We start from the raw sequence: 44,606 nt of genomic DNA, 5'->3' as shown, positions 1-44,606 counted from the left end.
GTCGAGAAGTACATCACCGACACCGCGTTCGCCATGGGCTGGCGCCCGGACATGTCCAAGGTCAAACCGACCGGCAAACGTGTCGCGATCATCGGCGCAGGTCCGGCGGGTCTGGGTTGTGCCGACGTGCTGGTGCGTGGTGGCGTGACTCCGGTGGTGTTCGACAAGAACCCGGAAATCGGCGGCTTGCTGACCTTCGGCATCCCCGAGTTCAAGCTTGAGAAGACCGTGCTGAGCAATCGCCGCGAAGTCTTCACCGGTATGGGCATCGAGTTCCGTCTGAATACCGAAGTCGGCAAAGACGTGACCATGGAGCAACTGCTCGAAGAATACGATGCAGTGTTCATGGGCATGGGCACCTACACCTACATGAAGGGCGGCTTTGCCGGTGAGGATCTGCCGGGCGTGCACGATGCGCTCGACTTCCTGATCGCCAACGTCAATCGCAATCTCGGTTTTGAAAAGTCGCCGGAAGATTTCGTCGACATGAAAGGCAAGAAGGTTGTGGTGCTCGGCGGTGGTGACACGGCGATGGACTGCAACCGTACTTCGATTCGTCAGGGCGCCAAATCGGTGACCTGTGCCTATCGTCGTGACGAAGCGAACATGCCGGGCTCGCGCAAAGAGGTGAAGAACGCCAAGGAAGAAGGCGTGAAATTCCTCTACAACCGTCAGCCAATTGCCATCGTTGGTGAGGACAAGGTCGAAGGCGTGAAAGTGGTCGAGACCCGTCTCGGCGAACCGGACGCCCGTGGCCGTCGCAGCCCTGAGCCGATCCCGGGCTCCGAAGAGATCATCCCGGCCGACGCCGTGGTCATCGCTTTCGGTTTCCGTCCGAGCCCGGCGCCGTGGTTCGAACAGTTCGAAATCCAGACCGACAGCCAGGGCCGCGTTGTTGCGCCTGAGCAAGGCAAGTACAAGCACCAGACCAGCAATCCGAAAATCTTTGCCGGTGGCGACATGGTGCGTGGTTCCGACCTGGTGGTAACCGCAATCTTCGAAGGCCGTAATGCGGCTGAAGGGATTCTGGATTACCTGGAAGTCTAAGCCCTGATCGAAACTGCAACGCAATACCTGTGGGAGCTGGCTTGCCAGCGATAGCATCAACTCGGTCTGAATGACACACCGAGGTGTCTGCATCGCTGGCAAGCCAGCTCCCACAGTGTTTCTCGGTGTTGCTAAAAGCTGTGTTTCATTGCAATAAATTGACCCGATAGACAAAAGGCTGACCTGCAACCGTGCCTTTTGCGTCGCGCTCTGAGAAAATGCCCGCACTTTTTTTCCGGATGCCGACATGACTGCCCTGAAGAACGACCGTTTCCTTCGCGCCCTGCTCAAGCAACCCGTAGACGTCACCCCGGTGTGGATGATGCGTCAGGCCGGTCGCTACCTGCCTGAATACCGCGCCAGCCGCGCCAAGGCCGGTGACTTCATGAGCCTGTGCATGAACCCGGAGTTCGCTTGCGAAGTCACGATGCAACCGCTCGACCGCTATCCACAACTGGACGCGGCGATCCTGTTCTCCGACATCCTCACCATCCCCGATGCCATGGGCCAGGGCCTGTACTTCGAGACCGGTGAAGGTCCGCGCTTCAAGAAAGTCGTCAGCACTTTGGCTGACATCGAAGCCCTGCCGATCCCTGATCCACACAAAGACCTCGGCTACGTGATGGACGCGGTCAGCACCATCCGCCGCGAGCTGAACGGCCGTGTGCCGCTGATCGGCTTCTCCGGCAGCCCGTGGACTCTGGCGACCTACATGGTTGAAGGCGGCTCGTCGAAAGACTTCCGCAAGACCAAAGCCATGCTCTACGACAACCCGCAAGCCATGCACCTGCTGCTCGACAAGCTGGCTCAGTCGGTGACGTCGTACCTCAACGGCCAGATCATGGCCGGCGCACAAGCGGTGCAGATCTTCGATACCTGGGGCGGCAACCTGTCGGCAGCGGCGTATCAGGAGTTCTCGCTGGCCTACATGAAAAAAATCGTCAGCGGCCTGATCCGCGAGCACGAAGGTCGCAAGGTGCCGGTGATCCTCTTCACCAAGAACGGCGGCCTGTGGCTGGAAAGCATCGCCGACGCCGGCGCCGACGCACTGGGTCTGGACTGGACCTGCGACATCGGCAACGCCCGCGCCCGCGTGGGTGACAAGGTTGCGCTGCAAGGCAACATGGACCCGACCGTGCTTTACGCCAAACCAGAAGCGATCCGCAGCGAAGTCGGGCGCATTCTGGCCAGCTACGGCAAGGGCAGCGGCCACGTGTTCAACCTCGGCCATGGCATCACCCCTGAGGTTGATCCGGAACACGCTGGCGCGTTCTTGCGTGCCGTGCATGAGTTGTCGGCGCAGTATCACGAGTGATCGCGCTGCAATAAAAAACGCCCGGCCAATGCCGGGCGTTTTTGTTTCTAATGTAGGTTTTGTATCAGGCTTTGACACCCTGCAACGGCGGCAACTTCGCCAGTTTCAACGCCACCAGCAGCGCCACCACCAACAGCGCGCCAATGAACAGGCCGATGCCATTCCATCCGCCCATATGCCAGAACACCCCGCCCGCCGTCCCGGCAATGCTCGAACCCGCGTAATAGCTGAACAGATACAACGACGACGCCTGCCCTTTGGCCTTGAGCGCCCGACGGCCAATCCAGCTGCTCGCCACCGAGTGCGCGCCGAAGAAGCCGAAAGTGAAAATCAACATGCCGAGGATCACCAATGGTAACGGTGTGAACATGGTCAGGGCGAGGCCGGCGAACATCAGCGCAATCGTCGCCCACAACACTTTGCGGCGCCCCAGTTTGTCCGCCAGCGAACCAATTTTCGCCGAGCTGTAGATGCCCGACAGGTACACCACTGACAGCAGCCCCACAAACACCTGATCGAGGTTGTACGGTGCGGCCAGCAAGCGATAACCGATGTAGTTGAACAGGGTGACAAACGCACCCATCAGCACGAAGGCCTCAAGGAACAACAACGGCAGCCCCGCATCACGAAAGTGCATGGTGAAGCCATCGAGCAGACTGCGCGGGTGCAGCGAGCGCGAGCGGAAGTTGCGCGATTCCGGGAGAATTTTCCAGAACACCGTGGCTGCGATAAGTGCCAGACCGCCGATCACCAGCATCGCCGTGTGCCAACTGACGAAGTCGATCAACACCCCGGTAATCAAGCGTCCGCTCATCCCGCCAATCGCATTGCCGCCGATGTACAAACCCATCGCCAGACCGATGTGCTGCGGATGAATCTCTTCACTCAGGTAAGTCATCGCCACTGCCGCCAGCCCGCTCAACGACAGCCCGATCAGCGCTCGCATGATCAGAACACCTTGCCAGCTCGGCATCATCGCGCTGGCCATGGTGCACAGCGCCGCGGCGAACAATGCCGCGACCATCACCGGTTTGCGCCCGACCCGGTCGGAAATCGGCCCGGTAATCAGCAGACCGATGGCGAGCATGCCGGTCGCCACCGAGAGAATCAGGCTGCTCTGCGCCGCATTGATCGAATACTCGTGAGACAGCAGCGGCATCATCGGTTGCACGCAATAGAGCAAGGCAAAGGTCGCGAAGCCGCCACTGAACAGCGCCAGCACCGTGCGCATGAACATCGGTGTGCCTTTTTCGATGTAGATCTCTTGCAGCTCGGCGACGATATCGTCCGCCGCAGCAGGCGGGACTTCATGGGCAAGGGGCGCGACAGCAGTTTTCACTTCAGACCTCGGAGGGCACGGCCAGGCAGGCAATGGAAAAAATCATATAGCTGGCTAATGTTTCTATCCAATATATTGTTCGACCTGTTTGATAGCTTTAACGACCTAATGGGGTTTCCATGGAATTGCGTCACCTGCGCTACTTCATCGCCGTCGCCGAAGAACTGCATTTTGGCCGCGCCGCACAGGTGCTGGGCATCTCCCAGCCGCCGCTGAGCCAGCAGATTCAGGCGCTGGAGCAAGAGGTCGGCGCCCGCCTGTTCGAACGTACCAATCGTCGGGTTGAGCTTAGCGAAGCGGGGCGATTGTTTCTCGAAGAGGCGCGACTGGTTTTGGCGCAGGTCGACAAAGCGGCGGATGTCGCCCGCCGTGCACAGCTCGGCGAACTCGGAGAACTGAAGATCGGCTTCACCTCGTCGGCACCGTTCAACTCGACCATTCCCCAGGCGATCTTTGCTTTCCGCCAGCGCTTTCCGGCGGTGCATCTGAATCTGCGCGAGATGAGCAGCACCATGGTTGCCGATGCGTTGGTCGATCAATCGATTGAAGTCGGGATCATGCGTCCGTTGGGGCTGCCGGATTCGCTGAGTGTGGTCGAATTGATGCGCGAACCGCTGGTCGCCGTGCTCAGCTCCAAACATCCGCTGGCGCAGGGCAGTGAAGAAGGGTTGTTTCTTTCGGAGCTGGCGCTGGAACCCTTTGTGTTCTTCCCGCGCAGCTACGGCAGCGGTCTGTATGCGCAATTGCTCAGTCTGGCGCGGGATGCCGGTTTCAGTCCGCACTTCGCTCAGGAGGCCGGCGAGGCCATGACCATCATCGGCCTGGTGGCCGCCGGGCTGGGCGTCTCAGTGATGCCAGCCTCGTATCAGCGCATGCGCATCGATGGCGTGGTCTACCGACCGCTGCGCGACCCGGAGGCGGTGACGGCGGTGTGGCTGGTGCAGCGCAAGGATCAGAAATCACCGATGGCCAAAGCCTTCGTCGAACTGCTCACGCACAAGGTCGAACCATTGAGTGCTTAACATCAAAAGTATTTGATGTTCATTACAGGTGACGTGTCGTATCCATTGCTTTATGCAAGATACGCACGATGGCAATGCCGTAAGGTTCGACGGTCAAGTAGGCTGTGTGATGTTCAATACTTATGCGCCGGTAGCCCCTTCGGATTTCATCGCATGTCCTTGCTCTGGAAGGCCACGCCGCTAACTCATCAAAGGTAGTCGTCAGGATATCCGTGTACTCGTTGGCTTGCTGCACACTCCAGGTTTGAGCGGTGTAACGCCAGATGTCTTCCAGATCCATTTCTGCCGCAGGCGTCAGTCGATATTCAGCCATGCTTATCCGTCATGCGTTGCTTGAAAGACTGCGCGTTGAATGGTCGAGGCTCGCCGCTAGCTTCCCCGGCGATGAGCGCTGAACGGATTGCTTCAAGGCTATAGCGTTGTTCCTGTTCTCGACGAATCAGGTCGCGGATGCATTCGCTGTCGTTCGTGTACTGACCGGCCTCGATTTGAGCCTTTATCCAGCTGTCTTGTGCGTCGGTCAAGGTGATGGTCTTGCGCACAGTAGCCATGATTTACCCTCAAGGTGTTGTTTGGTAGGCGCAGATTATCATACTACTGGTGCGATTCTGTGCCGTGGCTTCGTCGCAACCGCAGCCTGGGATCTTTTGATCTTGCCACTCAAGGCAATCGCACCAGATCCCCCTTTAACGCCACCCGCGTCGCAAAAACACCCGCCCGACATTCATACGTATTCAGATCCTTGCGCACATGCTGGTCGTAGAAACTGACGATGTTGGTCACCGCATTCGCCCCGACCCGCTTGGCATCGGCCTGCAGCTTGATCAGATTCGACTGCAGCACCCACTCGCAGGAGTCGTGATCGCTCTTGTTGGAACCATTGGTGCGCAAGTCGCTCACCACACCACGCTGCAACAACCGCTGTGTGCCCTGCGGCCCATTGCCCGCCAGATAAAACTTCACACTGCCATCCAGCCGCCCGGCGCGAATCGCATCCGACAGCACCGTCTCGAATGGCATGTACATCAGATTGGTGGCCTGGCTGGCGCTGGGCAGCAGCCCCAACAGCGCGGCGGCGAACAGGGCTTTCACTTGCATGGTCATCTCCTTGACGGTGAAAGAGAACCGCGAGAGTTCGATCGACCTGGCTCGCCGTTCGGGCAGGCGCTGCGTGATGGCCTGCTTGAGCGAGTGTAGATGCTGAAAATGAAGAGGGCGCCAAATGGCGCCCTTTGTGGCGAGGGAGCTTGCTCCCGCTGGGTTGCGAAGCGGCCTCAAATCCTGTGTTCGCGGTCTGTCTGTAAATTCGCAGCCTCCGGATTTACGACTGCTGCGCAGCCGAGCGGGAGCAAGCTCCCTCGCCACAGATGATGTGTTCGTCAGTCCACGTGCGCCAAATCACCACGCAGCGCCACGCTCGACACCACCAGCCCGGCGCGGCACTGGAATTTTTCGGTGTCTTTGTAGAGGTCGCGCTGGTCGACACTGGCGATGTTGATCACGGCGTTGGCGTCGGCTTTTTTCGCTGCGTTCTGCAGGGTCGCGAGGGCCGATTGCAGGGCCCAGAAGCAGGCGTCGGCGTCGGATTTGTTCGAGCCGTTGGTCTTGCGGCTGCTGCTGACGGTATCGAGTTTGCGCACCTGGTTGGGCAGGGTTTCGCCGGCCAGGTAGAACTTCACGCTGCCGTCGAGCAGGCCAGCGTCTGTGGCGCGTTTGACGCCTTCGCGAAAGCTCAGGTAGGTCGGTTCGTCGGCGCCCTGGTTGATGATGCCCAGGTTGTTGACGGCTTCGATGTCCGGGTTGATCGACAGTTCTTTGAGCACGTTGTCGCGCAGACGGTTGACCCAGCGGTTGTAGTTGCCGTGGATCTTGCCGTCCTTGTAGTTCAGGCCGTAGCTGCTGCGGTAGTCGATTTCGAACGAAGTCGGGGTGAACGGAATGTCGACTTCGGCGTGATGGCTGCCACGTACGGTAATGGCGGCCTTGATCATGCCCGGCTTCACCGATTGCACGACCCATTGGCGGTCATTCAGTGCGGTGACGATGGCGCGGCTCATTTGCGGCGAGGTGAAACCGAGGTTGCTGGAGAACTCTTCCTTGGCGTTGTACACCGGTTTGCTGGTGCATCCGCCGAGCACCAAGGCCAGGGCCAGCAGGGCGGCGATGCGGTAAAACTGAGTCATTCCCTTCACTCCAAACGTATTGCGGTCAGTGCCAGCGGCGGAAAATCAACGAGGTGTTGACGCCACCAAAAGCGAAATTGTTGTTCATCACGTAGTCGTGATGCATCTGGCGGAATTCGCCGCGCAGGTAATCGAGCTTGCCGCAGTGCGGATCGATCTCGTCGAGGTTGAACGTGTGCACATACTGATCGCGGTTGAGCATCTCGATGCTGAACCACGACTCCAGCGCCCCGCAGGCCCCGAGCGTGTGGCCGAGGAAACTCTTCTGCGAACTGATCGGCATGCGTTCACCGAACAAACTACTGGTCGCCAGTGTTTCGGCAATGTCGCCCTGTTCTGTAGCCGTACCGTGACCATTTACGTAGCCGATGACATCTGGCGTCACGCCAGCGTCTTCCAGTGCCAGCTCCATGGCGCGGCGCATGGTGATTTGCTCTGGACGTGTGGTGTGCTGGCCGTCGGCGTTGCTGCCGAAACCGACGATCTCGGCGTGGATATGCGCGCCTCGGGCGAGGGCGTGTTCCAGCTCTTCGAGCACCAGCATGCCGGCGCCTTCACCGATCACCAGGCCATCGCGATCCTTGTCATAGGGACGCGGACTGGTTTGCGGCGCATCGTTTTTCAGGCTGGTGGCGTACAGCGCGTCGAAGACCATGGCTTCGGTGGGGCAGAGTTCTTCGGCGCCGCCAGCAAGCATCAACGGCAGGCGCCCGAACTTGATCGCCTCGTAGGCATACCCGATGCCCTGGCTGCCGCTGGTGCAGGCGCTGGAGGTCGGGATCAGACGCCCGGTCAGGCCGAAGAAAATGCTGATGTTCGCTGCGGTGGTGTGCGGCATCATCCGCACGTAGGAGTTGGCGTTCAGCCCCTCGGCCACCGAGTTGAGCAGCATGTTGCCGAACGCTTTGATCTCGTCGGTGCTGCCAGTGGATGAGCCGCAGGCCACGCCCATCCGGCCGTCCTTGATCGACGGGTCGCCGAGCAGTCCGGCGTTGGCCAATGCCTGTTCTGCCGCACCAACTGCAAGGCGCGAGACGCGGCCCATACTGCGCAGTTGCTTGCGGGTCCAGTGGCTCGGTACGACGAAATCGTCGACAGGCCCGGCCAGCCGGGTGTTGAGTTCGCTGAAGCGATCCCACTCATCCATTCGGCGGATGCCGCTGCGATTGGCCGCGAAGTTGCCGGCGATGGTTTCCCAGTCGCTGCCCAGAGAGGTAATGCCGGCCATGCCGGTGACGACGACGCGCTTCATCAGCACAAGCCTCCGTTGACCGCCAGCACCTGGCGGGTGATGTACGAGGCTTCCGCCGACATCAGGAAATTCACTGCACTGGCCACTTCTTCCGGAGTGCCCATGCGTTGTGCGGGGATCATTTTCATCAGTTCCTCCACCGGCATGTTTTCGTCGAGCATGGCCGTGTCGATCAGGCCCGGGGCGACGCAGTTAACCGTGATTTTGCGCTTGCCGAGTTCGATCGCCAATGCTTTCGCGGCGCCGATCACTCCGGCCTTGGAGGCGCTGTAGTTGACTTGGCCACGGTTGCCGATCAACCCGGAAACCGAAGTGATGCAGACAATTCGCCCGGCGGCGCGACGGCGGATCATCGGCATCATCACCGGGTGCAAAACGTTGTAGAAGCCATCGAGATTGGTCCGCAGCACCACGTCCCAATCGTCATCGCTCAGTGCTGGAAAGGCGCCGTCGCGGGTCAGGCCGGCGTTGAGTACCACGCCGTAATAGGCGCCGTGGGTTTCGACGTCGGCTTCGAGAATGCTTTTGCAGGTTTCGCGGTCGGCGACGTCGAATTGCAGAATGCGCGCCTTGCGGCCCAGTGCTTCGACTTCGGTTTGCACCGCTTGCGCTTCGGCCAGGCCGCTGCGGCAATGCAGGACGATGTCATGCCCGGCCTGCGCCAGACGCAGCGCGATAGCGCGGCCAATGCCACGGCTGGAGCCGGTGACCAATACGGATTCAGTCATCGTTCGACTCCTTGGATTGTTGTAGATATTGCCCCGCTTCGGGCGGGCGGAACACGTTCAGTCGGGCGCTGGCATGAATGCCCGGCGCGTTGATGTGGCATTCGAAGACGCCCATGCCGTTATCGTCTTCCAGCGAGCGCAGACCGTGGATGGTCAGTTCGCTGCCAGCCGGAAACGCCTCGACATTGCATTCGAATTTGCGCGTGCCGAGCAGAAAACCCAGCTCCACGGCGTTGCCCTTTTGTCGCGCGTGGCAACCGGCGAAGGCCGCAACACTCTGCGCCATCAACTCAATGCCGACCCACGCCGGCAGGCTGCCGTCGGGCAAGTTGAACAGGCCGTCGGGGCGCACGGTGAGCCGGGTGTGGATCTGCTCGTCGTCGAAGCTCAGCACCTCGTCGATCAGGATCATGTCGCCAGCGTGCGGCAGCAGCTCGGCGAGCGGCCAGTCACTCATGGGGCATCTCCAATAATCAGGCTGACGTTGTTGCCGCCGAAGGCAAAGGAGTTGCTCATCAGGTAGCGGGGAGCAATGGACGACAGGCGTTCGCTTGCGGTCACCCACTTCAGGGCTGGTAGAGCCGGATCGGCCTGACTGTCCCAGACGTGTGGCGGCAACGCGTGTTCAGGATTGTCGGCGCTCAGGCTCAGCCAGCAGAACGCCGCTTCCAGTGCACCAGCGGCGCCGAGGGTGTGGCCGGTCATCGGTTTGGTCGACGAGCACGGTACGCCCTGCGGAAACAGCGCGTCGACCGCCAGACTTTCCATGGAATCGTTGTGTTGGGTGGCGGTGCCGTGCAGGTTCAGATAATTGATTTGCCCGGCTTGCAGATGTGCGCGGCTCAGGGCTTTCTGCATCGCTTGCAGCGCGCCGCGACCGCTCGGCTCCGGCGCAGAAATATGGTGCGCATCGGAACTGGCCCCAGCACCGAGCAGGGCGATGGCCGGGCCGTTGCCGGGTTGTTTACTCATCACGAACAGCACCGCCGCTTCGCCGATGTTGATGCCGTTGCGGTTGGCGGAAAACGGATTGCAGCGCTCGTCGGAAACCGCTTCAAGCGATGAAAATCCGTTGAGCGTGAGTTTGCACAGGCTATCGACGCCACCGCACAGCACCGCGTCGCACAGCCCGAGATCGAGCAGACGTTGCGCGCTCATCAACGCCCGGGCGCTGGAGGTGCACGCCGTGGAAATCACATAGGCCGGGCCGCTGAGTTGCAGCCAGTCGGCGAGAAAATTCGCCGGGGCGCCGAGTTCCTGTTGCCGATAATCGTAGTCGGCCGGGAATTGTTGATTGCTGATGTAATGCGCCAGACCACGACTGGCTTCATCGATGCCCGAAGTGCTGGTGCCAAGCACCACACCAATGCGCTCGCGACCGTAGGTCTGGATCGCTTGTTCGATGTCGTCACGGATCTGCAATGCCGCTTCCAGCAGCAATTGGTTATTGCGGCTGCTCTGTTCCGCCAGGTGTGGCGGGATCGGCGCGAGGTCGCCCTGCACGGACGCCACTGGCAATTCGCGTTCGGGCACCCAACCACCTTCGAGGCGCATGCCCGAGCAGTCACCGGCGAACAGGTTTTGCGCCACCTGGCGTTTATCGCGGCCGAGGGCGCAGATCACACCGAGAGCGTTCAGATAAGCGGTCATGACGTCGGTTCACCGAGTGGCGACACGCGATAACGCGGGCCTTGAGGCAGATTCAATTCGAAGTTCAGCGGTTGTGAATAACGCACGTCCCAACGCGCCGGCAGGGAACGTTGTTTGTCCTGTTGTTGCGCAGCGGGGTAGTTGCGCAGCAGTTCACCGGGTGGCGTCAGCGCGAACAGCAGCGCGGCGAACAGCTCCCGGGCTTCGGGGTTCGGCGGCAGCAGTCCATCGGCCTGCCAGTGTCCGTCGATCAGTTGCTGACGGGCCACGGGAATGCCCAGCGGGTCCATCATCGACCAGCGAATGCCCGGGCCTTCTTGCTGGATAACCAACAGCCAGTCCTGACGTTGATCGGCCTGGTGGCGTTCGATGTGCAATTGCAGCGGCAAGGGCAGTTTCGGGTTATCCACAGGCAGCGGCGCGTTGTTAGCGCATCCACTGAGCAGGGCAAACACCACCAACATCAGCCACACCACAATTCCTGTGGGAGCTGGCTTGCCAGCGATGGCGTCGGCGCATCCAGCATTCCGGCTGACTGATCCACCGCAATCGCTGGCAGGCCAGCTCCCACAGGGTTCAATGCGCACCAATCGACTGTGTTGCATCAGAGATTACCTGCCAGAGGCTTGCGGGCGACGACATTCACCAGCGTTTCCTCACGCTGACCAAACGGCTTTGGCTTGAGCAATCCAGTCCGCTCCAGCAAACCGAAATCCTTCGATCGGCTCCACCACAAATACGGGTACGAAACGTTCTGCTCAGCAAATTCAAAACCCTGCTGGCGAATCATTTGCAGATACTGCGCCGCGCTCTTCTGCACATGCATCGGATGGCGGAACAGCCAACGAATCACCCAGGTATCAATGTAAGCCTCGGTCGACTCGGCGAACAGCAGGTAGCCGCCCGGCTTGAGTACCCGATAGAACTCGGCGAGGGCTTTGTCCTGTTCCACCAGATGATGGAATGTCTGGTGACAGAACAGCACATCAACGCTGGCGTCCGGCACGTTGAGAGTCGCGCAATCACTGCCGATCAACTCGACATCAAATCCCAGACGCGTCGCCTCTTCACCGCTCAATTGCAGGCTGTGCGGGTCAGCATCGACACCGATCAGCCGTTGCGGGGCAAAGGTCTGGCGCAGATAACGAAAGGATTTGCCCTGACCACAACCTGCGTCGAGCAGCACCGGGTTGGCCGGTAGCGAATCGCTGAACAGATTGCGCAGATCGTTGATCGCCACTCGCAGCACGTGGTGTTGCCAGGTGTGGCTGCGCAGGAACCAGAAACCGAAGCGGGTTTCTTCGACGTAGTTGTCGCTCAGGTAATTCATGGGGCGTCCTTGGCACAGAGTTCGGAAATCGTCTTCAACCGACGACGCGCTTCGCTGACGAACGGGTTGCGTTCGTCCCAGGCGTAACCGGCGAGGATCGAGCAGATCATGCGACGGATATCCGCTGAGCCTTGCTCATAAAAAATCACGTCCTGAAAAGTACCTGCGTACCAGCCTTCAACGTAGGCGCGGAAGGTATCGACGCCGCGCTTGAGCGGGTCCGCAAACTCGGTTTGCCAATCGACCGCTTCGCCCTGCAACTGACGATGCAAAACTGCGGCGGCCATGCTCGCCGAACGCATGGCAATGGTCACGCCGGAGGAAAACACCGGGTCGAGAAACTCCGCCGCGTTGCCCAGCAGCGCAAAGCCCGGGCCATGCAAGGTTTTGACGTTGGCCGCGTAACCGCCGAGGGTGCGCGCCGGAGTGTCCCATACGGCATTGTTCAAGACGCCGGACAGGCTTGGGGTTTCGGCGATGAAACCGCGCAGGCAGGCATCAAGATCGCTGTCGCGGCCGTCGAAGTGTTCTGCCGCCGCAACCACACCCACCGAACAACGACCATTGCTGAACGGAATGGTCCAGAACCAGATATCGCGATGCAACGGATGAGTGGTGACGAGGATTTTTTCGCGGTCGAAGGCCGGATTGTCGATGTGATCTTCGACGTGGGTGAACACTGCTTGGCGCACCGGGAAATTCGACGGTGCTTCGAGGTCGAGCATCCGCGACAGCACACGTCCATAACCGCTGGCATCAAGGACGAAGTCGGCCTCGATCCGGTATTCGCTGTCATCTTCGCGGCGCACGTCGAGATGTGGTTTTGCCCGGTCGAAATCGACACTGACAATCGCCTCGCCGTAACGAATTTCCACACCTTGCAACTCGGCCTGATCGGCCAGCAGTTTGTCGAAATCGGCGCGTTGCACCTGGAACGTAGTCGGCTTGCCGGCGGTGAAGGTTTCGCTGAAATCGAAGGCGCTGTAGCGCTCGCCCCAGGCAAATGCAGCGCCGGTCTTGCGCTGAAATCCGGCGGCATTCACCGCGTCGAGCATGCCGGCTTCTTCGACGAAATCCAGGCAATGACTGAGCAGGCTTTCGCCGATGGAAAACCTTGGGAAATGCTGGCGCTCGATCACCAATACATCGTGGCCCTGGCGTTTGAGCAATGCGCCGGCGATGGCGCCGGACGGGCCGGCCCCGATGATCACGACCTGACGAGATTCCATTTCAACGATTGCCACGTGAACTCCGTGTTAGAGGGGGGGGGATGCTCAGCTGCGCCCGATGCAGACCGATCAGTGCCGGCAGCAAGGTGGCGCCCAAACCCATCAGCATCAGCGCGAAGTACAGCGCCGGGCTGATGAGATGTTGTTGCAGCAGCAGATTGAGAAAGACGATTTCGCTCAAGCCGCGAATGTTCAGCAGCACGCTTTCGCGCCAGCGGCTGGCGCCTTCGAACGACGCACCGGCCCAGCCGAGGCCCAGCCAGTTACCGAGCAGTTTGCTGACGATCGGCAACAGCAGCAGCGCCGCCCATTGCCCTGCGCCGAGGCTGGCGAGGGCGCTGTGCACGTCGATCTGGACGATACCGAAAGTCAGGATCAGCGGAATCGCTATCCATGTCTGCAAACGGTTCATCCAGCGTGCTGGTAACGGCAGCACCAAGGGTATTTTGAGCGCGGCCATGCACAGTAGATAGCCGATGCCGAGGATCAGCGCATTGAGTTTGTAATGTTCGGCCAGTATCAGCAGCGCGAAGAAACCGAGGCTGTAGGTCAGCGGTCGACGGATGCCGAAACCGCGCAACAACAACGGCACACAAGCCAGGCCCAGCGGTAGCAGCAGACTGCTCAAGTGCAAGCTGCCCTGCGCAACGCCGAACAGCGTCCAGCAAGTCAGGTCGATGAGGATTGCAGTCTGCACCAGACGCCGGGTGGCGGCGGGCGGATAGTCGATATGGCGCAGGTATAGATACAGCACCGGGATCGCAGTAATGGCGAACACCAGACCGATGGCCAGCGAACTGATCCACGCTTGCGGTGGCAGCAACCACACGGCCGTCGCGACGCCGCAAACGAACGGCACGGCGAAACTCGGCAGGGCGATTTTCAGGCTCTGGCGATCCAGGCGCAGGTCGATCACATCGCTGAGAATATGCCCGAGCAACAGCGCAAAGCTCAGGCTGTAGAGGTTTTTCAGCCACTCAGGTGCGATCAGTGCGGCGCCGCTCAGTTGCCAGCCCGGTTCGATCCAGAAGTACATCAGCAACGGCAGACCAAAAGTTGCCAGCAGCAACTGACTGACGATCGGGATCAGACCAAAGTGGCGGCCGATGCGGGTGGCCACGGCGAACATCGCCAGTGCCATCAGCCAGAAGCCGACGACCATCATGTTGTCGGCTCCGCGACCGTAGCGGCGTGGGTCTGACGCCCGGCCCACGGCGCCAGAATGAAGCTGAACGCCAGCCCGAGACTGACCGACAGGCCGAAGTTGCTCACCGCCGGGGTGCTGGACACCGCCAGCAGGCCGAACGACAGCCAGGTGGTCAACGCCGCGAGCAACGTGCCGAGCAGGCTGACAGCGGCGCCGCCGACCTGCTCACGCATGAGGATCGCGTAATCGACGCTGATCGCCGTCACCAGCAACAGGCCGAACAGACTGAACAGGGTCAACGGCTGGCCGAGCCAGCCGAGACTGGCGAGGCTGCACAACGCCGCCAGCAGCGGCAGAGCAACGATGCGCAACGCACCGCCGAAGCCGAACGGCAGGATCAACACCAGCACGATCAACACGCAGGAGGCGAGTTTCAGTTCGGCAGCGCTGACCTGGGTTGCCGCAAACACCTTGTTCAAATCGCCGAGACGGTCCACCAGCGTCACGCCGGGCAAATCCAGCGCTTGAATCTTTAACAGCGCCGGATCATTCAGTCCTTGCAGACTGACAATTGCCGCCACTCCGTCCTCGGTCGGGCCGAGCCACAGCGGACGATAGGGTTCGCCGAGCGGGCCGACGAGGGCGTCATCAATACTTTCGGCGGGCAGGGTCTGCAATTGATGCAGCTCGTTTTGCAGGGCCGCGAGCGGCACGCCGAGATCCAGCAGCGGCTGCCAGAACTCAGGCAGTTTGCTCAGCGATTCACGCACTTGCTGCTGTTGGCTCGGGGCGCTGACCAGTTGATCGAGGGTCAGATAGCCTTGCAGCTTGTCGAGATTGACCAGTTGTTGCAGACGCTCGCTCAGCGCGGCTTGCCGTTCCAGCAGTTGCTGCTGATCGGCTGCACGCACCAGGAAAAACTGGCTGGTCGGCTGATAACCGGTAATGCGGGCGATGGTCTGCGCTTCATCGGTCAGGTGCTTCGGTGCGCCGACCCATTGGCGGATGTCGTTCTTGCTTTGCAGTTGCATCAGGCCGCCAACGCAGAAGGCGATCAGCAGGGCCAGCAACATCGGAGTCTTGGCGTGTTGCAGGAGTTTTTCCCGCCAGCTCAACAGGCGTTCGGCGACTTGCAGCGGCCATTGCGCCGGGCGCAGTTCGACATTCTTCAACAACGCCGGCAGCAGGCACACCGCCGACAGATAGGCGCCGAGCAGGCCGGCGGCGGAGAACACCGCGATCTGCGTCAGCGCCGGGAACGGCGTCCAGGCCAGCGCCAGATAACCGATGCCGCTGGTGATCAGGCTCAGGGTCAGCCCCGGCAGGGTCAGGCGCAGGGCCGGCCAACTGCGCCACGGCTTGAGGCTCCAGCTCTTGGACAGGTAATGCAGCGGGTAATCCACCGCGACGCCGATCAGGCTGGAGCCGAGCACCAGGGTGATCACATGCATATGGCCGAACAGCGCCACGCAAGCCACCGCACCGAACAACATGCCGACCAGCACCGGCACGAATGCCAGCAGCACGCGCCAGCGCCGGAACGCCAGCAACAGCAGCAACAGAATGCCGACCGTCGCACCGCCACCGACCCAGGTCATCTCCCGCGTGGCTTGTTGCTGGCCGTTGGCGGCGTACAGCAAACCACTGGCGGCCAGCAGTTGTACGTCGCTGCGCGCGGCTTGATCGCGACTGCGTTGCAGCAGGTCGGCGACTTGTAGCGGCAGGTTCATGTCGAAGGCATTGCCGGTGGTCCGCGCACGCAACAGCACCCAGCTCTTGCCGTCGGCATCGGCGATCAGTGCGCCGCTGCCGATGTCCAGTTGCACCGCGCCGTGTTGTGGCTGGCTGTTCTGGATGCGCCCGGTGAGGCCCAGCCAGTCGTCCTGGCTTGGTACGAGGCTGAAACCGGTGAACGGGTCGAACAGCGCCTGCACCCGTTGCTGAATGAACGCGTCCGGGTGTTCGCTCAGCAGTTGCCGGTCATCCGCCGAGAGCATCGCCAGCCGTCCTTGCAACAGCTGAGTGCGCAGCGCCGGCAGATCCGCTTGCAGGTTCCATTGCACTTTTTCGAACAGACCACTGACCTGCCATTGCTCGCCGAGTGTCTGCGCCATGGCGACTGCTTGCTGGCGATCCGCATGCCCGACCAGCACCAGCATTTCGCGGTTGAGCGGTTCCTGCATGCGCTGTTCGGCACGCAGTTCAAGGGAGTCAGGGCTGGTGCCGGGCACCAGTTCCATCAGGTTGGCCGACAGCGGCGCGCCATGGCGCCACTGCCAGCTGCCCAGCGCGATGACTGCCAGCAGCAGGATCAGAAACAGCCACGGCAGCCTGCGTTCATTCAGCAAAGTCATGCTGCTCCGCATCGCTCAATGGTTGATCAGCCTTGCTGTCCTGCATGCGCAGTACGGTGCTGTCGCCCTGGGTTTCCAGCAGTTCGATGGTTTGCACCAATGCGCCGCCGTCAATGTTGATCTGGTTGAACACTTGCTTGAGCAACAACGAGCGCGGCGTCAGCGTCAGTTTCCACTGTTGCGCGTCGCCGCTCAGGGCCAGTTCGAAGTCGCGTTGCAGGCCACTGCTGTCACCTTGCAGCACGGCGAGGAACAAGCGGTTCTGCTCGGCCCCGGCGCTCTTGTTCGGCAGCATTTGCCAGCCGTTGTCGTCGCGCCGGGCTATGCCCTTGGCGCTGATCCGGTAATCCTGTTGCAGCGGGCTTTTCAGCAGCCACAGCAGGCCGTAATTCTTCGCCAGAACGAAGCTGCCCTTGCTGATCAGTGGCTGGGGCAGGGCGCGCAGGTGTTTTTCCTGAATGAACTGGCCGTGGATCACGTCCGGTCTGGCCAGTTGTGCGCTCAGTTGTTGCAGGTCGAAAGCGTTGGCCAGCGACGAGAGACCGAGCAGGCAAAGCAGGCCAAAACCTTTGAAAAGCGTTTTCATCGCAGCATCCTTTCCACGGCATCGGTGAAGACTTTCGGTGAGGCCAGTTGCATCTCGCGGCTACTGACTTCGACCGCGACCTGCACCGAGCTGGCGCGGGTCAGGCGTTCGCCGGTCTGCAGGTCGGTGATCAGGTAATTGATCTTCAGCCGGTTTTCCCACTCGACCAGATTGGCGCGCACGTTCAGGCGTTGGCCGAACACCGCGCCGCGCACGTAGCGCAGTTGCAGGTCGATGATCGGCCAGGCAAACCCGGACTCGACCATGTGCGTGTAGTTGTGGCCGATCTTGTCCAGCAACGCGCAACGTGCGACTTCGAGGTATTTGACGTAATGGCCGTGCCAGACCACGTGCATGGTGTCGACGTCGAAAAACGGTACGAGAATTTCGGTATCGGCGTGGAGCACTCCGGCGCTACGCATGCAGCCTCCAGTGTTGCTCGGCGATGCGTTGCAGACACAGGCGCAACTCGCCTTCCAGCGCACGATCTTCGATCACCGGCGGGAAATCCTTGGCCAGTTCTTCGTGCATTGCCGCCAGCGACGGTGGCAGTGGGCGGGCGTCTTCGTCGCGACCGCGCAGCCACACGCCCTGATTGGCCGCGAGCAACGTGGCGGCGGCGACCTGTTCGGTCAGTTCCAGCACACGAATCGCGTCGCGAGCGGCGATGGTGCCCATGCTCACCTTGTCCTGGTTGTGGCACTCGGTGGAGCGCGAGAACACGCTGGCCGGCATGGTGTTTTTCAGCGCTTCGGCAGTCCAGGCGCTGGTGCCGATCTGCACAGCCTTGAAGCCGTGATTGAGCATCGCCCGCTCGGCGCTGGCGCCCGACAGGTTGCTTGGCAAGCCGTGGTTGTAACGCTCATCCACCAGCAAGGCGAGCTGGCGATCCAGCAGGTCAGCTACGTTGGCCACGAGGTTTTTCAGACTGTCCATGGCGAACGCGATGTGACCGCCGTAGAAGTGCCCCCCGTGCAACACGCGCTCGGCTTCGGCGTCGATGATCGGGTTGTCGTTGGCGCTGTTGAGCTCGATTTCGATGAAAGAACGTAGCCAGTTCAGGCTGTCGGCCAATACGCCGAGTACGTGCGGGGCGCAGCGCAGGGAATAGCGATCCTGCAAACGATGCAGTGGCGCAGTCGGTGCGTCGATGGCCAGATCCTTGCGCAGCCACGCGGCGACTTGCATCTGACCCGGATGCGGCTTGGCAGCGAACAGGCGCTCGTCGAAGTGCTCCGGATTGCCTTGCAGCGCCACCACGTTGAGCGCGGTAATGCGTGTTGCCAGTTGCAGCAGATAATCGGCGCGGGCGTAGGCGAGGCAGGCCAGACCGGTCATCACTGCCGTGCCGTTCATCAGCGCCAGCGCTTCTTTCGGGCGCAGCACCAGCGGCGTCCAGCCGAGTTCGCGATGCACGTCGGCGGATTGCCGGCGCTCGCCCCGGAACATCACTTCGCGCTCGCCGGACAAGGTCGCGGCGACGTAGGACAGCGGCGTCAGATCGCCGCTGGCGCCGACCGAACCTTCTTCCGGAATCAGCGGCAGGATGTCGTGTTCAAGAAACGCATGCAGGCGTTCCAGCAATTCCACGCGCACCCCGGAAACGCCGTGGCACAGCGACTGCAAACGTGCCGCCAACACCGCTCGGGTGGCTTGCGCGTCGAGCAGTTTGCCCAGTCCGCAACCGTGGAAGGTGTAGAGATGACGCGGCAGCGCCTCGACGTGATGCAATGGTACCGCGACCACGCAGGAATCGCCGTAACCGGTGGTCACGCCGTAGATCACGCCTTCCTTGTCCAGCAGCGAATCGAGGAATCGCGCACCCTTGGCAATGCGCTCGCGGTAAGCCGCGTCGCTCTGTAACTGCACGGGCGCCTGACGGTTGGCCAGGGCCAGCACGTCTTCGATGCGCAAAGGGCGTTCGCCGAAGGTTACCGGCTCATGGGTTGGCGTCGTCATCGGTCTTCCAGAAAGGGTAAAAGTTGAACCATTGTTGTGGCGCTTCGAGGCAATAGTGACCCAGTCGCTCGGCGTAACGGGTCGCCCACTGATGAATGACCTGCTCGCGCTCGCTGCGCTTCCACGCGATGGTGTCGGCGAAGGGTTCGAGGCTCAGGCGATAGTGACCGTCAGGCTGTTTCAGGCACATCAGCAGATTAACCGGGCATTTCAGCAGGCCGGCCAGCAACCACGGGCCTTGCGGGAACGCTGCCGGATGACCGAGAAAGTCCACGCTGATGCTGCGTCCGCCGTGCAGCGGCACGCGGTCGCCGGCAATCGCCAGCCACTCACCGCGCTCAAGACGTTCGTGCAATTGCAGCATGATCACCGGGTCGAGTTCGCTGACCTGGATCAAGCGCAGATTGGTCGCCCCGGCCTCGCCCAGCAGGCGATTGAATTGTTCGGCGTGCTTGGTGTGCACCAGCACGTTCATCGTGACCTTTTCGCCGATTTCCGCCAGCGCCCGGCACACTTCGAGATTGCCCAGATGCGCGCCGACCAGCAGTTGTCCGCGGGTGCCACGCAACTGATTGCGCAGCAGCGCCGGGTCGATGATTTCGATCTGCTCGATGCGCAGTTTGCCGTTCCACACGTCGAGCTTGTCGAGCATCGAATCGGCAAACGCCATGAACTGGCCGAATACACGCCACAGGCTTGGGCGCAATTCGCTGCGCCCGCTCCAGTCGGCGAGCCGTTGCTGGTATTGCCAGGCGCTGCGGCGAGCCGTGCGGCCGAACAGGAAAAAGTACAGCACGATGCCGTACAGCAACGGACTCAGCAGGCGCCGGCCAAGGACCTTGGCAGCGAGCGCAGTGAATTTCATCAGCAGGAAACTGCCGCGTTCCTCGCGGTCGGCCCAATGCTTTTTATCGGTCTCGACCGTCATGCCCGCCACCGCCGCCAGAGGATCAGTGGGAAGCGCAGCAGCATGCCGAGGAACAACCGCATATGCATGCTCGAAATCAGCACGTTGTCGTGGAACATCCGAAAGTGCGACACACCGTCCAGCGGGTAATGCACGCTGGTTTGCAGCCAGCGCATCGGCTGATTGCGCCACGACAGGCGCACAAGGATGTCCGAGTCGTAATCCATGCGTTTGCCGACTCGCGCCGAGTCGATCACCGCCAGCGTCGGCGCTAACGGATACACGCGAAAGCCGCACATCGAGTCGCGGATTTGCAGCGACAGAGTGTTGATCCAGACCATCACATGGGTCAGGTAGCGCGCATACAAACGGCCCTTGGGCACGCTGGCGTCGTACAGCGGATAACCGCAGATCATTGCTTCTGGATGGGCGCGGGATTCGGCGATGAAACGGGCGACGTCCTGCAAGTCGTGCTGACCATCGGCATCGACTTGCAAGGCATGGCTGAAACCCAGACGCGACGCTTCACGCAGACCGGTCATCACCGCACCGCCCTTGCCCTGATTGACGGTCAGGCGCACCAGATAAACGTTGTCGCGCCCGGCCAGTGTGTCCAGCACCTGCGCGCAGGATTTGCTGCTGGCGTCGTCCACCAGAATGCACGGCAGATTTTGCGCGAGCAGGGCATCGACCACGCTGCTGATCGCGGTTTCGTGGTTGTAGACCGGAATCACTGCACAAGGGTTATGCATACCGATTCTCTACCGAATGACCGCTGTGACCGCTTCGCGAGCAGGCTCGCTCCCACAGGTTGCGCGGACTAATGTGGGAGCGAGCCTGCTCGCGATTGAGTGCGCAGCACTCATTAATGTTATGCATGAGCAGTCTCCAGCAGGATTCGGCCACTGGAGCAGGTCGCGGTGTCGTTGCGGTAGGTGAAATACAGCTTGCCGCGTGACGGCTCAAAACGCAGGTGCAACTGGATTTCATTCCCTGGGCGTACCAGACGCTGGAACTTCAGCACTTCCATGCCGGCGAACGCGCCGCTCAGGTTCAGCACCTGCCGGCCGAGGTTCAGCGCCCACTCCACTTGCACCACACCCGGCAACACCGGGGCTTTGGGGAAGTGGCCGCTGAAGTAGGCGAGGTCTGGCGGCACGGTCAGTTGCAGGTTCCATTCGCCATCGGTTTGCGTCTGCTCCAGCACTTCTGGGGCTTTCGGGCGCGGTGCCAGCAGCAGCGCTTCGACTTCGGCCTGCGGCAGCTTGCCTTGGCTGTTCAGCGGCAGTTGTCGCAGCAGGCGCCAGCGCCGGGGCAGGGCGAGGGCTTCGCAATGCTCGCGCAAATGTTGACGCAGGGTTTCGGTCAAGTGGCGACGGCCATGCTCGCGCAGGGCAAAGAGGCCGCTTTCACTGAGCACCAGCAATGCACCGAGCGACGCACGGTTTTCCTGCACCACACCCAGACGCGTTTCGGCGACCCAGTCGTGGGTCATCAACGCCTGTTCGAGCATCGGCAGGGAAATACGCTTTTCTTCGAGTTTGACGATTCGGTCCAGCCGCCCAAGCAATTCGAAGCGGCCATCAGCGGCGATGCGTGCGGCATCGGCGGTGTGTTCGACATGTCCGGCAGGCAGATAAGGCGAAGCGATCAGCAGGGCACCGTCGCTGTCCTGAGTCAGTTCGACGTCGGCAAACGGCTGCCACAGGTCCTGACCCTGACGCCAGGCAATGCCGCCGGTTTCAGAACTGCCGAGGATCTCGGTCGGCCACTGGTGCAAACGCTGATGCAGGCTTTGTGCGGCATCAGTCGGCAGCGCGCCGCCGGAGGAAAACACCCGACGCACGGCGCGCAGGGCCGGCCAGTCAAGGTTGTCGCCCATGCGTTTGAGCAGCGCCGGGCTGGCGATCCAGGCGAACGCCGAGTGCTCGCGGCTGGCGCGCTGCAGGTCTTCCGGGAAGGCCAGTTGCTTGCGCACGAACGGGCGCCCGGCGCACAAGGGCCAGAGCACGCGGAACAGCAAGCCGTAAATATGTTGGGTCGCAACGCTGCCGATGATGCAGGCCTCACCGAGGTCGGCGCCCCACAACTGTTCCAGTGCTTCGACTTCGTTGGCCAGTTGGCGCAGGGTCTTGTCGATGCGCTTGGGTTCGCCGCTGGAACCGGAAGTACAGAGGCTCAGGCGGCACTGGTCGAGGTCAAGTTCTGCAGCGGCCAGAGGCGATTGATACAACGCTGTCGGTTGCTCGTCGCTGGTTTGATCGGTCAGCCACAGATCGACGTCGCCCGACCAGCGCTGGCGGGTCTGCGGTTGCAAGTCCGAAGGCAACAAAACACTGACCCCGGCGCGCCAGGCACCAAGCAGGGCGACGGCGAGTTCGGCCGCATCTTCCAGATGCACCGCCATGCGCTGCACGCCCCGGGCTTGCAGGCCGGCGGCGAAGCTCAATGCCTGTTCACACAGTTGCGCGTGATCAAGTGCCGGTTCGCGGGTAATTGCGCGAGCCGGCGATGCCTTGAGCAGCAGTTGCTCAAGCTTTATCCAATTCATGGGCGACCTCTTACCCTTTGTCGTATCAGCCATTCAATGGCAAACATCAGGCCGATCAATCCGTAGGAGATCAGCCCGGTGTACAACATCCACCAGTTCAGCGGCGCCCACAGAGTCAGGAGCGCGGCGCATAAACCGTTGCAGAAGAAAAACACACTCCAGGCCACGGTGACCTGACGGGTGTAACGAATCGCCTTTTGCGGCAGTTGCGGCTCACGCAGTCGCGCCAGACGTTCGGCCATCGGCGGGCCGAATTTCAGGCTCAGGCCGAACAGCGCCAGCATGAAGCCGCTGATCAGCACCGGATACCAGCGCAACAGCAACGGACTATCGAACACTGCCAGCAACAGGCAGAAGGCGATGGCGACTACCGCCATCCACAGGCTGCCGGGTTTGCGCTCGCCGGTCAGCGCCCGCGCCAGCCACAGGCTGCCGAGCAGCAAGCCGAACTGCCACGGGGCAAAATGCTCCATGCCGAAATACACCGCAAAGGGGTACAGCAGGCCCGCCAGCAGCAGGCCGAGGCCGATCAATCGGCTCATGCGGCCGGTTGAACCAGACGGTAGACCGCCTCGACCACGTCGCTGACGGTGCGCACCGACTTGAACTCTTCGGCGGCGATTTTCTTGCCGGTCTGGCGTTTGATGTGATCGATCAGGTCGACTGCGTCGATGCTGTCGATTTCCAGATCCTGATACAGGTTCGATTCCAGACTCACACGGGCCGGATCGAGTTCGAACAGCTCGACCAGCGCATCACGCAGGGTGTTGAAGATATCGTCACGAGTTTGCATGGTCCGGTCTCAAGCTGCCTGTTTTGCCGTGACGAAGGCCGCAAGGCTCGCCACGTTGGTGAAATGGTTACGGGTATCTTTGGCATCGGCGTCGATCTTGATGCCGTATTTTTTCTGGATCGCCAGACCCAGTTCCAGCGCATCGACCGAATCCAGGCCGAGGCCTTCGCCGAACAGGGTCTGGTCGTCGCCGATGTCGTCGCCGCTGATGTCTTCGAGGCCCAGGGCGTCGATGATCAACGCTTTAATGTCACGATTCAGATCGCTCATCTTCGGCGAGCTCCTTAATAAAGTAAGAGTGCAAATAATCGTTGAGCTTGCGCGAAGCCTGCGGTGCAGGGCCTTGCGCGGCAAAGGTCTGTGGATCTATATCGGCACCGACGCGAAAACTGAAATGCACGCGGCGCATTGGAATGCGATACCACGGCTCGGCCTTGGTCAAAGTGGTCGGGCTGACCTTGATCACCACTGGGGTGAGGATCTTCGCACCGCGCAGGGCTATTGCTGCCGCCCCCCGATGAAAGGCCGGCGCCTGCCCCGGCTGGGTGCGGGTGCCTTCCGGGAAAATGATCAGGGTCTGGCCGGTTTTCAGTGCATCGGCGGCGGCATCGAGCATGTCCATGCTGCCGTCGTTGCTGATGTATTGGGTACGGCGCAACGGGCCACGGGTGAAGGGGTTTTCCCACAGGCTTTTTTTCACCACGCAATTGGCGTGGCGTACCAGACCGATCAGAAACACCACGTCGATCAGCGACGGGTGGTTGGCAATGATCATCTGCCCCGGGCGACCCAGGCGTTCGGCACCCTGAATGTCGTAGGTCAGCACACCAGTGCGGGCCATGAACCGCACGAAAAACCAGAACAGCCGACTGACGGTCTGTCGCGCTCGTTGCCGATGTACCTGCGCGTCACCGGGCAGACAAGCCAGCAGCGGAAATACCAGCACGCGCAGGCACAGTCCGCCTAGCCCGAACAGGGCGAAGCTTGCGGCGGTGGCCAGCAGGCGCCAGTAGTAGGCGTCGCGGTTTTTAACGGCTACGGGTTGCGTTGCCAGGTCCATACACGATTTTTCCAGGCATGTTGGCAAAGGGTTTGCTGGCCGAGCAGGGCGCGCAACAGATTCAGCGCGTGGGGCCATTGAGCTTTTGACAGTGCTTCTGTTGTGCTGTTCAGGGTCAGCCGCCAGTCGGTACCCGGCGTCAGCAGCAGGCCGACCGCGTAGGGGAAGGGCACGTCGTCGATCCACGTCGAATAGGCTTGGGGCGGTTGTTCTTCGGTGATCACCAGCAACACGGCGGGTGCGCCTTCGTTGAGCAGCGCGGCGGCCTCCAGCATGCCGTTTTCCAGGCCATCGCCGGCAGCAGCGAGGGCGGTCATTTCGCTGGTTTCACCGCGCATGATCGACCACAGACCGATGATCGCGTTGTGCACCGACAGGCTGAACTGGGTCGGTGACAACGGCTGTTCGGCGGCCAGATCGCTGAGGATGTCGAAGGTGCGCGGGGTTTCACCGTGCCGGGAGACGAACACCAGCGGCAAATTCTCGCGCCCCTCGGCCAATGGCCAGCCGACACTGAAGGCCATCCGCGCCAGACGGCTCAAGCGTCGGCGTTGCATGGCCGGGAGGAACGACACATCGGGCGCGGCATCACTGCTCTGGAGCGCGACCGGTTGTCGGCTCCAGGCCTGCCAGGCGTCCACGCTGTCGAGCCCGGGGGCCCACGCGCGCCATTGGGCGATGTTGAAGTTGATCACGGACATTTATCCCGCCCCTGCGGGCTTGTTTGACGCGGTGAATGGTCAAAGCCACGGCTGGCTTGACGTAGCGCACAGCGCCGGGTGGCGCGCATTATCGCGGTGCAAGGTGTGTGTAGCAAATGCTGGTTACGTTTTGCGCAATGAAATGTACCGAGTGGTTCGCAGAAAAACTGTCACTTGGCCATTATCCAGATTGTCACGCGTCTGTCTGTCGGGAATCTCGACGCTCGATAGCCGTTTTTACCCTGCCGTCCCTCGGAAATAACCAATGACGCTGTAGTCCGTGTCCGCGGAGGTAGCGAAGCGAAGCCGCACGCATCTACACTCGGTCATTCTTTGATACACGGAGGTTTTGTCATGCGGCGCGTGGTGTTCAATCAGAAAGGTGGCGTAGGCAAATCAAGCATTGCCTGCAATCTGGCGGCGGTCAGCGCCAGCGAGGGTTATCGCACGCTGTTGGTGGATCTCGATGCCCAGGCCAATTCCACGCAGTATCTGACGGGGCTCACGGGTGATGACATACCGATGGGCATTGCCGATTTCTTCAAGCAAACCCTGTCTTCCGGGCCGTTCTCCAAGAAGAATCAGGCCGATATCTACGAAACGCCCTTCGACAACCTGCACATCATTACCGCCACCGCCGAGTTGGCTGACTTGCAGCCCAAGCTTGAGGCCAAGCACAAGATCAACAAACTGCGGAAGTTGCTCGACGAGTTGAGCGAAGATTACGACCGCATCTACCTCGATACTCCGCCAGCGCTGAACTTTTACGCGGTGTCTGCGTTGATCGCCGCTGATCGTGTGCTGATCCCCTTTGATTGCGACAGCTTCTCGCGTCAGGCCCTTTATGGCCTGCTGGCAGAAATCGAAGAATTGAAGGAAGACCACAACGAAGGTCTGGAAGTTGAAGGCATCGTGGTCAACCAGTTTCAGGCCCGGGCCAGTCTGCCGCAGCAGATTCTTGATGAGTTGATCGCCGAAGGGTTGCCGGTGCTGCCGGTGTACCTGACCAGTTCGGTACGCATGCGTGAGTCGCATCAGGCAAATACCCCGCTGATCCACCTCGATCCACGGCACAAGCTGACGCAGCAGTTCGTCGAACTGCACAACCTGCTCGAAGACGCCTGATCACCCGAGATACACACAAGTCCCCTGTAGGAGTGAGCCTGCTCGCGATGCCGTCCGTCCATTCAACAATCGAGTTGACTGACAGGACGCCATCGCGAGCAGGCTCACTCCTACATTGGGTTTTCAGGCGTGTCAGATGCCTTGGCTACGCAGCCACGCCATCAACTGCGGCAACGGAAACGCTCCGCTCTGCCGCGCCACTTCCCGGCCGTTCTTGAACAGAATCAGGCTCGGAATCGAGCGAATCCCCAACTGCGCCGACAACTGCTGATTGGCCTCGCTATCCAGCTTGGCCAGACGGCACTTGCCCGCCAGCTGCTCGGCCGCCTGCTCAAACACCGGCGCAAACGACTTGCACGGCCCGCACCACTCCGCCCACACATCCACCAACAGCGGCAGATCACCCTTGATCTGACTGGCGTAGTCGCCTTGCTTGAGTTCAAACGGTTTGTTCAGCAGCACCTCGGCTTTGCAGCGCCCGCACTTGGGCTGATCACCGAGACGCTCGGCGGGGATGCGGTTGAGACCGTTGCAGTGGGGGCAGGGGATGAGGAGTGGATTGGTCATGAGCGAAGTCCAGAAGAGAGCAGATAACACCTACTTGGAGACGTTTGCTCATATTTTCAATCGTGCAGGCATCGACATTGAACCTAGGCTGAGACACACCGAGCGAGCCCGTTGGTCTGTCAGGTGTTATCGCAAGTTGCGATAATTTTGATCTGTGATTAACTTTCCATAGCAGAATGCGATAAGGATGTTGCATGCATGTGTTTAGCGAAAAACCCATTCGAGAGGCCAAGGAGCAATGGCCGCAGGTAGCAAGCGCCTTGGCGCAGTGGTTTCGTTTGGCAAAAAGGAGCTGCCCCAAGGACTTTTCGGCGATGAAGTCGATCTTTCCGGCGACCGACAAGGTTGGTGAGTTTCATGTTTTCGATATTGGTGGCAACAAGCTGAGGTTGATCGCTTTTGTCAGTTATCGCTCTCAGACGCTCTACATAAAGCATGTGTTGGGTCACCGGGAGTATGAGCGTGGAAAATGGAGGGAAGGAAAGGTATGAGTATTTTGATCAAGACTGTTGCCGAGCATTGGGAGTTTGTCTCACCTTTGCTTCGAAAACCGAAGAGTGAAGAGGACTACGATTCTCTGGTACGGGCAGTCGACGAGATCCTGGAGATCACTGGTGATGATGAAGCGCATCCATTGATGAGTCTGGTAGAGATCATCGGTGACTGGGTTGAGGAGTGGGATCACACCCACCATCCTATGGCCGAGGCGAGTGGCGAAGAGGTTCTCGGCTACATGATGCGCGAACATGGTCTGACCCAGAGCGACTTGCCGGGTGTCGGAACTCAATCAGTCGTTTCGGAAATTTTGAATGGCAAGCGCAAGCTCAACTTGCGCCAGATTTGCTGGTTGGCTGAGCGCTTCAAAGTGCCCGTGGATGTCTTCATCTAAAAAGGCTGCGGCGTGTGCAGCCAACGCCATGGCAGGTACGCTCTGGTAGGATTGCGTGCGGCTTTTTCGGCCGACGCTGTCAATTTAAAGGGATTTTACTGTTATGAGTCACGCCAACGAGGCCGCTGCGGTCACGGATTCCACGCCTTACAAGGACGCGGGCATGAGTTGCGGGCATTGCAGCTACACGCTCAAACCTACCTATCACCAAGCGTTCGAGCTGGTTAAGTTGCAACCTATCAACTGTTATCAGTGCAGTTCGGATCTGCTGCTCGATGAAGCTGATCGCGAGGTGTTGGACAAAAAACTGCAAACCGCCACTCGCATCGGCAAATTGGCTGTGCTGATTCTGGGGCCGTATTTCGTGATCAGCATGCTCACGGTTCTCTATTTCAGTTTCTTTGCCAAACCACCATTCCCGGGGTTCACCGGGGTGTTGTTCGGCGGCGGGTTAGTGATCGGTTTCCTCCTCAAGAGCGCCTCGACCGACAGCACTGAACGCAATTTTGTTTTGTTCAAGAACGGCGAACAGCCTGCTGAACCGACGCAGGCTGCCTGAGTCATTGACGGTGTGGCACTTGTGATGAATGTTCAGGTGCCATGACGCCTCACGACGAACAACTGATCTCCAGATGCTTGCCCCACTCCGGTGGACGCTCGGCATAACCTTCCATTCCCGGCTGTTCCTCGAATGGCTTGCTCAACACTGCATGCAGGCGACGTACCTCTGAGTAGTCGCCTTGTTCAGCCGCATCGATCGCTTTTTGCGCCAGATAATTACGCAGGATGTACAGCGGATTGACCGCGTGCATCCGCGCGCGGCGTTGTTCTTGATCGGTGTCGCCATCGCGGGTAACCCGGGCAACGTAGCGCTCGCCCCAGGCATCGAAACCTTTGATATCGACGAAGTCGTCGCGCAGGCGTCTGACGGCCTGTTCGGCTGACTCGTCGCCCAGGCGGCGGAAGAACAGCGTGTAGTCGACGCCACTGTTTTGCATCAGTTGCAGCAGTTCTTCCAGCAGTTTCTGGTCGTCGTCTTCGGCGCATGTGAAGCCGAGGCGGCGGCGCATCAGGTCGAGGTAATGAGCCTGGAACAATGGCAGGTACAAGCCCAGGGCTTCGCGCAGGGCATCGACGCTGATGAACGGCGTCAGGGCCTGAGCGAGGGCGCTGAGGTTCCATTGGCCGATGGGCACCTGATTGCTGAATGAATAGCGGCCCTGATCGTCGGAGTGGTTGCAGATGAAGTTGGCGTCGAAATCATCGAGGAAGGCGAACGGGCCGAAGTCGAAGGTGATGCCGAGGATCGACATGTTGTCGGTGTTCATCACGCCGTGGCAGAAACCATAGGCCTGCCATTTGGCGATCAGTTCGGCATTGCGTTCGACGATTTCGCGGAACATCGCCAGATACGGTTCCGGCTGTTCCAGGCACTCGGGGAAGTGCATCGCCAGTACGTGCTCGCCGAGTTGCTTCTGCTGCTCGGGGCGCTTGGTGTAGTAGAAATATTCGAAGTGACCGAAGCGCACGTGGCTCGGCGCCAGACGCAGCACCATCGCCGCGCGTTCCTGCTTCTCGCGCCAGACCGGTGTGTCGGAGCCGATCACGCACAAGGCGCGGGATGATGGGATGTTCAGCGCGTACAGCGCTTCGGAGGCGAGGAATTCGCGGATCGACGAACGCAACACCGCGCGACCATCTCCCATGCGCGAAAACGGTGTCTGGCCGGCGCCCTTGAGGTGCAAGTCCCAGTGCTCGCCGGCCTCGTTGTAGGCCTCGCCCAACAGCAGGCCGCGACCATCACCGAGTTGCGGCGTGTAACCGCCGAACTGATGCCCGGAATAGATCATCGCTCGCGGTTCGGCATCGGCCCACAGCTTGTGGCCGCCAAACAGTTCGGCGAATTCCTGGGTGTCGGCAGTCGTTGGGTCGAGGTCGAGCAGTGCCATGGCCGCAGGGCTCGATACCACCAAACGCGGATTGTCGATTGGCTCGGGCAGCACGTGGGCGGAGAACGCATCGCCGAGGCGGGCGAAGCGATTGTCGAAGGTCAGTTCGTCGAGGGCTTTCACGGGCCGGCTCCAGCAGAATGTCCGAGCATTCTGCTGGGATCAGGCCGGTTAGTCGAGCTTGGCGGGCGGCGGCCCTTGCAGCGGTTTTTGCTCGCCGTCGGCCGGGGCGATGGTTTTGTTTTCCGCTTCGACCGGCACCAACTTGTATTCCTGGCCGTGCAGGTTCTTCAGATAAACCTCCATCTGCCGGAACGAGATGTTGATGTGGTGGTTCTTGAACTCGCGGTTGATGAAGCGGTTGACCTCGTCGAGTACCGGGTTGCGGTCACCGAGATCGCGTACGTGCATGCGCAGTTCGTGGTCGAGGGTGCTTTCGCCGAAGTTGAGGAAATACACGTGCGGCTCAGGCTCTTTGAGGACCCGTGGGTTGTCCCGTGCAGCCTTGAGCAGCAGCTCTTTCACCAGATCCAGATCGGAGCCGTAATCCACGCCGAGTTTGAGTGTGACCCGGGTGATGGTGTCGGTCAGCGACCAGTTGATCAGTTGCCCGGTGATGAACGTCTTGTTCGGGACAATGATGTCTTTGCGGTCGAAGTCGGTGATGGTCGTCGCACGGATGCGGATCTTGCTCACTGTGCCCGAGAGGTTGCCGATGGTGATGGTGTCACCGATCCGTACCGGGCGCTCGAACAGGATCATGATGCCGGAGATGAAGTTGGCGAAGATCTCCTGCATACCGAAACCGAGGCCGACCGACAGCGCCGCCACCAGCCATTGCAACTTGTCCCAACTGACGCCAAGGGTCGACAGGGTCGAGACAAAACCGACGCCGGCAATCACGTAGGACAGCAGCGTAGTGGTGGCGTAGGCACTGCCCTGAGCCAGATTGAGTTTCGACAGCACGAACACTTCAAGCAGACCGGGCAGGTTGCGCGCCAGAGCGAAGGTGATGCCGATGATGATCAGTGCGCCGAGCATGTCGCCGATGCTGATCGGCACCATGCTCATGTTGGCGCCGGTGCCGCTGGTGTATTCGTAGAGGGTGATGTTGTCGAGGTACGAGAATACCGAGATCAGGTCCGACCAGACCCAGTACAGCGCAGCGATGAAACCGCCGAGCAGGGCCAGTCGAATCAGGCGCAACGACTGTTCGTTGACCTTTTCGATGTCCAGCGTCGGCTCTTCGATCACCGCTTCGCCGTCGCCGGCCTCTTTCGCTGCCTGACGTTTGGCCAAGGCGCGCTGGTAGGCCAGACGCCGTGCCGCAACCGACAGACCACGGACGAAGGTGGCTTCGATCACCAGCCAAAACATCAGCAGGTACAGAGTGTTGATCAAGCGGTCGCTGAGTTTCAGCGCGGTGTAGTAGTAGCCGAAGCACACCGCGACGAACAGGGCGATGGGCAGCAGGGTGAACATCACCCCGACTGCCTTGCGGAACAGTGACGTGTTTTCGTGGGCCGGGCTGCTGATCAGCAGACGGCTCAGCAGCCACGCCATCAATGCATAGCAGGTCAACACCACCGGCATGCCGAGCACGTCGTCGGCCAGCGCGGCGGGTTGCAGTTCGGCAACCGCAACGATGGTCACCAGCGCCATGACCACCAGCCCGAGGCGGCGTATCCAGCCCTGAAGGAATTCGACCTGCGGCTTTTCCCAGCGGAAATGCAGTTCCGCCACGCCACCCGGCGCGAGAATCCGGTAAGCCGTATAGAACACCAGCCAAGCCTGACCCATTTGCAACAGCGCCGCGCCCATGTTGGCGTTCTGTCCTCGGGCGTCGATCTGCAAGGCCAGACCGCACAGCGCGAGACCCAGCGCTACCGGCATCGCCAGCAGAATATTGATCAGGATCGCCTGCGGCGTGTGCCACTGGCTGTCGCGTTTGAAGTGGCCGATGTCCTGGTGAACCTTGTTCAGGCGCGAATACAGTTGTTTGCGGCGCCACAGCAATGCACCGATCAGCAACGCCAGCGGCAGGAACAGCAGCGGTCGCTGGGTCAGGCCGTCAGTCAGTTCGCTCAGGCTTGAAGCCCATGGCAGGGTGTCGATCTGGCGCTTGAGGCGCTCCGGCACGCTGCGCATCCACTCAATGTCCAGCGGCTTGTTGCTGGGAATCCAGAACATCTGCTCATCGAGGGTCGCGCGCAGGCTCTGCGCAGTGCTCAGCAGTTGTTTCTGGTTGAGTTGCAGGGTGATCGATTCGTTGAGCACCGCGCTGAGTTCGCGGTTCAGCCGTTCCAGCAGATCGGCGCGGGTATTGGCCAGGTCCAGCAGGCTTTTGCGCAACTGTGGAGTGACTTGCTCCGGTGGCTGAGTGGCCAGCAGATTGTCGACGTAGGCTGCCGGGTTACTCAGCAGTTCGCGTTGCTGGCTGACTTCAAACTGATACAGACGAATGTCGGCGATCTGATCCGCCAGATCGCGGTCGACCTTGAGTCGTGGCAGCGCCTGCTTCTGTTTGTAGAGAATCTTCGACAGCAACAAGCTGCCCTTGAGCACGTTGATCTGCTCGTCGAGGGCCGAGTCGCTTTGGGTCAGGCTATCGAGTTGCTGTTTGGTCTGCAGGTTCTGCTGAGTGACTTCGTTGAGGCGGTCGGTGCTTTTCAGCAAGTAGTCCGAGAGCTTGAGGTTGGCCGTGCTTTCGCTGGCGAGCAGGCTGCTGCCGCCGGACTTCTGCGCTTCGATCGACTGCTGGGTAACGGTTTCCTGCGACTGCGCCAGACGCTTCTGGTTGATCAGGGTTTGCAGTTCCTGAATCTCGCGGTCAAGGCGGTCGGATTTCTCCGAGAGCAGGTCATGCTGGCTGTTGCCCAGATCCTGCAACTGGCTGTTGCCGGCCAGCTCCTGACGACGCAGCGGGATCAGCGCATTCAGCGCCGCCAGTTCTGCGTTCAACTGGTCACGCTGCTCGGCGCTGACGGTTTTGCCAGCGTCCTTGCCGGACTTGAGGATGTTGTTGATCTGCTGGATGCGCGTCTGGCTGGCGGAAATTTCCGCTTGGGCACGCTCGGGACGGGTCTGGGCGGTAATGATCAGACTATTGGCATCCCCCAGTGCTTTTTGCAGATCGGTTTGCTGGGTCGAGCGATCCGTGAGGATCTGTTCCAGCTGCGAGATCGATTCCTTGGGGAAGCGCTGCGTCATCGGCACTACGGCGGAGGCTTTGAGCCGGGCCAGTTCGCGGGTGTTCTCGATGGTCTGTCTTGGCGCATTGGCCAGTTGCTGCTTGAGATCGATCAGCTTCTGTTCGTAATCACGCTGATTGTTCAGTTGATTGAGCGTGTTCTGCAGGATGGTTTGCAGGGTCTTCTTGTCGGCATCCGGCAGTTTGCTGTCGGCGAGCTTGTCCAGCCTCGCCTGCACGGCGTCGCTGGACGGCGGTTCGGCAGCGTAAAGCGGGCTGGCGGAAAGACACAGGCCCAGCAGGGCCGCGGCGAAAAAGGAGCGCAGGGTAGGCATAGAGACCGGTCAAGCAAGTGATAGTGGACGCAGTTTAGAGGAAGAGCCCGGGGCCCGGGCGACTTCCTTCGGGGAATCTGACGCCCACTTTGCCGATCTTGTTCCCGTCCATGACCGCAACGGTCCAATGGGTGTTGTTCCACTCGACCTGGTCGCCGACGATTGGCGCACCGCCGACCTTCTGTGCGATGAAGTGGCCCAGAGTCATGTCCGGATCAATGCCCTCGGCCGGCAACCCGTACAGGGCCGCAACCGCTTTGAGCTGGGCGTCTCCTTCGAGTACGAAGTCGCCGAAGAAACGCAGATCGAGACCGCGTTGTGGGGCCTGGCTGAACAGCTTTCCGAGGGCCGGCAAGTTGTGTTCATGGCCGATAACACAGAGTAAATCGTCAACTTCCAGCACCGTACTACCCGACGGATGGAGCAGTTGCTGGCCACGAAACAGCGCGGCGATGCGCGTGCCTTCGGGCATTTTCAGTTCACGCAGGGGTGAGCCGATGCACCATTTCTCGGCGCCGAGCTTGTAAACGAACAGCTCCCACTCGCTGGTGACGTGAACTTCCAGCGCCGCCCGGGAAATCGGCGCGGGTTCCGGCGGCACGGTCACCTTGAGCAACTTGGCGACCCACGGCAGGCTTGTGCCCTGCACCAGCAGCGACACCAGCACGATGAAGAACGCGAGGTTGAAGTACAGCTGCGCGTTCGGCAGCCCGGCCATCAGCGGGAACACCGCCAGAATGATCGGGACCGCGCCGCGCAGGCCGACCCAGGAAATAAAGGCTTTCTCACGACCGTGGAAGGCCTTGAACGGCAGCAGCCCGACCACCACTGACAGCGGTCGCGCAAACAGAATCATCCACAGCGCCAGCCCAAGTGCGGGCAGGGCGATTGGCAGCAGATCATGCGGGGTAACCAGCAGCCCCAGCACCAGGAACATGCCGATCTGTGCCAGCCAAGCCATGCCATCGAGCATGTGCAGAATGCCGTGACGGCTGCGCACCGGACGGTTGCCGATCACCAGACCGCACAGGTAAACGGCGAGGAAGCCGCTGCCGTGCAAGGCGTTAGTCAGGGCGAACACCACAAGACCGCCGGCGATCACCAGAATCGGGTACAGACCGTTGGCCAGATTGATCCGGTTGACCAGTTGCAGCATCAGCCAGCCGCCGCCGAGACCGATGATGCCGCCGATACCGAATTCACGGATCAGGTGCGTCAGCAGGCTCCAGTGCAAACCGGTTTGACCGCTGGCGAGCATGTCGATCAGGGTCACGGTGAGGAACACCGCCATCGGGTCGTTGCTGCCGGACTCGATTTCCAGGCTGGCGGTCACCCGTTCGTTGAGGCCTTTGCCGCCAAGCAGCGAGAACACCGCCGCGGCGTCCGTCGAGCCGACGATGGCGCCGATCAGCAGGCCTTGAATCATGTTCAGGTCGAACAGCCACGCGGCGGCCATGCCGGTCAGCCCGGTGGTGATCAACACCCCGACCGTCGCCAGCGACAGCGCCGGCCATAACGCCACGCGGAAACTCGAGACGCGGGTGCGCAAACCGCCGTCGAGCAGGATCACCGCGAGTGCGAGGTTGCCGACCAGGTAGGCCGTTGGATAGTTATCGAAAATGATGCCGCCGCCATCAACCCCGGCGGCCATGCCGACGGCGAGAATGATCACCAGAATCGGGATGCCGAGGCGTGACGAAAGTGAGCTCACCAGAATGCTTGCACCTACCAGCAACGCGCCGATCAAGAACAGGCTGTTGATGGTCGTCGCATTCAAAGGCAGTACTCCAGAAGCGTAAAGACGGGCACAAACTGACCATGCAGTCTGCGTGCCAGCGATTCTAACCTGTTGAAATGTGATGCTGTCAAAAAGGTTTTTACGTTGGCATCACATTAGTCGCGCGACAGCTGATCTGTGTTGGTATGGGGGACATTTGTGGCGAGGGGATTTATCCCCTTTCGGCGGCGCAGCCGTCGTGAAACCGGCGTGTGCAGTTCTTCAGATGAAACTGCATACGCCGTCTTTGGGGCTGCTGCGCAGCCCAACGGGGATAAATCCCCTCGCCACGGAGTGATTACTCACTCAGAGGAAGTTGGGTTACAGGCTGAACCGCCCAACCATGTTGTTCAGATCCAGCGCCAATCGCGACAGCTCGTTACTCGCCGCGCTGGTCTGATTCGCCCCGGTCGCCGATTGCACCGACAAATCACGAATGTTCACCAGATTGCGGTCCACTTCACGGGCGACTTGCGCCTGTTCTTCGGCGGCGCTGGCGATTACCAGATTGCGTTCGTTGATCTCGACGATGGCTGTGTTGATGGTGTCCAGCGAAATCCCGGCACCGCGTGCGATGTTCAGGGTCGACTCGGCGCGTTCGGTGCTGTTGCGCATCGAATCCACGGCGTGTTCGGTGCCGCTCTGAATGCTGCCGATCATCCGTTCGATTTCACTGGTCGACTGCTGAGTGCGATGCGCCAGGGCACGTACTTCGTCGGCCACCACGGCGAACCCACGACCGGCTTCACCGGCGCGCGCGGCTTCGATGGCGGCGTTGAGCGCCAGCAGGTTGGTCTGATCGGCCAGGCCACGGATCACGTCCAGCACCTTGCCGATGTCACGGGATTCGTTGGCCAGATCGCCGATCAGCGTCGCGGTGCTCTGCACGTCGGCGCTCATGCGTTCGATGGCGCTGACGGTTTCCTGCACCAGATCACGGCCATCGCCGGCCGAGGTGGTGGCGTTTTTCGAGGCTTCCGAAGTGCTCACCGCATTGCGTGCGACTTCTTCAACAGCGCTGGTCATTTCGTTGACCGCGGTGGCGGCCTGTTCGATTTCGTTATTCTGCTGAGTCAGGCCGCGGGCGCTTTCGTCGGTGACGCTGTTCAGCTCTTCGGCTGCCGACGCAAGTTGCGTGGCCGAGCCGGAAATGCGCTGCAAGGTGTCGCGCAGTTTCGATTGCATCTTGGCCATGGCCGCCAGCAGGCGTCCGGCTTCGTCGCTGCCATCAACATGGATTGGCTGGGTCAGGTTGCCTTCGGCAATGGTTTCCGCCGCATCCAAGGCTTTGGCAATCGGCTTGGTGATGCTGGTGGTCAGCAACCACGCGAACAAAAAGGTCAGGCCGGTGGCGATCACCAGCAGGCTGACCACCAGATTGAACGCCGAACCATACTGATCAGCGGCTTGCTCGTTAGTGTCGCTGATCTGTTGGCCGTTAATCTGCATCAGGCTGTTGAGAACAGCGTTCATCGCTTCAGAGTTGTTCAGCAACTCGGTGTTGAGCAGGGTGCGCAGCTCATCCACCTGGTTGTTGCGCGACAGGCTTTTCATCCGGTCTTCGATCTGGCGGTACTGGCTTAGCAACTGCACGTATTGATCGTAGGCTGCACGTTCTTTCGGAGTGCTGATCAGTGGCTCGTAATCGCTCTGAGCCTTGCGGATCTGTTGGTTGCGCATGTCCAGCAATTCAACGGTTTTCTGTTGTACGTCCGCTTCGCGATTGACCAGCAAACGATAGGACAGCACGCGCAAGCGCAGCGTCAGTTGGGTGAACTCGTCGAGGGCCTTGATGCTCGGCACGCTGCTGGTGGTGATGTCCTCGGCGGCGCCGCGGATTTTGCTCATCTGATTCAAAGCGAAAACGCCGAGAATCAGCATCAAACCGCCGATCAGGGCGAAGCCGGTGAACGCCCGAGGGGCGATATTCATATTGCGAAGGGACATGTGCGGGTACCAGGAAGGGCCGCATCCATGCGGGCTGAAACTGCTGTATGGGTGACTTATCGGTCATACGACTAAAGTCTTGAGTCCGTGCGCGAATTTGTCGCATCGGGCCTTGAGCGACGAAGTGCAGGAACCAGATCGGCAGATCCGAGTCTTTAAGACTCGCAAGAACGGTCCGCCACCAGGAAAATCAAGGCCTTGCGCCGGTTTAACCCTGGCATCTGTGGTGACTTTTCTTTATCGTACGCGCCCTTTGAAAAACGCTTGGAAGATCAAAATGTTGGAAGCATCCCTCAGCCAATTGGAACAGCTCGTCAGCGACCTGGTGCAACAGAACCAGACCTTGCTGCAAACCAACCAGACCCTGTCCACGGAACTGGCCCAGGCCAAGGATGAAAACGAAAGCCTGCAACTGAACCTGATGGAGCAGGAAGAGAAGCACGGCGCTACCGCTGCGCGTATCCAGGCCTTGGTTGAACGCGTGACTGCAGGTCCTGTCAGCGCATGAACCACGGCACAGCAGGGGTAAAAGTCGTCTCGATTCTCGGGGAGGACTATTCGATCAAGGCGCCGGCCGGGGAAGAACAGACCCTGCTGGACGCCGCACTGATGCTCAAAGCCGCGTTGGCCGACACCAAAAGGAAATACCCGTCACTGATCGGTGATCGGCTGTTGGTATTGGCGGCGATGAATCTGTGCTCGCAGCAGATCGAAATGAAGAAGCAGCATCAGCAGGATCTCGAACGTTACCAAGAGCAAGTCAGCGCCACGGTCGAGACCATCGCCAAGACCATCAATCAGGGTTAATGGCTGTTGAGCACAACCAAAGAATAGATTGTCGATCAGGTTGTATACAATCGGCACGGCTGTTGCAGTGTTTCAGCCTCTTATTCTTTGGGGGTGCTCCATGCAGTTCTGGCGACGTAGTATTCAATGGCAACTGATCCTCGGCATGGGCACCGCTCTGCTGGTCAGTATTCTGATCGTGGTTGGCATTTATACCCTCGTGGTCAATCGTCTCGCCCAGAGCTATCTGGTCGAGCAGGCACTGCCGTCGAGCATCGAAGCGACGCGCAATGACATCGAACGAATCCTCGTTCAGCCGCTGACTGCCGCCAAAGACATCGCCAGCAATTCCATGGTTCGCAACTGGCTCGCCAGCGGTGAAGACAGTGGCCAAACGGCGGGCTTCGCGCAGTATCTGGAAGGCATCCGCGCCGAACACAAGGCTTTCACGGCGCTGATCATCGGCACCGAATCCAATCACTACATCACCGAAAAAGGCCTGGATCGCACCCTCAGTCGCGCCAAGCCGGCCGATGCCTGGTTCTATTCTTTCCTCGACAGCAATCAACCGCGAACCCTGAATATCGACAATGACGGGGCCACCGGAGAATTGGCGCTGTTCATCGATTTGAAGGTCGAGCAGGCCGGTAAAGTGGTGGGTGTCGCCGGTCTCGGGTTGAGCATGAAAGAGCTGTCGGAGCTGATCCACAACTTCAGCTTTGGTGAGCGCGGCAAGGTCTATCTCGTGCGTTCCGACGGTTTGATCCAGGTCCATCCTGAAGCACAGTTCAGTGGCAAACGCACCTTGACCGAGCAGATCGGCGCCAAAGCGGCGCAAGCGGTCATGGGTCAAAAAAATGCCGTGAACAGCGAGTTTCAACGTGATGGTGAGGACTTCCTCGCCTTTAGCCTGCCTTTGCGTGACCTCGGCTGGACCCTGGTGGCCGAAGTGCCACAGTCGCAGATTTACGCCGAAGCCCGTCGGGCGATGTGGATGAGCAGCGGCATCGGCCTCGCCGTGGCGCTGGTGTGCCTGGCGCTGGTGGTCTGGCTGGCTCAGGGGCTGGTACGACCGATTCGTCAGGTAACAGCCGCGTTGGTAGCCATCGGTAGCGGTGGGGGAGATTTGACCCACCGGTTAGATTCCAGCCGCGCCGATGAGCTGGGCGACCTCGCCCGGGGCTTCAACCGCTTCCTCGACAGTCAGCGCGGGATGATCGCCGAAGTGCTGACCACCAGCGAGCAACTGCGTACCGCCGTCGGGCAAGTGGCGAAAGTCGTGGAGAACACTGCCGAACGCTCGGGCCGCCAGCAGGAAATGACTGACATGGTCGCCACCGCCGTCCACGAGATGGGCCTGACCGTGCAGGAAATTGCGCAGAACGCTGGCAACGCGGCACTCGCCTCGCAAACCGCTCGTGATGAGGCAATGCAGGCGCGGGAAGTGGTCGGCGGTTCGATCCGGCATATCGAAAGCATGTCCGATGAAATCGGCGTCGCCGCCGGGGCGGTGGGTGAGTTGGCGCAGCAAGTGGCGTCGATTGATTCAGTGCTGGCGGTGATTCGCGGGGTATCCGAGCAGACCAATCTGCTGGCGCTGAACGCCGCGATTGAAGCGGCGCGCGCTGGCGACATGGGACGCGGTTTTGCCGTGGTCGCTGACGAGGTGCGTACCTTGGCGCGACGCACGCAGGCGTCTACCGACGAGATTCAGTTGATGATCGGCAGCCTCAAGCAAGGCGCAGAGAATGCGGTGTCATCGATGCGCACCGGGCAGGCTGCGACCGGTACTGGCGTCGAGTCGAGCCAGCGTACGGGTGCGTCGCTGACCGCGATTACCGGGCAGGTTGAACGCATCAGCGACATGAACCATCAGGTGGCGACGGCAACGGAAGAACAGTCGGCGGTGACCGAAGAGATCAACCGCAATGTGCAGGGTATTTCCGATCTGGCCCGGGCGACGGCGGGGGAGGTCAGGGCTTGTCGCGAGGATTGTCAGATGTTGCAGAAACTGGCGGATGATCTGGCGCGGCAGATGGGTGGGTTCAAGTTGAGCTGAGAGCTGTATCGCCTGAACTGACGCCATCGCGAGCAGGCTCACTCCTACAGGGGAACGCATTCCAAATGTAGGAGTGAGCCTGCTCGCGATTGGATTTCAGCCGCAAAACAGATCCCGGATCAGAACCACGCGTCCTGCATCGCCAGGCACGTATCATCCCTCGCCTCAAGCAACGCCAGTTCATGGTGGCAACCCGGCACTTCCCACGTCAGGAAATACCGCGCCGCCTGCAACTTGCCCTTATAGAAATCAGCATCCGCCGCACTGCCTCTGGCCAGCCCTTCTTCAGCGCGAATCGCCTGTTCCAGCCAGCGCCAGCCAATCACCGTGTGCCCGAACACCTTCAGGTACAGCGCCGAATTCGCCAGGCTGCTGTTGACCTTGCCCTGTGCCAGATCCGTCAGCAAACCAATGGTCACCACTTGCAGACGCGCCACCAGTTTCTCCAGCGGTTCGCGCATTGCGGTCAAGGATTCGTACGCCATTGCGCGCTCGGCCGTATCAGCAATCAGACGAATCAGTTGCTTGAGCCCCGCACCACCGTTCTGCGCCAGTTTGCGTCCGAGCAAGTCCAGCGACTGAATGCCGTGGGTGCCTTCGTGGATCGGGTTGAGGCGGTTGTCGCGGTAATACTGCTCCACCGGATATTCACGGGTGTAACCGTGGCCGCCAAGAATCTGGATCGCCAGCTCGTTGGCCTTCAGGCAGAACTCCGAGGGCCAGGATTTGACGATCGGTGTCAGCAAATCCAGCAGTTCATGCGCCTGTTTGCGTTCGGCTTCGGTTTCCAGGGTCGTGGTGTCATCGAACAAGCGGGCGGCGTACAGCCCGAGGTCAAATGAACCTTCGACGTAGGATTTCTGCGTCAGCAGCATGCGTCTGACGTCGGCGTGCTGAATGATCGCCACCGGCGCGGTGCTCGGGTCCTTGCTATCCGGCACCCGGCCTTGCGGGCGTTCGCGAGCGTACTCCAGCGAGTAGAGGTAACCGGCATAACCGAGCATCACTGAGCCCATGCCGACACCGATCCGTGCCTCGTTCATCATCTGGAACATGTAGCTCAAACCGTGATGCGGCTTGCCCACCAGATAGCCGACACACTCACCGTTATCGCCGAAGTTCAGCGCGGTGGAGGTGGTGCCGCGCCAGCCCATCTTGTGGAACAGACCCGCCAGCAGCACGTCATTGCGCTTGCCGAGACTGCCGTCATCGTTGACCAGAAACTTCGGCACGATGAACAGCGAAATGCCTTTCACCCCAGGTGGCGCGTCCGGCAGTTTGGCCAGAACCATGTGCACGATGTTTTCCGACAGCGGATGGTCGCCACCGGAGATGAAGATCTTGTTGCCCTTGAGGCGATAGCTGCCGTCGGACGCAGGCTCGGCGCGTGTACGAATATCCGACAGCGATGAACCGGCGTGGGGCTCGGTCAGGGCCATGGTGCCGAAGAAACGACCGTCAATCATCGGTTGCAGGAAGCGTTGCTTCTGCTCGTCGGTGCCAAAGCTTTCGATCAGGTTGGCCGCGCCCATGGTCAGGAACGGGTACGACGTCGATGCTGCGTTGGCCGACTGGAAGTGCGCGAAGCAGGCTTGGGACAGCAGGGTAGGCAATTGCATGCCGCCCGCGTCGAAACTGCGCGCAGCGTTGAGGAAGCCCGCCTCAAGGAACGCATCCACCGCCGGTTTCACTTCCGGAATCAGAATCGCCTTGCCGTCCTCGTAGCGTGGTTCGTTCTCGTCGCCCTTGCGGTTGTGCGGCGCGAAGTACTTTTCGGCGATGCTGCGGGCAGTGCCGATGGCTGCGTCGAAGGTCTCGCGATTGTGCTCGGCAAAGCGCTCACGCCGGGTCAGGCCCTCGGCATCAAGGACTTCATACAGCTCGAAAGCCAGATTGCGGGAACTGAGCAGCGTCTCGGACATGGCGGCCTACCTGAAATTGGGGTTGGGCCGAGTCTAAGGCGGGGGAATAGAGGCTGGATAGGATGATTGATAACGGTGATGTTGGGCCAGAGCACCGCCTTAACAAACACCACAAACCACTGTGGGAGCTGGCTTGCCAGCGATGGCGGCAGATCAGTCAACACTGAGGTGACTGACACATCGCTATCGCTGGCAAGCCAGCTCCCACAGGGATTGTTGCTATGCCGGGCACCTGTGCGGGTGCCCGGCTTATCGGGTTTAACCGATAGTCATCAGGCTGGCATTACCGCCGGCCGCAGCGGTGTTGACGCTCAATGCCCGCTCGATCACCAGACGCTCCAGCGCAATGTTGGTTTCGCCTTGGGACAGGCCCTGAACGCCGACAATCGCGCCAGCACGTTTGGCGATCTGCTGGCATACGCTGCGCAACTGGTCGGAATGGCCGTGATGCACAACGGCATCAAACACCACGTCGTCCTTGTTCCAGTCGGCAACCAGTTTGATCCGCGCCTGAATTTCCTTCGGCAAGCGTGCGAACAGTGCCTTGCTCAGGTCGGACTCCGGCCATACCGCCGAACCGCCTACAGCCAGGACCGCAGCCAGTTGCGTCAGCAGATCGCTTTCGACTTCAGCCAGGCACAACACATGTTCACGCGGCAGAATCGCGTAGCTGTTTTTCTCGCCGGTCGGGCCGGCCAGCACGCGGGTGATACCGCTTTGCGATTGTGCGGCGAACTGCGCGCACAGGGTACTCAGGTCAGCCAACTGATTGCTCTCGGCCCAGGCTTTCAGGGCGATCAGCGGCTTGCTCATGGCGTCGCGCAGACGAACGTCCGGCGCAACCACGGCATCACCGCGAGCGAAGGATTGTTCGATGGCATCGGTAGGACGAGTCGACAGCAAGCGGTACAGGTACAGCGGACCACCGGCCTTCGGACCAGTACCCGACAGACCTTCGCCGCCGAATGGCTGCACGCCGACCACGGCACCGACGATGTTGCGGTTGACGTAGACGTTACCGGCGTTGACGTTGTCGATCACCTTGGCGATGGTCTCGTCGATGCGGGTGTGCACGCCGAGGGTCAGGCCGTAACCGGATGCATTGATCTGCGCGATCAACTGGTCGATTTCTTTGCGCTTGTAGCGAACCACGTGCAGCACTGGACCGAAGATCTCGCGCTGCAGTTCGTCGAAGCTTTCCAGTTCGATCAGGGTCGGCATGACGAAGGTGCCGCGTTTGACTTCTTCGGTGTCGGCGATTGCCACCTGGTACACACTGCGACCTTTATCGCGCATGCCCTGGATGTGCTTGTCGATACCGGCCTTGGCTTCAGCGTCGATCACCGGGCCAATGTCCACGGACAGACGCTCCGGGTTGCCGAGCCGCGATTCTGCCATCGCACCTTTAAGCATTTCGATCACACGATCAGCGGAATCTTCCTGCAAGCACAGCACGCGCAGTGCCGAGCAACGCTGACCGGCGCTGTCGAACGCCGAGGACACTACGTCGATCACAACTTGTTCGGTCAGTGCCGACGAGTCGACGATCATCGCGTTCTGGCCACCGGTTTCGGCGATCAGCGGAATCGGACGGCCCTGGTTATCGAGGCGGCCAGCGATGTTGCGTTGCAGCAGACGGGCGACTTCGGTGGAACCGGTGAACATCACACCTTTGACGCGCTCGTCACCGACCAGACCGGCGCCGACGGTTTCACCGCGACCCGGCAGCAGTTGCAGCACGCCTTCGGGAATCCCGGCTTCGAGCAGCAGACGCACGGCCTGAGCAGCCACCAACGGCGTCTGTTCAGCCGGTTTGGCCAGTACCGGGTTACCGGCGGCCAGTGCGGCGGCAACTTGACCGCTGAAGATCGCCAGCGGGAAGTTCCACGGGCTGATGCAGACCACCGGGCCCAACGGGCGGTGGGCATCGTTGCTGAAATCGTTGCGTGCCTGCACCGCGTAATAACGCAGGAAGTCGACGGCTTCGCGAACTTCGGCGATGGCGTTGGCGAAGGTCTTGCCGGCTTCACGAGCCAGCAGGCCCATCAGCGGCTGGATCTCACCTTCCATCAGGTCAGCAGCGCGTTCCAGAATCGCGGCGCGTTCGGCTGGCGGGGTGGCCTGCCAGATCGGCGCGGCGTTCAGGGCGCACTGAATCGCGTTATCGACGTCTTCGACGGTGGCTTCTTGCACATGGCCGACCACATCGCGGTGATCCGCCGGGTTCAGCACCGGTGCCGGAGTTTCGGTGCTGGAAGCGCAACCGAGCATCGGCGCGGCTTTCCAGCTGTTGTGTGCGGTGGCCAGCAATGCGCAGGACAGCGAAGCCAGACGATGTTCGTTGGCCATGTCGATGCCGCTGGAGTTGGCGCGCTCGGCACCGTACAGGTCACGCGGCAGCGGAATGCGCGGGTGCGGCAGGCCGAAACCACCTTCCACGGTCGCCATCTGCTCGATCTGAGCTACTGGATCGGCTACCAATTCCTGGATCGAAATAGACTGGTCGGCGATGCGGTTGACGAACGAAGTGTTGGCGCCGTTTTCCAGCAGGCGACGAACCAGGTATGCCAGCAGGGTTTCGTGAGTGCCGACCGGAGCGTACACGCGGCACGGACGGTTCAGCTTGCCTTCGGAAACTTTGCCTACAACCTGCTCGTACAGTGGTTCGCCCATGCCGTGCAGGCACTGGAATTCGTACTGACCCGGGTAATAGTTCTGACCGGCAATATGGTAAATCGCCGACAGGGTATGGGCGTTGTGCGTGGCGAACTGCGGGTAGATGACTTCCGGCACCGACAGCAGTTTGCGCGCGCAAGCGATGTAGGAAACGTCGGTGTACACCTTGCGGGTGTAGACCGGGTAGCCTTCCAGGCCTTCGACCTGGGCGCGCTTGATTTCGCTGTCCCA

The 44,606-nt window shown here is 60.5% G+C and carries 41 protein-coding genes and 3 pseudogenes; 11 read left to right on the top strand and 33 right to left on the bottom strand.

Going from position 1 to position 44,606, the window contains the following annotated elements:
- Window positions 1-1,047 (top strand): FAD-dependent oxidoreductase (locus ACIOZM_RS21305; RefSeq protein ID WP_401216864.1); only part of this gene is annotated, 1,047 nt, incomplete at its 5' end.
- A 247-nt stretch (window positions 1,048-1,294) separates the two neighbouring features.
- Entirely contained in the window at window positions 1,295-2,362 is a 1,068-nt protein-coding gene (hemE, locus tag ACIOZM_RS21300; protein ID WP_401216862.1) for a uroporphyrinogen decarboxylase, read from the top strand.
- Window positions 2,363-2,426: 64 nt separating this feature from the next.
- Here hemE and ACIOZM_RS21295 read toward each other — a convergent pair whose 3' ends face one another.
- The gene (locus ACIOZM_RS21295; RefSeq protein ID WP_401216869.1) at window positions 2,427-3,644 is read right to left on the bottom strand and encodes an MFS transporter; all 1,218 of its coding nucleotides are present in this window, start codon (window positions 3,642-3,644) and stop codon (window positions 2,427-2,429) included.
- Between the two features lie 176 nt (window positions 3,645-3,820).
- Between ACIOZM_RS21295 and ACIOZM_RS21290 the strand changes: the two genes are divergently transcribed.
- Window positions 3,821-4,723 (top strand): LysR substrate-binding domain-containing protein, encoded by a 903-nt coding sequence (locus tag ACIOZM_RS21290; protein ID WP_401216860.1) that lies wholly within the window; start codon window positions 3,821-3,823, stop codon window positions 4,721-4,723.
- 22 nt (window positions 4,724-4,745) lie between these two features.
- On the opposite strand, the gene ACIOZM_RS21285 is transcribed toward ACIOZM_RS21290, so the two are convergent.
- From ACIOZM_RS21285 to ACIOZM_RS21170, 24 genes are all read right to left on the bottom strand, one after another.
- A complete protein-coding gene (locus tag ACIOZM_RS21285) occupies window positions 4,746-5,036 on the bottom strand; it encodes a type II toxin-antitoxin system RelE/ParE family toxin (RefSeq protein ID WP_401216858.1) in 291 nt (96 codons plus the stop codon).
- On the bottom strand, window positions 5,029-5,274 hold the full coding sequence (locus tag ACIOZM_RS21280; RefSeq protein ID WP_401216856.1) for a type II toxin-antitoxin system ParD family antitoxin: 246 nt from the start codon (window positions 5,272-5,274) through the stop codon (window positions 5,029-5,031). Before ACIOZM_RS21280 ends, ACIOZM_RS21285 begins: the two co-directional genes overlap by 8 nt.
- Window positions 5,275-5,383: 109 nt before the next feature.
- Window positions 5,384-5,821, bottom strand: coding sequence for an excinuclease (locus ACIOZM_RS21275; RefSeq protein WP_401216855.1), 438 nt, complete (start codon window positions 5,819-5,821; stop codon window positions 5,384-5,386).
- A 281-nt stretch (window positions 5,822-6,102) separates the two neighbouring features.
- Window positions 6,103-6,906: a hypothetical protein gene (locus ACIOZM_RS21270; RefSeq protein WP_401216853.1), complete on the bottom strand. Its 804-nt coding sequence runs from the start codon at window positions 6,904-6,906 to the stop codon at window positions 6,103-6,105.
- Window positions 6,907-6,931: 25 nt separating this feature from the next.
- Window positions 6,932-8,158: a beta-ketoacyl-ACP synthase gene (locus tag ACIOZM_RS21265; RefSeq protein WP_401216851.1), complete on the bottom strand. Its 1,227-nt coding sequence runs from the start codon at window positions 8,156-8,158 to the stop codon at window positions 6,932-6,934.
- Window positions 8,158-8,886: a 3-oxoacyl-ACP reductase FabG gene (fabG, locus tag ACIOZM_RS21260; protein ID WP_401216849.1), complete on the bottom strand. Its 729-nt coding sequence runs from the start codon at window positions 8,884-8,886 to the stop codon at window positions 8,158-8,160. Before fabG ends, ACIOZM_RS21265 begins: the two co-directional genes overlap by 1 nt.
- Entirely contained in the window at window positions 8,879-9,343 is a 465-nt protein-coding gene (locus ACIOZM_RS21255) for a hotdog family protein (protein ID WP_401216847.1), read from the bottom strand. Before ACIOZM_RS21255 ends, fabG begins: the two co-directional genes overlap by 8 nt.
- Window positions 9,340-10,536, bottom strand: coding sequence for a beta-ketoacyl-[acyl-carrier-protein] synthase family protein (locus ACIOZM_RS21250; RefSeq protein ID WP_401216845.1), 1,197 nt, complete (start codon window positions 10,534-10,536; stop codon window positions 9,340-9,342). Before ACIOZM_RS21250 ends, ACIOZM_RS21255 begins: the two co-directional genes overlap by 4 nt.
- The gene (locus ACIOZM_RS21245) at window positions 10,533-11,141 is read right to left on the bottom strand and encodes a hypothetical protein (RefSeq protein WP_401216843.1); all 609 of its coding nucleotides are present in this window, start codon (window positions 11,139-11,141) and stop codon (window positions 10,533-10,535) included. The genes ACIOZM_RS21250 and ACIOZM_RS21245 overlap by 4 nt, the downstream gene beginning before the upstream one ends.
- A complete protein-coding gene (locus ACIOZM_RS21240; RefSeq protein WP_401216842.1) occupies window positions 11,141-11,866 on the bottom strand; it encodes a class I SAM-dependent methyltransferase in 726 nt (241 codons plus the stop codon). Before ACIOZM_RS21240 ends, ACIOZM_RS21245 begins: the two co-directional genes overlap by 1 nt.
- Entirely contained in the window at window positions 11,863-13,110 is a 1,248-nt protein-coding gene (locus ACIOZM_RS21235; RefSeq protein ID WP_401216840.1) for an NAD(P)/FAD-dependent oxidoreductase, read from the bottom strand. The genes ACIOZM_RS21240 and ACIOZM_RS21235 overlap by 4 nt, the downstream gene beginning before the upstream one ends.
- Window positions 13,097-14,260 carry a sodium:proton antiporter gene (locus ACIOZM_RS21230; protein WP_401216838.1) on the bottom strand — a complete coding sequence of 388 codons (1,164 nt, stop codon included), beginning with the start codon at window positions 14,258-14,260 and terminating at the stop codon, window positions 13,097-13,099. Before ACIOZM_RS21230 ends, ACIOZM_RS21235 begins: the two co-directional genes overlap by 14 nt.
- A complete protein-coding gene (locus tag ACIOZM_RS21225) occupies window positions 14,257-16,596 on the bottom strand; it encodes an MMPL family transporter (RefSeq protein ID WP_401216837.1) in 2,340 nt (779 codons plus the stop codon). Before ACIOZM_RS21225 ends, ACIOZM_RS21230 begins: the two co-directional genes overlap by 4 nt.
- Window positions 16,580-17,182, bottom strand: a complete 603-nt coding sequence (locus tag ACIOZM_RS21220; protein WP_401216835.1) for an outer membrane lipoprotein carrier protein LolA — start codon at window positions 17,180-17,182, stop codon at window positions 16,580-16,582. The genes ACIOZM_RS21225 and ACIOZM_RS21220 overlap by 17 nt, the downstream gene beginning before the upstream one ends.
- Window positions 17,179-17,604: an acyl-CoA thioesterase gene (locus ACIOZM_RS21215; protein ID WP_401216834.1), complete on the bottom strand. Its 426-nt coding sequence runs from the start codon at window positions 17,602-17,604 to the stop codon at window positions 17,179-17,181. Before ACIOZM_RS21215 ends, ACIOZM_RS21220 begins: the two co-directional genes overlap by 4 nt.
- On the bottom strand, window positions 17,597-19,141 hold the full coding sequence (gene hutH / locus ACIOZM_RS21210) for a histidine ammonia-lyase (protein ID WP_401216833.1): 1,545 nt from the start codon (window positions 19,139-19,141) through the stop codon (window positions 17,597-17,599). The genes ACIOZM_RS21215 and hutH overlap by 8 nt, the downstream gene beginning before the upstream one ends.
- Entirely contained in the window at window positions 19,122-20,069 is a 948-nt protein-coding gene (locus tag ACIOZM_RS21205) for a glycosyl transferase (protein WP_401216832.1), read from the bottom strand. The genes hutH and ACIOZM_RS21205 overlap by 20 nt, the downstream gene beginning before the upstream one ends.
- Window positions 20,066-20,800 carry a glycosyltransferase family 2 protein gene (locus ACIOZM_RS21200; RefSeq protein ID WP_401216830.1) on the bottom strand — a complete coding sequence of 245 codons (735 nt, stop codon included), beginning with the start codon at window positions 20,798-20,800 and terminating at the stop codon, window positions 20,066-20,068. The genes ACIOZM_RS21205 and ACIOZM_RS21200 overlap by 4 nt, the downstream gene beginning before the upstream one ends.
- Before the next feature lie 119 nt (window positions 20,801-20,919).
- Window positions 20,920-22,599 (bottom strand): AMP-binding protein, encoded by a 1,680-nt coding sequence (locus tag ACIOZM_RS21195; RefSeq protein WP_401216829.1) that lies wholly within the window; start codon window positions 22,597-22,599, stop codon window positions 20,920-20,922.
- Window positions 22,596-23,141, bottom strand: a complete 546-nt coding sequence (locus ACIOZM_RS21190) for a hypothetical protein (protein ID WP_401216827.1) — start codon at window positions 23,139-23,141, stop codon at window positions 22,596-22,598. The genes ACIOZM_RS21195 and ACIOZM_RS21190 overlap by 4 nt, the downstream gene beginning before the upstream one ends.
- A complete protein-coding gene (locus ACIOZM_RS21185) occupies window positions 23,138-23,392 on the bottom strand; it encodes an acyl carrier protein (protein WP_007947135.1) in 255 nt (84 codons plus the stop codon). The genes ACIOZM_RS21190 and ACIOZM_RS21185 overlap by 4 nt, the downstream gene beginning before the upstream one ends.
- A 9-nt stretch (window positions 23,393-23,401) precedes the next feature.
- Entirely contained in the window at window positions 23,402-23,662 is a 261-nt protein-coding gene (locus ACIOZM_RS21180; RefSeq protein ID WP_401216826.1) for a phosphopantetheine-binding protein, read from the bottom strand.
- Window positions 23,643-24,452 carry a lysophospholipid acyltransferase family protein gene (locus ACIOZM_RS21175; protein ID WP_401216824.1) on the bottom strand — a complete coding sequence of 270 codons (810 nt, stop codon included), beginning with the start codon at window positions 24,450-24,452 and terminating at the stop codon, window positions 23,643-23,645. The genes ACIOZM_RS21180 and ACIOZM_RS21175 overlap by 20 nt, the downstream gene beginning before the upstream one ends.
- Window positions 24,428-25,153, bottom strand: a complete 726-nt coding sequence (locus tag ACIOZM_RS21170; protein ID WP_401216823.1) for a beta-ketoacyl synthase chain length factor — start codon at window positions 25,151-25,153, stop codon at window positions 24,428-24,430. Before ACIOZM_RS21170 ends, ACIOZM_RS21175 begins: the two co-directional genes overlap by 25 nt.
- 354 nt (window positions 25,154-25,507) lie before the next feature.
- Between ACIOZM_RS21170 and ACIOZM_RS21165 the strand changes: the two genes are divergently transcribed.
- Window positions 25,508-26,278 (top strand): ParA family protein, encoded by a 771-nt coding sequence (locus tag ACIOZM_RS21165; protein WP_102355587.1) that lies wholly within the window; start codon window positions 25,508-25,510, stop codon window positions 26,276-26,278.
- A gap of 132 nt (window positions 26,279-26,410) precedes the next feature.
- On the opposite strand, the gene trxC is transcribed toward ACIOZM_RS21165, so the two are convergent.
- Window positions 26,411-26,845: a thioredoxin TrxC gene (gene trxC, locus ACIOZM_RS21160; protein WP_401216821.1), complete on the bottom strand. Its 435-nt coding sequence runs from the start codon at window positions 26,843-26,845 to the stop codon at window positions 26,411-26,413.
- A 194-nt stretch (window positions 26,846-27,039) separates the two neighbouring features.
- Here trxC and ACIOZM_RS21155 point away from each other — a divergent pair, with 194 nt between their 5' ends.
- The 3 genes from ACIOZM_RS21155 to ACIOZM_RS21145 all read left to right on the top strand — a co-directional run bounded on the left by ACIOZM_RS21155 (window position 27,040) and on the right by ACIOZM_RS21145 (window position 28,293).
- Window positions 27,040-27,336 carry a type II toxin-antitoxin system HigB family toxin gene (locus ACIOZM_RS21155; protein WP_401216820.1) on the top strand — a complete coding sequence of 99 codons (297 nt, stop codon included), beginning with the start codon at window positions 27,040-27,042 and terminating at the stop codon, window positions 27,334-27,336.
- Complete coding sequence (locus tag ACIOZM_RS21150; protein ID WP_401216818.1) at window positions 27,333-27,734, top strand: type II toxin-antitoxin system HigA family antitoxin; 402 nt, start codon at window positions 27,333-27,335, stop codon at window positions 27,732-27,734. The genes ACIOZM_RS21155 and ACIOZM_RS21150 overlap by 4 nt, the downstream gene beginning before the upstream one ends.
- A gap of 103 nt (window positions 27,735-27,837) precedes the next feature.
- Window positions 27,838-28,293 (top strand): hypothetical protein, encoded by a 456-nt coding sequence (locus ACIOZM_RS21145; protein ID WP_401216816.1) that lies wholly within the window; start codon window positions 27,838-27,840, stop codon window positions 28,291-28,293.
- 49 nt (window positions 28,294-28,342) lie between these two features.
- Here ACIOZM_RS21145 and selO read toward each other — a convergent pair whose 3' ends face one another.
- The 5 genes and pseudogenes from selO to ACIOZM_RS21120 all read right to left on the bottom strand — a co-directional run.
- Window positions 28,343-29,806, bottom strand: coding sequence for a protein adenylyltransferase SelO (gene selO, locus ACIOZM_RS21140; protein ID WP_401216814.1), 1,464 nt, complete (start codon window positions 29,804-29,806; stop codon window positions 28,343-28,345).
- 48 nt (window positions 29,807-29,854) lie between these two features.
- A complete protein-coding gene (gene mscK, locus ACIOZM_RS21135; protein WP_401216813.1) occupies window positions 29,855-33,208 on the bottom strand; it encodes a mechanosensitive channel MscK in 3,354 nt (1,117 codons plus the stop codon).
- A gap of 34 nt (window positions 33,209-33,242) precedes the next feature.
- A complete protein-coding gene (locus tag ACIOZM_RS21130) occupies window positions 33,243-34,985 on the bottom strand; it encodes a potassium/proton antiporter (protein ID WP_401216811.1) in 1,743 nt (580 codons plus the stop codon).
- A gap of 321 nt (window positions 34,986-35,306) precedes the next feature.
- Window positions 35,307-35,906 (bottom strand): annotated as a pseudogene (locus ACIOZM_RS21125) (methyl-accepting chemotaxis protein); the annotation flags it as partial.
- Window positions 35,907-36,209: 303 nt separating this feature from the next.
- Window positions 36,210-36,866, bottom strand: a pseudogene (locus ACIOZM_RS21120) (MCP four helix bundle domain-containing protein); the annotation flags it as partial.
- Between the two features lie 343 nt (window positions 36,867-37,209).
- On the opposite strand from ACIOZM_RS21120, the gene ACIOZM_RS21115 reads away from it, so the two are divergent.
- The 4 genes and pseudogenes from ACIOZM_RS21115 to ACIOZM_RS21100 all read left to right on the top strand — a co-directional run bounded on the left by ACIOZM_RS21115 (window position 37,210) and on the right by ACIOZM_RS21100 (window position 39,777).
- Complete coding sequence (locus ACIOZM_RS21115; protein WP_401216810.1) at window positions 37,210-37,440, top strand: hypothetical protein; 231 nt, start codon at window positions 37,210-37,212, stop codon at window positions 37,438-37,440.
- Window positions 37,437-37,739, top strand: coding sequence for a cell division protein ZapA (locus ACIOZM_RS21110; RefSeq protein ID WP_401216808.1), 303 nt, complete (start codon window positions 37,437-37,439; stop codon window positions 37,737-37,739). The genes ACIOZM_RS21115 and ACIOZM_RS21110 overlap by 4 nt, the downstream gene beginning before the upstream one ends.
- A gap of 100 nt (window positions 37,740-37,839) precedes the next feature.
- Window positions 37,840-38,910 (top strand): annotated as a pseudogene (locus ACIOZM_RS21105) (cache domain-containing protein); the annotation flags it as partial.
- Window positions 38,911-38,931: 21 nt separating this feature from the next.
- Entirely contained in the window at window positions 38,932-39,777 is an 846-nt protein-coding gene (locus ACIOZM_RS21100) for a methyl-accepting chemotaxis protein (RefSeq protein WP_401216867.1), read from the top strand.
- A gap of 119 nt (window positions 39,778-39,896) precedes the next feature.
- On the opposite strand, the gene ACIOZM_RS21095 is transcribed toward ACIOZM_RS21100, so the two are convergent.
- Both ACIOZM_RS21095 and putA read right to left on the bottom strand, forming a co-directional pair.
- Entirely contained in the window at window positions 39,897-41,699 is a 1,803-nt protein-coding gene (locus ACIOZM_RS21095) for an acyl-CoA dehydrogenase (protein ID WP_401216806.1), read from the bottom strand.
- A gap of 258 nt (window positions 41,700-41,957) precedes the next feature.
- Window positions 41,958-44,606: bifunctional proline dehydrogenase/L-glutamate gamma-semialdehyde dehydrogenase PutA (gene putA, locus ACIOZM_RS21090; protein WP_401216805.1), on the bottom strand; the 2,649-nt coding region annotated here is incomplete at its 5' end.

The sequence above is a fragment of the Pseudomonas sp. NPDC087346 genome (genome assembly GCF_044744235.1).
Lineage (GTDB): Bacteria > Pseudomonadota > Gammaproteobacteria > Pseudomonadales > Pseudomonadaceae > Aquipseudomonas.
Note: the sequence above shows the minus strand (reverse complement) of the source record. Positions and strands in the feature narration are given on the sequence as shown.

Bases quoted from the DNA above. Each gene is read 5' to 3' on its own strand.
- ACIOZM_RS21240 (WP_401216842.1), bottom strand. From the start codon at position 11,866: ATGAATTACCTGAGCGACAACTACGTCGAAGAAACCCGCTTCGGTTTC.
- ACIOZM_RS21290 (WP_401216860.1), top strand. From the start codon at position 3,821: ATGGAATTGCGTCACCTGCGCTACTTCATCGCCGTCGCCGAAGAACTG.
- ACIOZM_RS21250 (WP_401216845.1), bottom strand. From the start codon at position 10,536: ATGACCGCTTATCTGAACGCTCTCGGTGTGATCTGCGCCCTCGGCCGC.
- ACIOZM_RS21230 (WP_401216838.1), bottom strand. From the start codon at position 14,260: ATGATGGTCGTCGGCTTCTGGCTGATGGCACTGGCGATGTTCGCCGTG.
- ACIOZM_RS21145 (WP_401216816.1), top strand. From the start codon at position 27,838: ATGAGTCACGCCAACGAGGCCGCTGCGGTCACGGATTCCACGCCTTAC.
- ACIOZM_RS21180 (WP_401216826.1), bottom strand. From the start codon at position 23,662: ATGAGCGATCTGAATCGTGACATTAAAGCGTTGATCATCGACGCCCTG.
- ACIOZM_RS21150 (WP_401216818.1), top strand. From the start codon at position 27,333: ATGAGTATTTTGATCAAGACTGTTGCCGAGCATTGGGAGTTTGTCTCA.
- ACIOZM_RS21195 (WP_401216829.1), bottom strand. From the start codon at position 22,599: ATGAATTGGATAAAGCTTGAGCAACTGCTGCTCAAGGCATCGCCGGCT.
- ACIOZM_RS21155 (WP_401216820.1), top strand. From the start codon at position 27,040: ATGCATGTGTTTAGCGAAAAACCCATTCGAGAGGCCAAGGAGCAATGG.
- mscK (WP_401216813.1), bottom strand. From the start codon at position 33,208: ATGCCTACCCTGCGCTCCTTTTTCGCCGCGGCCCTGCTGGGCCTGTGT.
- ACIOZM_RS21215 (WP_401216834.1), bottom strand. From the start codon at position 17,604: ATGCGTAGCGCCGGAGTGCTCCACGCCGATACCGAAATTCTCGTACCG.
- ACIOZM_RS21100 (WP_401216867.1), top strand. From the start codon at position 38,932: ATGATCGCCGAAGTGCTGACCACCAGCGAGCAACTGCGTACCGCCGTC.
- ACIOZM_RS21255 (WP_401216847.1), bottom strand. From the start codon at position 9,343: ATGAGTGACTGGCCGCTCGCCGAGCTGCTGCCGCACGCTGGCGACATG.
- ACIOZM_RS21280 (WP_401216856.1), bottom strand. From the start codon at position 5,274: ATGGCTACTGTGCGCAAGACCATCACCTTGACCGACGCACAAGACAGC.
- trxC (WP_401216821.1), bottom strand. From the start codon at position 26,845: ATGACCAATCCACTCCTCATCCCCTGCCCCCACTGCAACGGTCTCAAC.
- hemE (WP_401216862.1), top strand. From the start codon at position 1,295: ATGACTGCCCTGAAGAACGACCGTTTCCTTCGCGCCCTGCTCAAGCAA.
- ACIOZM_RS21200 (WP_401216830.1), bottom strand. From the start codon at position 20,800: ATGCATAACCCTTGTGCAGTGATTCCGGTCTACAACCACGAAACCGCG.
- ACIOZM_RS21095 (WP_401216806.1), bottom strand. From the start codon at position 41,699: ATGTCCGAGACGCTGCTCAGTTCCCGCAATCTGGCTTTCGAGCTGTAT.
- ACIOZM_RS21115 (WP_401216810.1), top strand. From the start codon at position 37,210: ATGTTGGAAGCATCCCTCAGCCAATTGGAACAGCTCGTCAGCGACCTG.
- ACIOZM_RS21265 (WP_401216851.1), bottom strand. From the start codon at position 8,158: ATGAAGCGCGTCGTCGTCACCGGCATGGCCGGCATTACCTCTCTGGGC.
- hutH (WP_401216833.1), bottom strand. From the start codon at position 19,141: ATGACGACGCCAACCCATGAGCCGGTAACCTTCGGCGAACGCCCTTTG.
- ACIOZM_RS21270 (WP_401216853.1), bottom strand. From the start codon at position 6,906: ATGACTCAGTTTTACCGCATCGCCGCCCTGCTGGCCCTGGCCTTGGTG.
- ACIOZM_RS21225 (WP_401216837.1), bottom strand. From the start codon at position 16,596: ATGACTTTGCTGAATGAACGCAGGCTGCCGTGGCTGTTTCTGATCCTG.
- ACIOZM_RS21220 (WP_401216835.1), bottom strand. From the start codon at position 17,182: ATGAAAACGCTTTTCAAAGGTTTTGGCCTGCTTTGCCTGCTCGGTCTC.
- ACIOZM_RS21285 (WP_401216858.1), bottom strand. From the start codon at position 5,036: ATGGCTGAATATCGACTGACGCCTGCGGCAGAAATGGATCTGGAAGAC.
- ACIOZM_RS21185 (WP_007947135.1), bottom strand. From the start codon at position 23,392: ATGCAAACTCGTGACGATATCTTCAACACCCTGCGTGATGCGCTGGTC.
- ACIOZM_RS21275 (WP_401216855.1), bottom strand. From the start codon at position 5,821: ATGCAAGTGAAAGCCCTGTTCGCCGCCGCGCTGTTGGGGCTGCTGCCC.
- ACIOZM_RS21190 (WP_401216827.1), bottom strand. From the start codon at position 23,141: ATGAGCCGATTGATCGGCCTCGGCCTGCTGCTGGCGGGCCTGCTGTAC.
- ACIOZM_RS21205 (WP_401216832.1), bottom strand. From the start codon at position 20,069: ATGACGGTCGAGACCGATAAAAAGCATTGGGCCGACCGCGAGGAACGC.
- ACIOZM_RS21165 (WP_102355587.1), top strand. From the start codon at position 25,508: ATGCGGCGCGTGGTGTTCAATCAGAAAGGTGGCGTAGGCAAATCAAGC.
- ACIOZM_RS21175 (WP_401216824.1), bottom strand. From the start codon at position 24,452: ATGGACCTGGCAACGCAACCCGTAGCCGTTAAAAACCGCGACGCCTAC.
- ACIOZM_RS21110 (WP_401216808.1), top strand. From the start codon at position 37,437: ATGAACCACGGCACAGCAGGGGTAAAAGTCGTCTCGATTCTCGGGGAG.
- ACIOZM_RS21170 (WP_401216823.1), bottom strand. From the start codon at position 25,153: ATGTCCGTGATCAACTTCAACATCGCCCAATGGCGCGCGTGGGCCCCC.
- ACIOZM_RS21245 (WP_401216843.1), bottom strand. From the start codon at position 11,141: ATGCAACACAGTCGATTGGTGCGCATTGAACCCTGTGGGAGCTGGCCT.
- fabG (WP_401216849.1), bottom strand. From the start codon at position 8,886: ATGACTGAATCCGTATTGGTCACCGGCTCCAGCCGTGGCATTGGCCGC.